The organism is Robiginitalea aurantiaca (assembly GCF_030380815.1).
Taxonomy (GTDB): domain Bacteria; phylum Bacteroidota; class Bacteroidia; order Flavobacteriales; family Flavobacteriaceae; genus Robiginitalea; species Robiginitalea aurantiaca.
On the sequence record NZ_JAUDUY010000003.1, the window covers coordinates 517,654 to 575,324 of the forward strand.

At 47.7% G+C, this 57,671-nt stretch carries 55 protein-coding genes and 1 tRNA gene (2 of these 56 only partly in view); 26 read left to right on the plus strand and 30 right to left on the minus strand.

Going from position 1 to position 57,671, the window contains the following annotated elements; all coding sequences use genetic code 11:
- From QU605_RS08720 to QU605_RS08735, 4 genes are all read left to right on the plus strand, one after another.
- A protein-coding gene (locus QU605_RS08720; RefSeq protein WP_289724903.1) for a TolC family protein crosses the window boundary here: on the plus strand, nt 1-65 show its final stretch. It extends 1,279 nt beyond the left edge of the window; the window shows 65 of its 1,344 coding nt (coding positions 1,280-1,344); its start codon lies off the left edge, out of view; its stop codon occupies nt 63-65.
- A 6-nt stretch (nt 66-71) separates the two neighbouring features.
- Nucleotides 72-254 (plus strand): CPXCG motif-containing cysteine-rich protein, encoded by a 183-nt coding sequence (locus QU605_RS08725; RefSeq protein ID WP_434967919.1) that lies wholly within the window; start codon nt 72-74, stop codon nt 252-254.
- A gap of 230 nt (nt 255-484) precedes the next feature.
- Complete coding sequence (locus QU605_RS08730) at nt 485-946, plus strand: hypothetical protein (RefSeq protein ID WP_289724904.1); 462 nt, start codon at nt 485-487, stop codon at nt 944-946.
- An 11-nt stretch (nt 947-957) separates the two neighbouring features.
- A complete protein-coding gene (locus QU605_RS08735; RefSeq protein ID WP_289724905.1) occupies nt 958-1,392 on the plus strand; it encodes an RDD family protein in 435 nt (144 codons plus the stop codon).
- A 72-nt stretch (nt 1,393-1,464) separates the two neighbouring features.
- Here the strand turns inward: QU605_RS08735 and QU605_RS08740 are convergent, their stop codons facing one another.
- Nucleotides 1,465-2,457, minus strand: coding sequence for a metallophosphoesterase family protein (locus tag QU605_RS08740; RefSeq protein ID WP_289724906.1), 993 nt, complete (start codon nt 2,455-2,457; stop codon nt 1,465-1,467).
- A 159-nt stretch (nt 2,458-2,616) separates the two neighbouring features.
- On the minus strand, nt 2,617-3,126 hold the full coding sequence (locus tag QU605_RS08745; protein ID WP_289724907.1) for a hypothetical protein: 510 nt from the start codon (nt 3,124-3,126) through the stop codon (nt 2,617-2,619).
- An 85-nt stretch (nt 3,127-3,211) separates the two neighbouring features.
- Here QU605_RS08745 and QU605_RS08750 point away from each other — a divergent pair, with 85 nt between their 5' ends.
- Nucleotides 3,212-4,279, plus strand: a complete 1,068-nt coding sequence (locus tag QU605_RS08750) for a formylglycine-generating enzyme family protein (protein WP_289724908.1) — start codon at nt 3,212-3,214, stop codon at nt 4,277-4,279.
- A gap of 60 nt (nt 4,280-4,339) precedes the next feature.
- Here QU605_RS08750 and QU605_RS08755 read toward each other — a convergent pair whose 3' ends face one another.
- Nucleotides 4,340-5,545, minus strand: a complete 1,206-nt coding sequence (locus QU605_RS08755) for an MFS transporter (RefSeq protein ID WP_289724909.1) — start codon at nt 5,543-5,545, stop codon at nt 4,340-4,342.
- A 129-nt stretch (nt 5,546-5,674) separates the two neighbouring features.
- Here QU605_RS08755 and QU605_RS08760 point away from each other — a divergent pair, with 129 nt between their 5' ends.
- Together QU605_RS08760 and QU605_RS08765 are read left to right on the plus strand one after the other, a co-directional pair.
- Nucleotides 5,675-5,845, plus strand: a complete 171-nt coding sequence (locus QU605_RS08760; protein WP_289724910.1) for a hypothetical protein — start codon at nt 5,675-5,677, stop codon at nt 5,843-5,845.
- Between the two features lie 49 nt (nt 5,846-5,894).
- A complete protein-coding gene (locus QU605_RS08765) occupies nt 5,895-6,533 on the plus strand; it encodes a flavin reductase family protein (RefSeq protein WP_289724911.1) in 639 nt (212 codons plus the stop codon).
- A 21-nt stretch (nt 6,534-6,554) separates the two neighbouring features.
- On the opposite strand, the gene QU605_RS08770 is transcribed toward QU605_RS08765, so the two are convergent.
- Together QU605_RS08770 and QU605_RS08775 are read right to left on the minus strand one after the other, a co-directional pair.
- A complete protein-coding gene (locus QU605_RS08770; RefSeq protein ID WP_289724912.1) occupies nt 6,555-7,049 on the minus strand; it encodes a CIA30 family protein in 495 nt (164 codons plus the stop codon).
- 101 nt (nt 7,050-7,150) lie between these two features.
- On the minus strand, nt 7,151-7,537 hold the full coding sequence (locus QU605_RS08775; protein ID WP_289724913.1) for a hypothetical protein: 387 nt from the start codon (nt 7,535-7,537) through the stop codon (nt 7,151-7,153).
- A gap of 219 nt (nt 7,538-7,756) precedes the next feature.
- Between QU605_RS08775 and QU605_RS08780 the strand changes: the two genes are divergently transcribed.
- Nucleotides 7,757-8,611 (plus strand): DUF2490 domain-containing protein, encoded by an 855-nt coding sequence (locus tag QU605_RS08780; RefSeq protein ID WP_289724969.1) that lies wholly within the window; start codon nt 7,757-7,759, stop codon nt 8,609-8,611.
- 186 nt (nt 8,612-8,797) lie between these two features.
- A complete protein-coding gene (locus tag QU605_RS08785; protein ID WP_289724914.1) occupies nt 8,798-9,373 on the plus strand; it encodes a hypothetical protein in 576 nt (191 codons plus the stop codon).
- Nucleotides 9,374-9,392: 19 nt separating this feature from the next.
- Here QU605_RS08785 and QU605_RS08790 read toward each other — a convergent pair whose 3' ends face one another.
- The 6 genes from QU605_RS08790 to QU605_RS08815 form a co-directional block, all read right to left on the minus strand.
- Entirely contained in the window at nt 9,393-9,929 is a 537-nt protein-coding gene (locus tag QU605_RS08790; protein WP_289724915.1) for a hypothetical protein, read from the minus strand.
- Nucleotides 9,930-10,126: 197 nt separating this feature from the next.
- Nucleotides 10,127-12,403 carry an arylsulfatase gene (locus tag QU605_RS08795; protein ID WP_289724916.1) on the minus strand — a complete coding sequence of 759 codons (2,277 nt, stop codon included), beginning with the start codon at nt 12,401-12,403 and terminating at the stop codon, nt 10,127-10,129.
- Nucleotides 12,404-12,770: 367 nt separating this feature from the next.
- A complete protein-coding gene (locus QU605_RS08800) occupies nt 12,771-14,939 on the minus strand; it encodes a molybdopterin-containing oxidoreductase family protein (RefSeq protein WP_289724917.1) in 2,169 nt (722 codons plus the stop codon).
- 212 nt (nt 14,940-15,151) lie between these two features.
- Nucleotides 15,152-15,691, minus strand: coding sequence for a GNAT family N-acetyltransferase (locus QU605_RS08805; RefSeq protein WP_289724918.1), 540 nt, complete (start codon nt 15,689-15,691; stop codon nt 15,152-15,154).
- A gap of 149 nt (nt 15,692-15,840) precedes the next feature.
- Nucleotides 15,841-16,782, minus strand: a complete 942-nt coding sequence (locus QU605_RS08810) for an alpha/beta hydrolase (RefSeq protein ID WP_289724919.1) — start codon at nt 16,780-16,782, stop codon at nt 15,841-15,843.
- 436 nt (nt 16,783-17,218) lie between these two features.
- Nucleotides 17,219-17,291, minus strand: a tRNA-Met gene (locus QU605_RS08815).
- 120 nt (nt 17,292-17,411) lie between these two features.
- Here QU605_RS08815 and QU605_RS08820 point away from each other — a divergent pair.
- Nucleotides 17,412-18,779 carry an alanine/glycine:cation symporter family protein gene (locus QU605_RS08820; protein ID WP_289724920.1) on the plus strand — a complete coding sequence of 456 codons (1,368 nt, stop codon included), beginning with the start codon at nt 17,412-17,414 and terminating at the stop codon, nt 18,777-18,779.
- Nucleotides 18,766-19,653 carry a GTPase Era gene (gene era / locus QU605_RS08825; RefSeq protein WP_289724921.1) on the plus strand — a complete coding sequence of 296 codons (888 nt, stop codon included), beginning with the start codon at nt 18,766-18,768 and terminating at the stop codon, nt 19,651-19,653. The genes QU605_RS08820 and era overlap by 14 nt, the downstream gene beginning before the upstream one ends.
- Here the strand turns inward: era and QU605_RS08830 are convergent, their stop codons facing one another.
- Nucleotides 19,654-20,160 carry a GTP-binding protein gene (locus QU605_RS08830; protein ID WP_289724922.1) on the minus strand — a complete coding sequence of 169 codons (507 nt, stop codon included), beginning with the start codon at nt 20,158-20,160 and terminating at the stop codon, nt 19,654-19,656.
- Between the two features lie 139 nt (nt 20,161-20,299).
- On the opposite strand from QU605_RS08830, the gene QU605_RS08835 reads away from it, so the two are divergent.
- On the plus strand, nt 20,300-21,013 hold the full coding sequence (locus QU605_RS08835) for an acetyltransferase (protein WP_289724923.1): 714 nt from the start codon (nt 20,300-20,302) through the stop codon (nt 21,011-21,013).
- Nucleotides 21,014-21,085: 72 nt separating this feature from the next.
- The gene (gene der, locus QU605_RS08840; protein WP_289724924.1) at nt 21,086-22,387 is read left to right on the plus strand and encodes a ribosome biogenesis GTPase Der; all 1,302 of its coding nucleotides are present in this window, start codon (nt 21,086-21,088) and stop codon (nt 22,385-22,387) included.
- 160 nt (nt 22,388-22,547) lie between these two features.
- Here the strand turns inward: der and QU605_RS08845 are convergent, their stop codons facing one another.
- From QU605_RS08845 to QU605_RS08865, 5 genes are read right to left on the minus strand one after another with little or no spacing between them, the layout of a single operon-like run.
- Complete coding sequence (locus QU605_RS08845; protein WP_289724925.1) at nt 22,548-23,351, minus strand: TPM domain-containing protein; 804 nt, start codon at nt 23,349-23,351, stop codon at nt 22,548-22,550.
- The gene (locus tag QU605_RS08850; protein WP_289724926.1) at nt 23,332-23,769 is read right to left on the minus strand and encodes a TPM domain-containing protein; all 438 of its coding nucleotides are present in this window, start codon (nt 23,767-23,769) and stop codon (nt 23,332-23,334) included. The genes QU605_RS08845 and QU605_RS08850 overlap by 20 nt, the downstream gene beginning before the upstream one ends.
- A 10-nt stretch (nt 23,770-23,779) precedes the next feature.
- The gene (locus QU605_RS08855) at nt 23,780-24,382 is read right to left on the minus strand and encodes a LemA family protein (RefSeq protein WP_289724927.1); all 603 of its coding nucleotides are present in this window, start codon (nt 24,380-24,382) and stop codon (nt 23,780-23,782) included.
- A 35-nt stretch (nt 24,383-24,417) separates the two neighbouring features.
- Nucleotides 24,418-24,747 carry a MerR family transcriptional regulator gene (locus tag QU605_RS08860; protein WP_289724928.1) on the minus strand — a complete coding sequence of 110 codons (330 nt, stop codon included), beginning with the start codon at nt 24,745-24,747 and terminating at the stop codon, nt 24,418-24,420.
- Nucleotides 24,747-25,724 (minus strand): M23 family metallopeptidase, encoded by a 978-nt coding sequence (locus QU605_RS08865; protein ID WP_289724929.1) that lies wholly within the window; start codon nt 25,722-25,724, stop codon nt 24,747-24,749. The genes QU605_RS08860 and QU605_RS08865 overlap by 1 nt, the downstream gene beginning before the upstream one ends.
- Before the next feature lie 101 nt (nt 25,725-25,825).
- On the opposite strand from QU605_RS08865, the gene alaS reads away from it, so the two are divergent.
- Genes alaS through QU605_RS08880 form a run of 3 tightly spaced genes read left to right on the plus strand, consistent with a single transcriptional unit; the run spans nt 25,826 to nt 30,019 of the window.
- Nucleotides 25,826-28,447 (plus strand): alanine--tRNA ligase, encoded by a 2,622-nt coding sequence (alaS, locus tag QU605_RS08870; protein WP_289724930.1) that lies wholly within the window; start codon nt 25,826-25,828, stop codon nt 28,445-28,447.
- Between the two features lie 10 nt (nt 28,448-28,457).
- Entirely contained in the window at nt 28,458-29,408 is a 951-nt protein-coding gene (locus QU605_RS08875) for a GSCFA domain-containing protein (protein WP_289724931.1), read from the plus strand.
- Nucleotides 29,405-30,019: a DUF4230 domain-containing protein gene (locus QU605_RS08880; protein WP_289724932.1), complete on the plus strand. Its 615-nt coding sequence runs from the start codon at nt 29,405-29,407 to the stop codon at nt 30,017-30,019. The genes QU605_RS08875 and QU605_RS08880 overlap by 4 nt, the downstream gene beginning before the upstream one ends.
- A gap of 19 nt (nt 30,020-30,038) precedes the next feature.
- Here QU605_RS08880 and QU605_RS08885 read toward each other — a convergent pair whose 3' ends face one another.
- From QU605_RS08885 to QU605_RS08895, 3 genes are all read right to left on the minus strand, one after another.
- Nucleotides 30,039-31,793: an aromatic amino acid hydroxylase gene (locus QU605_RS08885; RefSeq protein ID WP_289724933.1), complete on the minus strand. Its 1,755-nt coding sequence runs from the start codon at nt 31,791-31,793 to the stop codon at nt 30,039-30,041.
- Between the two features lie 106 nt (nt 31,794-31,899).
- Nucleotides 31,900-32,487, minus strand: a complete 588-nt coding sequence (locus QU605_RS08890; protein ID WP_289724934.1) for a DUF4136 domain-containing protein — start codon at nt 32,485-32,487, stop codon at nt 31,900-31,902.
- 60 nt (nt 32,488-32,547) lie between these two features.
- Nucleotides 32,548-32,712: a C1orf53 family protein gene (locus QU605_RS08895; RefSeq protein ID WP_289724935.1), complete on the minus strand. Its 165-nt coding sequence runs from the start codon at nt 32,710-32,712 to the stop codon at nt 32,548-32,550.
- Nucleotides 32,713-32,856: 144 nt separating this feature from the next.
- Between QU605_RS08895 and QU605_RS08900 the strand changes: the two genes are divergently transcribed.
- The 4 genes from QU605_RS08900 to hemL are packed head-to-tail and all read left to right on the plus strand — an operon-like array spanning nt 32,857 to nt 36,229.
- Nucleotides 32,857-33,225 carry a hypothetical protein gene (locus tag QU605_RS08900; RefSeq protein WP_353655882.1) on the plus strand — a complete coding sequence of 123 codons (369 nt, stop codon included), beginning with the start codon at nt 32,857-32,859 and terminating at the stop codon, nt 33,223-33,225.
- A 1-nt stretch (nt 33,226) separates the two neighbouring features.
- Entirely contained in the window at nt 33,227-34,129 is a 903-nt protein-coding gene (locus QU605_RS08905) for a 1-aminocyclopropane-1-carboxylate deaminase/D-cysteine desulfhydrase (protein ID WP_289724936.1), read from the plus strand.
- Complete coding sequence (locus tag QU605_RS08910) at nt 34,126-34,944, plus strand: glucosaminidase domain-containing protein (protein WP_289724937.1); 819 nt, start codon at nt 34,126-34,128, stop codon at nt 34,942-34,944. The genes QU605_RS08905 and QU605_RS08910 overlap by 4 nt, the downstream gene beginning before the upstream one ends.
- A gap of 4 nt (nt 34,945-34,948) precedes the next feature.
- Nucleotides 34,949-36,229 carry a glutamate-1-semialdehyde 2,1-aminomutase gene (gene hemL / locus QU605_RS08915; RefSeq protein WP_289724938.1) on the plus strand — a complete coding sequence of 427 codons (1,281 nt, stop codon included), beginning with the start codon at nt 34,949-34,951 and terminating at the stop codon, nt 36,227-36,229.
- A gap of 68 nt (nt 36,230-36,297) precedes the next feature.
- Here the strand turns inward: hemL and QU605_RS08920 are convergent, their stop codons facing one another.
- From QU605_RS08920 to lysS, 5 genes are all read right to left on the minus strand, one after another.
- Complete coding sequence (locus QU605_RS08920; protein WP_289724939.1) at nt 36,298-36,747, minus strand: DUF4890 domain-containing protein; 450 nt, start codon at nt 36,745-36,747, stop codon at nt 36,298-36,300.
- Between the two features lie 137 nt (nt 36,748-36,884).
- Nucleotides 36,885-37,049, minus strand: coding sequence for a hypothetical protein (locus QU605_RS08925; RefSeq protein ID WP_289724940.1), 165 nt, complete (start codon nt 37,047-37,049; stop codon nt 36,885-36,887).
- 193 nt (nt 37,050-37,242) lie between these two features.
- Entirely contained in the window at nt 37,243-39,729 is a 2,487-nt protein-coding gene (locus QU605_RS08930) for a zinc-dependent metalloprotease (protein ID WP_289724941.1), read from the minus strand.
- 380 nt (nt 39,730-40,109) lie between these two features.
- Entirely contained in the window at nt 40,110-41,543 is a 1,434-nt protein-coding gene (locus QU605_RS08935; protein ID WP_289724942.1) for an SLC13 family permease, read from the minus strand.
- A 13-nt stretch (nt 41,544-41,556) separates the two neighbouring features.
- Nucleotides 41,557-43,251 carry a lysine--tRNA ligase gene (lysS, locus tag QU605_RS08940; RefSeq protein WP_289724943.1) on the minus strand — a complete coding sequence of 565 codons (1,695 nt, stop codon included), beginning with the start codon at nt 43,249-43,251 and terminating at the stop codon, nt 41,557-41,559.
- A gap of 241 nt (nt 43,252-43,492) precedes the next feature.
- On the opposite strand from lysS, the gene QU605_RS08945 reads away from it, so the two are divergent.
- From QU605_RS08945 to lipB, 3 genes are all read left to right on the plus strand, one after another.
- Complete coding sequence (locus QU605_RS08945) at nt 43,493-44,398, plus strand: DUF302 domain-containing protein (RefSeq protein ID WP_289724944.1); 906 nt, start codon at nt 43,493-43,495, stop codon at nt 44,396-44,398.
- A gap of 152 nt (nt 44,399-44,550) precedes the next feature.
- Nucleotides 44,551-44,706: a YqaE/Pmp3 family membrane protein gene (locus QU605_RS08950; protein ID WP_289724945.1), complete on the plus strand. Its 156-nt coding sequence runs from the start codon at nt 44,551-44,553 to the stop codon at nt 44,704-44,706.
- A 19-nt stretch (nt 44,707-44,725) separates the two neighbouring features.
- Nucleotides 44,726-45,421: a lipoyl(octanoyl) transferase LipB gene (gene lipB, locus QU605_RS08955; protein ID WP_289724946.1), complete on the plus strand. Its 696-nt coding sequence runs from the start codon at nt 44,726-44,728 to the stop codon at nt 45,419-45,421.
- Nucleotides 45,422-45,439: 18 nt separating this feature from the next.
- Here lipB and QU605_RS08960 read toward each other — a convergent pair whose 3' ends face one another.
- Together QU605_RS08960 and rnhB are read right to left on the minus strand one after the other, a co-directional pair.
- Complete coding sequence (locus QU605_RS08960; RefSeq protein WP_289724947.1) at nt 45,440-47,878, minus strand: hypothetical protein; 2,439 nt, start codon at nt 47,876-47,878, stop codon at nt 45,440-45,442.
- Nucleotides 47,879-47,908: 30 nt separating this feature from the next.
- Nucleotides 47,909-48,505, minus strand: a complete 597-nt coding sequence (gene rnhB, locus QU605_RS08965) for a ribonuclease HII (RefSeq protein ID WP_289724948.1) — start codon at nt 48,503-48,505, stop codon at nt 47,909-47,911.
- Between the two features lie 217 nt (nt 48,506-48,722).
- On the opposite strand from rnhB, the gene QU605_RS08970 reads away from it, so the two are divergent.
- From QU605_RS08970 to QU605_RS08980, 3 genes are read left to right on the plus strand one after another with little or no spacing between them, the layout of a single operon-like run.
- Nucleotides 48,723-51,761, plus strand: a complete 3,039-nt coding sequence (locus QU605_RS08970; protein ID WP_289724949.1) for a SusC/RagA family TonB-linked outer membrane protein — start codon at nt 48,723-48,725, stop codon at nt 51,759-51,761.
- A 12-nt stretch (nt 51,762-51,773) separates the two neighbouring features.
- Nucleotides 51,774-53,270: a RagB/SusD family nutrient uptake outer membrane protein gene (locus QU605_RS08975; protein WP_289724950.1), complete on the plus strand. Its 1,497-nt coding sequence runs from the start codon at nt 51,774-51,776 to the stop codon at nt 53,268-53,270.
- A gap of 18 nt (nt 53,271-53,288) precedes the next feature.
- Nucleotides 53,289-54,116 carry a hypothetical protein gene (locus QU605_RS08980; RefSeq protein WP_289724951.1) on the plus strand — a complete coding sequence of 276 codons (828 nt, stop codon included), beginning with the start codon at nt 53,289-53,291 and terminating at the stop codon, nt 54,114-54,116.
- A gap of 407 nt (nt 54,117-54,523) precedes the next feature.
- On the opposite strand, the gene QU605_RS08985 is transcribed toward QU605_RS08980, so the two are convergent.
- From QU605_RS08985 to QU605_RS08995, 3 genes are all read right to left on the minus strand, one after another.
- On the minus strand, nt 54,524-55,195 hold the full coding sequence (locus QU605_RS08985; protein ID WP_289724952.1) for a hypothetical protein: 672 nt from the start codon (nt 55,193-55,195) through the stop codon (nt 54,524-54,526).
- Between the two features lie 63 nt (nt 55,196-55,258).
- A complete protein-coding gene (locus QU605_RS08990; protein ID WP_289724953.1) occupies nt 55,259-55,981 on the minus strand; it encodes a hypothetical protein in 723 nt (240 codons plus the stop codon).
- A protein-coding gene (locus QU605_RS08995; protein WP_289724954.1) for a thrombospondin type 3 repeat-containing protein crosses the window boundary here: on the minus strand, nt 55,978-57,671 show its final stretch. Its footprint extends 2,671 nt past the window's final position; the window shows 1,694 of its 4,365 coding nt (coding positions 2,672-4,365); the start codon falls outside the window, past its right edge; its stop codon occupies nt 55,978-55,980. Before QU605_RS08995 ends, QU605_RS08990 begins: the two co-directional genes overlap by 4 nt.

A 57,671-nucleotide genomic window follows, 5' to 3' on the forward strand; every position in this document is an offset into this window, starting at 1 on the left:
ATGCGAAACTCGCAGAGCTTCAACTCCTGCAGGTCAGCGGAGAGCTCCTCAATATTGAATTTTAAGCGCTGATGGTAGAGTATTTTTGTCAGTGCCCCTATTGCTGGGAATCCATTTCCGTACTGATAGACACCTCTATTTCCGATCAAAACTATGTGGAGGACTGTGAGGTATGCTGCAATCCGATCGATTTTAATGTCAGCTGCAGCGGGCTGGAAATCCGCTCTGTTGAGGTGTGCCAACTTGGCCAATAACCCCATTTGCTTGCTTCTCTGAAAGCTTAATCATATTGATCCGGGGATTTTGTTCCCTTCCGCTTCCCTGCAAATTATCCATAGCCTCCCCGAGATGAAGTGGGGGTGCAGTTTACCAATCTATTTTCGTACCTGTTAACAATTCCACCAGGCCTGGTTTAAAATGGGTTTAGCAGGTTGGGAGAAAACACCTGCTTACTCCCTGTTTATTGAACTTTTAAACGAGAAAAATGAAAAACCACTTATGTAAAATGGGAGCTTTGCTGCTCTTTTTAGTTGCGGTATCCTGTGAGAAGCAGGGGCAGGCAGAAATCATTCAGCCCGACTATTTTGTAACCGGGGATCTTTCTTTCCTGCTTGAGGAACTTCCCGATAGAGGCGCCAAGGGATGGCCGGCGAACGGATGTAAGGATATTGACGTAAAAGTAAAACTCGGGTTTATTGAAGCGGAAACAACAGTAACGCATTGCTGTGTGAATTACGTATGTAATATCATGGCATTCAATCGGGTAATTGATTTTTTCCTTGGGAATCGGTCCGGGAAAAGCCATTCTGAAATAGAGATTATATCTTCAGAAATAATTAAATTCAATATGTACGATATCGGTATTCAGCCGGGAACGTATCAACTCGACCCGAAAACAAAGGGTTTAAGAGATCTGAAATATGAAATTTGGGTGCATAAACCTTAATTCCAAGTGTTATGAATGATCAGAACCTGAGAAGATTTGTTGCTTTATTAATCGATTTTTTGCTAGTCAGTATCGCGTATTCTGTGCTCATCAATTTGGTTCCTGAAACCCTTATGAGCCTGGAGGCCACTGGAATCAAGGTGCGTTTTGTGCTTGCTCCGGATGCGTTTTTACTACTGGGTTTCCTTTATTTCATCGCCTGTGACCTGTTAAACGAGGGGGAATCCTTAGGTAAGGATATAATGGGACTACAAATCAGGGGTTCCAAGGGTGATTTACTGAGTCTGCGAAACAGGATTTACCGAACATTGCTTAAAATAGTCAGCCTGATCTTTTGGCCTGTGGCCTTAGTGGTATTCTTTTGGAAGGAGCGTAATCTGACCTTACAGGATTATGGGGTCAAAAGTACTGTTGCCTTAAGAAGAAAGACGCTATCGGCGCCCTGAGCCGTATTCGAAATACGTGCTAAAATTGGACTCTCCGGGGTCCAATTTTTTTTATCCCGGTACCGCTATTGCTTAGGGTGTTTCGGAAATTGTGGAAAGGGGTACCTTTCCGGTATTATCCAGGATGCCATCCAGTTTTAAGTGTGTGATTACCGGTGCTTCAGCCATTCGGACCAGGCTAATGTGGTCGAAGGCATTGGGGTCCTCGGGATTTTGTGCACCTCCTGTTGTCCCGAGAATGTAATAATCCATTCCCTGGCGTTTGTCGTGCGAAAAGGAATGGAAATGTCCGTTAATTACCGTGTAGTTCCTGCCCTTTAAGGAAGCTTCCAGAGGTGCCAGGCCATTTTTTCCTTCCCGCATCCAAAGGGGTTTGTGCATTAACACAAAAGTCCAGCGGACATCCTCGTTCTCTTTGAGTACATTCTGAAAATAACTTAGTTGTTCCGCTCCCATACACCCCAGCCTGCGTTCCGGCATACCGTAATACGTGGTTTGTTCGTACTTTCCCTCTAATTCCCCGGCAATGACTCTAATGGCCGTATCCCTTGCCTGATAAATTTCCACCATTCTTTTTTCGGAGTAATCTTCAGAATCCATCATCAGAAAAAGAACATCTCCATAGCGGAAGTGATAATAACGGGGGCCATACCGCTTATTCCAAAATGTGCGCATTTTGGGATTTGTAAGGTCGTGGTTCCCACCCAAATAGAAAAAAGGCATCTTCAGGTTTTCCGTTCGGGAATCAAAGGAATCCCATTCCTTTTTTAATTGGAGGGTATCCTCTGTGCCGCCATCGATTAAATCTCCCACACTCAGCACAAAGGTGGGATCAAGCTGATTGAGTTGTTCCACGGCCCTGCTATAGATCCCCGGGCGTTCGCCCCCGTTTAAATCTGAAATAATGGCAAATGTAAAATCAGTTTCCGTGCTTTCGAAGGATTCCGAGGTCCAGGGTTTGGGACCTGCTTCAATATGGTGTTGGAAAAGAGGTGCTTTTGTGTCTTTAGTTCCGCACCCCCAGAGGGATAGTCCAGCGAGAAGAATAAGAATCCAATGTTTCATATTTGAAGGTACTTGTTTTTTAAGCGCGTATGAAATCCGGGACATCCCGCCACCCTTTTGGGGCCGGCATTTGGGTGAATTTCTACTGAGTTTTTCTGCGAATTCCAATGGTCTTGATAAAAGGGGCGGTCTTAACTCCTTCGACCCGGATAATCAATATTAGTAGTTTTTGTTTATACGTATGTCAATGCCTGCTTTTTTTAACGCAAGCAATTGTCTTTCCACTCCTTCCGGATCACGCGTTCCAATGATAAACCTCCCGCCATTTTTCAAAATAATGGATAGTCCCCGTTTTCCGCTTGTATTGTAAACCGTGCCGTATTTGGGGCTGAACCGAAGCCCATATCCGACAAATCCATAAGAGATCAGGGATACTTCCTCTATTTGATCCCAGGTAAAGACCTCTGAACTAATGGGTCGGAGCCGAAAGCGAATCCCTGAGGTGTCAATCTCGGTGTGAAGTTCCATATACCGGAAAAAAGCCAAAAAGCACAGTGTGCCTGCAAAAAACAGCAGCAGGCCCCAGTCGGACATCGGCTTGCTTCCAAAGGGTTGTCCCAGAATGAGTTGTTGAAAAAGACCATAAATGGGGATGCAAACTACCCCGATGAGGATAGCCCACAACCACCACTGGTCGAACTTCTGTATTTCCGTATAGGTCGATTTCAAACGCCTGTATTTTCGGCTCAATATTGGTGGGTTGCCGATTAGTTTTTTAAATTGCTCTTTCTTTTAGAAAGTTACACAAAACTCCATGGAAAGATACGCGTATTCACTCATTTTGCCGCTCATTTTATGTGGGGTTTTAAGCTGTAAGGACACCAGGGAATCCAAGGAATCTCTGGAGCCCAGTGGGTCTATGGCAGCAAATCTTACCGAGGCCCCGGAAGGCATGGTCTATATTCCTGCCGGGAGTTTTATGATGGGCGGGAAAACAGAGCAGGCTGAACCCGATGAATTCCCCCGCCGCAAGATTGGAGTATCAGATTTCTTTATGGATGCCACAGAGGTGACCAATGACGAATTCAAGGCTTTTGTGGATGCGACCGGATACCTGACCACAGCAGAGCGTGAACTCGACTGGGAGGAGATGAAAGAACAACTTCCCCCGGGAACCCCTAAACCCGTGGATTCAATACTACAGCCCGGATCTTTGGTTTTCCAACCAACAGACGGTCCGGTGGATTTAAGAGATTTATCCCAGTGGTGGGAATGGAAGATTGGGGCGAACTGGAGACATCCTGAAGGCCCTGGAAGTGACATCGCAGATCGGATGGACCATCCGGTTGTCCATATTTCATTCCGGGATGCTGAAGCCTATGCGAAGTGGGCGGGCAAACGCCTTCCAACGGAAGCTGAATGGGAATGGGCCGCAATGGGAGGCCTGGAAGATGCGGTTTATCCATGGGGCAATACGCCGGCCGAACGCGCTTCGGAACTGGCGAATTTCTGGCAGGGTATTTTTCCCTACCGCAATGAACCCATGGACGGATATGTAAGAACTGCCCCGGTTAAAACCTATCCCCAGAATGGCTATGGCCTCTACGATATGGCTGGGAATGTATGGGAGTGGTGCCAGGACAAGTACCGTGCGGATGCCTATGCCCAGGAGTTGTCGGGAACTGAAGCCTTCGACCCCAAGGGCCCATTGGAATCTTATGACCCGGGGGACCCCCTGGCGGAAAAGTATGTTGTCCGCGGAGGATCCTACCTTTGCTCCGATAGTTATTGCAGCGGATACCGGGTAGCCCGAAGAATGCGAACCACGGCAGATACCGGGATGGGTCATCTGGGTTTTCGCTGCGTTAAAGATGCGAATTAAGACAGGTAGATCACCCGCACCTTAATTCTTTGCCTCCCGTTTCAGGGAAAAGGCTGAAGTTTACCGACGTTTTTTTAGCAGGGCCAGAAGGCCAAATGCGGGTCCCAGAGCCAATATTAAATAGGATGCGGGACTGGAGAAGCTTTCCTGTAAGGCCGCAAGGGATTCTATACTGATAATGGTAATTGCAAACCCAATGCAGGTGACAACAGTTAGCCCTGTGCCTTTTTCCTGCAGTTTGGCATTTCGGGCTACAAGAGTTGAAAAAAGGGGGGAATCCGCGATCACAACCATTCCCCATAACATCATAAAAGTAAGGAAGCCCACTTCGTTTGGCCATGAAAAGGCCCATGGCAGTACCAGGCAACAGACCCCGGATAAAAGCAATGCGGCTGAGGCCACTTTTTTTTCCCCGAGGACTCTTGAGAGGTGTCCCGCCAGCACGCAGGCGGGCCCTCCTATACCAATTATCAGAAAAGACCAGATTGAAATCTGGAAATCTGCCTGTGGATTTAACTCCTGGTAAGTGGAGAGAATTAAAGGGACAAAGGCCCAGAAGGCGTAGAGCTCCCACATATGTCCGAAGTAGCCATAGGCAGCAGAGCGAAATGCGCTCCTGTCAAATACCCGGATGAGTGCACTCAGATCCAGGCTTGGCATGCGTTGACGAAAAGGCCCGTCCGGTAAAAATGCAATCAGTATTCCTCCGAGCAGGGCGATCAGCGAGGTGATACCCACCACCATTTGCCATGAAAGGGTATTGCCAGTACTGATAAGTAAATGGGGGAATGCGGTGCCGAGGACCAGTGCACCAACGAGGTACCCAAGGGAAGTCCCCAATCCCTTATTGTAATAATCCGAAGCAATCTTCATTCCAACAGGGTAGATCCCGGCCAGAAAAAATCCGGTCATAAATCGGAGTCCCATCAGGCTGTAGGCGGTATTCCCCTCCCATATCATCCCCAAATTACATAAGGCTCCCAAGAGTGCAGAAATAAAGAAAACCCTGGAAGGTGAGAACCTGTCGGCCAGGGTTAAGAGTGCAAAAACAAGCGTTCCGATGATAAAACCCAGTTGCACTGCGGACGTGAGATGTTGTAGGGCATTCACCTGGAGGGCAAAGGCGTCTGAGAGTTCCCTGAGTATCCCGTTGGAGGCAAACCAGAGGGAAGTGCCGCAAAATTGCGCAAATACGATCAGTGGCAGGATGTACCACGGTTTTTCGTGATGCTTTTCTTCCCTTGCGAATTCCTGAAGTTGGTCCACGACTCGATATTAAGGATTTTTGGCGAATGTCCGATTATTGGGGTAGTGGTTAAATATGTTGAGAAACCTGACAAGATAGCATCATCCCTGGGATAATATGCGTCGTAAATTGGTTTAAAACGAAGTATCATGAAGAACATCAAAGCGAACTATCTGATTCCGTGCCTCGGAATGGCCGTTATCTGGAACGACTACACCTCAACCTTAAACACCAAAGAAGAGAAGGTCCTTTTAATTTATCACCTGCTCATTGTGGGTCTGCTCATTGGGGGCGGTATAGTGCTCTGGCTGATTCGGTAAGTTGATGTACAAACTGCTGGTAACCGTATCTTTGTTACAAATCAAGTATATGGAATCTAGCTTTGACCTTGATGCACTGATGCAGATGGAGGGTCGCTACCGCGCCAACCTGATCAATAAGATTGCAGGATATAAAACCGCAAACCTCATCGGGACGCGATCGGCATCAGGCCTTGAGAATCTCTCTATTTTCAATTCGGTAGTGCATATCGGAGCCAACCCGCCGTACCTGGGGTTTATCCTAAGGCCCACTACTGTGGAACGACATACGTACGAGAACATCAGGGAGACCGGGTTTTATACGATCAATCAGGTTACTGGAGCGATGCATCAGCAGGCGCATATGACATCGGGGAAATATCCGAGAAGCGTTTCGGAGTTCGAGGCCTGTGGACTCAAACCGTTTTACCATAAGGGATTTGAGGCTCCATTTGTTGCCGAAAGTGCTATTAAGATCGGACTGGCCTACGAGGAGGAACACCGGATGCGTTGTAACGACACCCGTCTTGTTATAGGCAAAATAATCCATTTGCGGCTACCCGAGGGGACTATTTGCGAGGATGGGGATCTTGCCCTGGAATCCCTGGACACCGCAGCTATTGGAGGACTGGATACCTACTATCTCGGGACAAAACTAGGCAGATACGCATATTCCCGCCCGGGGGAGGACCCCAGAAGAATCAGCTGATTGGAATCCCTGCCGGTTCTGCTATTGCTCAAGGCGAATTTCATCGATCAGCAATTCAAATTCTTCGGCTTTCTTATTGCCGATCAAAATACCGATCTCCTCAAGGGAGGACGCTGCAAAATCAGGCAGGTTCAGGCGACTGCCCCGAAAGACTGCGTACATGGTATTTAAGGGCAGTTTCACATCCTGCCATTCCCCTGAAGTATCGAAATAACTCACATAGGAATAGTAGTCTTGTTTATTGGCCTTAATGCGAAACTGGTAGCGTTTGCCGTCACCTTTGATGCGCAATACCAGATAGCGATATCCTTTTAGGTCTGTTGGGCCGCAATCGTAGCGAATGGACGAAAATCCCCCATTATTTTCAAGGGATATGCGACCGGAAAACACCCCATAACCCTTCTGGTCCACCAGAAGGTTTCCTTGTGACCGACCTCCCATAACGCCATCATTCACAACATACCAGCTGCTCAGTGGAACTCCGGATTGAAAGTTGAAAATGGGCTTCGAAGTCATTGACAAAAGAATACAGACCAGCAGATGTATAAGTATTTTCAAACCAATACTTCAATGTATAAGGTGTTGAGCTAAAGATACGCTATTTCTCCAAGGCCTTTTTACATATAACGGGTCAGAAACGCAAAAAATTCCTTCTTCAAATTTTGAAACAACTCGCGCTGCATTTCCATTTCTTCCCTAAACTCCAAATGGTTTTTAAACAGTATTGTGTCCATGGAATTCTCTCCCTTTTTGCTTTTCCCAGCAATTTGGTGTTCGTGGGCTTCTATTCCTTCCAGGAACTCATTTATCCTGCCTTCATGGAGGATAAACTCGTTTTGAAAGTGTTCCAATTGCATAAGAACATCCCGGTCTGTCCATCGGGTGACGAGTTCTTCAAGCCGGTTTTTGAAAGATCGCATTTCATCCTTGCTAAAAAGCAATTCACTTTTCCAGCGTTCGTGTTCGAAGTGTAGATCTGAATTATAAATTACGGTAGTTTCCATTTAATTTGTATTTAAGTTCAACCAGGAAATGATCCAGGGGAATGCTTCCCCTGACATGAAATTAAAGGTATGACCGACCTTGAAAACACCCTATGATCTGGGTCAGTCGTTTTTGTCTTGTGGGTTGATATTTGAATGTGTTAGATTTTTTGGTTTTGTGTAAGGCGCGGATCAATACGTGCCTTTTTACATTGGATTAAACCTATTGTATATTTGAAAATGCACTATGAGGCTCTTTGGTCAAAAATCCCCATCGCGAAAATAGCCCTGAGTTTATTGGGGGTAATGTGCTACCTGCAATCAGTGAGTGCCCAGGATTCTATCGTAGATCAGGAAGTCGAAGTCAATGGACAGGCATGGCTGGATTACAACTTCAGAACTGCGATGAAAGACTCCCGATTTCTGAGTACCCAAGTGGGATTCCGAACGATTAATCCGGCCATATTTAACAGGTTTCTGGGTATCTCAACGCTTAATTTGCGTGCAAAAAGCTGGTTTAAGAGGAAACAGGAAGGTGCAGAGCCCTGGATTCGAAGTTACCATCTTGGGGCTGGGATTATTTATACCAACAACTTCAATGAGGACAATAACTTTGAATTTCGATTGATTCAGGGGATGAAATTTGCAATTCCGACCATTAAGGGGTTTAAGATCTATAACTACAGCCGGATCGAAGAGCGCTTTCAGTATTCTTTTGACGGGTTGGGATGGGATACGGGGTTCAGGCTGAGGCATCGGTTTTCGATTACCATTAGTTGGAAAAAGCACTATTTGCATTTTACTGAAGGGTTTTATTTTCCCATTTCAGCCGAACTGTTTTTCAATCTCAAGAGAACGGACCGCTTTAATGACCTGATCCGATTATCCCCGGGCATCGGGTATAAATTTGAGAACGGTCTCAAGCTGGAATTATATGCCATTTACAATCGCACCCGGAATTTGACGGAAACCAATAATGCTTCGAATGACCTAATCCTCAGGTTACGGATATTCAAAGAAAAACCAAATCAGCTGACGCCCCTTGCCCCGGCTAATGAATTTGATGAATCCGGTTCCGGAGACCAGAATAACTAGTGCCATAAAGGAAGTAATATGTGAACAGGCTTCCTTTTGGGCACCTCTAGGTCTACACCGGCATTGCCTCCGTAGAGGTACACAGGAGAATTTGGCAGGGTTGTACCTTTGGGATTTATCTTAAATTGAGGTTCATGTTCAGATTAGCGCGTTAAATCCGTATTTTGAAAAAAAATCCGACCCATTATGAATCCAGCCATCCGATTTATTCGCACCACAATAACCGGGGGTATCCTGTTTCTGCTTCCCCTAATAATCCTGTATTTTATTTTTGAAAAGGCCTATTCGATCCTAGAGGTGATTTCTGCCCCGATTTCAGCCAAAATTTCAGAATCCATCCTCGGATTTGATGGCAGTGCACTGATTACCATACTGCTTTTGATCTTTATATGTTTTGCCGCAGGGTTGCTCTTTCGCGCTGAAAAAATCAAGAAAGTCGTTCAAAAACTTGAAGAACGGGTATTGATATTTATTCCGGGATATTCACTGATCAAATCCATCACTGCGGATTCACTCGGAGAAGAAATTGAAAATAAACTAATTCCAATTCGCATTGAGGATGGGGAAAACTGGCTCCTTGGATTCCTTATTGAAGAAGGAAAGACCCACAGTACGGTCTTCCTTCCGGATGCACCCAGATATGACGCTGGGGAAATTCGTATCATGCCTTCGACCAGTGTCGTAAAGTTGGATATCAGCGCGAATAAATACACCAAGGTGATCAAATCCTATGGGGTGGGCGCCATCAATTGGGTGGAATAGGTTAGGCTGTTGCCACAGGTCAGCGTTGTATTGGCGTGGAATGCAATTGCTGTAGTTTCCATTGCCCGTTTTCTTTTACCGCAATCGCGCTTTCCAGCCATTGTGCCGTACCCAGGGTATCGGACCCCTGAACCCAGGTCCCGTAATTCTGATAGGCTACCCAGATGTTTCCCGGACTCTGGACAGCTTTAACGTATTTGAAGCGGTTTAGTCTTTGGTACTTCCCTTCCAGCATTCGTTTTTGTTCGTCCAGCAAATAATTGGCAATAGAATCATTGTTCCATACCATGCCAGCTTCAAGCAGGATAAAATCCTCTGTGTGAAAAGTTTTGATGCGCGAAGTGTCTAACTCAGACCAGATGCCTTCGAAGGAAGACTCAATCAGTCGTTTTACGGAGTCAATTTCTGATGGGTTTGCAATTGCAGCAATCTCATCCTGCGGTTGGGATTCCGCTTTGGTGCCGGTTTCACAGGCAGAAAAAAGAATAGCGATCAGTAAAGTGGGAAGGAATTTCATAGGGTTCTTCATATAAAAGAGGCTCATTTCCTTTTTCATTCTCATAAGCGATCTTAACTACTCAATCGTTTTGTTTTTGAAGGCATCAATTTTCATCCCACATATTTTTGGCGTGTTCCCTGGGATAACAAGGTATTACGTACAATTAAAGCAACCGGGAATAAATTTCAAACAAATGGCTGGTGTAAAAAAAAGGGCGCATTAGCGCCCTTTTCCAAATGCTGTTCAGATTATTTCTAATTCGGAATGCTAATCGTTACTTTATCGACGTAACCTGTGAATTCCGATTCTTCTACATCCTGGAATACCAAATCGGCCACCTGGGTAGCGTCATCTTTTCCGACATCTGCGGTCTCGTCAGCAGAAAATACTGCGGGTATCGTTTTTTCCACCCTACCCTCTGCGACCAATTCGCCGTCCACAAATATTTTGGCAGTACCGCCTTTGCCAATGCCGTCACCGTCGTAGTCGAACTGTAATTTTATTTCTGCTTTGTCCGCTTTGATCGCACTAGGTGCACTAATCGTAAAGCGTTCAAGTCCGAAATAGTTATACGTGTAAGCGGGCTTCCCCTTATCCATGTAGAGTGCCCAGCCACCGAACTTGCCGCCCTGACAAAGGATAATTCCCTTGTCCCTGCCCTCCAGGGAAACCTCTGCTACGATCGTTTTGGAAGTGTTTTTTACATTTAAAAACGTATTTTCTAAAATACCTTCCATGCCCTGTGCCAGGGTAAGTGTTTTGCGGTCTCCCATGAGATCCGGGCGACCTGCAATCTTCGCATTGAATCTTTCATACAACCTGTCATCCAAAGGATAGACATTGTTTTCAATGGCTTCTTTTTCAAATAAATCCTGCATCTCCTGTAGCTTTTCGGGATTGGCTTCTGCAAGGTTGTTTACAAGACTAAAGTCTTCATCAATGTTATAGAGTTCCCATTTTTCATCTGCAAAGGCAGCCCTTGGTTTACCCACCCAGGGAACCATATGAACAACCCGTGCCAACCAACCATCACTATAAATGGCACGGTTTCCGAACATTTCAAAGTACTGGACTTTATGCCTGTCTTCTGCATCCGAATTATCCACCGCATAAAGCATACTCACGCCATCCATAGGAATTTGTTCCACGCCGTTTATCGATTTAGCTTCAGGCAACTTGGCCGCTTCTAAAACTGTGGAGGCTACATCGTTAACATGGTGCCATTGGTCCCGTATTTCTCCTTTCGCCTCAAAACCATTTGGCCAGTGCATGACCATTCCGTTTCGGGTTCCCCCGAAATCCGCAGCCATTTGTTTGGTCCATTTAAAGGGCGCGTCTGTTGCTACCGCCCAGGCTGCTGACATATGTGGAAATGAATTTGGGCCTCCCCAATCATCCGCATGTTCCAACATGCTTTCAACGGTTTCTTCGTCAAAAATCCCATTGAGGTGAACCAATTCATTATAAGTCCCCTCAAGGCCGCCTTCAGCACTCGATCCATTGTCTCCCATAATGTAGATAAATAAGGTATTGTCAAGTACGCCTACCTCATCAATGGCATCGACCAGTCTTCCTACTTCATTATCCGTGTGTTCCGCAAATCCGGCAAATGTTTCCATCTGAATAGCAAATAAGCGCTTTTCATCAGGTCCCAGGGATTCCCAATCCTTAATATCCGAAGGCATTGGCGCCAATTGAGCGTTTTCTGGAATGACACCCATCTCTTTTTGGCGGGCGAATGTTTCTTCCCGAAGTTTTAACCATCCTGCGTCAAATCTGCCTTTGTATTTTTCTATCCATTCATCTGGGGCATGATGCGGGGCATGGGTTGCCCCGGTGGCGTAATAGACCATAAATGGTTTTTCAGGGGTCATGGCCTGTTGGAACTTAACCCACTCTATGGCCTCATTGGTCATGTCCGTTGTGAAGTGGTAATCGGGATCGTCTTTTTTCAACACTTTGGTGACTCCATCGAAGATCACAGGATCCCATTGATTTGTTTCCCCTCCGATAAATCCATAAAACTTATCGAAGCCAGAGTTGGTAGGCCATCTCGTGTAAGGTCCGGACACAGAAACTTCCCATGTAGCTGTTTCATGCCATTTTCCAAAAGCAGCTGTGCTATAGCCATTTTGTTTTAAGGTCTCCGCAAAATATTTTGCGTTGTCCGGACGGATCCCCTGATTCCCATAAAATCCTGTAGCTACCTCCATTACAGATCCCACGTTTACGTTGTGGTGATTCCTTCCCGATAGCAAAGAGGCCCGGGTGGGTGAACAGAGTGCCGTCGTGTGAAAACGGTTAAACCGTAATCCATTATCTGCCAATTTATCAAACGTCGGCGTATTGATAGCTCCGCCAAAGGTGCTTGTAGCTCCAAATCCGATGTCGTCGATTAATACAACCACGATGTTCGGCGCACCTTCGGGGGCATCCACTACAAATGGGTCTGGTTTTACCGCATCCCTGGCGTCCATAACGGTGATGGGGTCGTGAGGTGGGGGTTGAATCGGTAAGACTGTACGATCCATTTCATATGTTCCGGACGCAATATTTTTCTCCTGTTCGGTTGATGTATTGCAACTATACAATACACCAACTATCAAGCATAATCGAATCAGAATTGTTTTCATGTCCTTTGTAATTGGAAGGTTATAGGTAAATGTGTGTTTCGGATATTTTTGCGCCTTTTTTCAAGCGTATAGAAAGTCGTGAATCCTTTACAAGCTTCTAAGAATGAGAAAAGTTACGAATAAAAAGCTGCTTTTGCCTATAACCACCGTATTTACTTTCCATACTACATACGTACAAAATTATAAAAGGCTAGTACTTCAAGCCGTGGTATAGGTGAATGGTTGCGGAATAGACCATTGGCCGTCGAACTATCCGTCCGGTTGCCTAAGCTTTTGAAACTTCAACCCTCGCTTCCTGAATGGCACCGCCCCTTCCCATATCGGTGAGCAAATCATCGGTCAGGGCATTGGCGGATGAACCGCCTTTTAGTCGGGAAGGCCAGAACCCATGGGGCATACAGACAACCCCTTCGGTTACTTTTTTGCTTACCCGCGCGTTTATCAGGACCTCCCCCCTCTGATTGAAAACCTTCAGCGGATCCCCATCGCTAATACCCCGCCTGGAGGCATCCCCGGGGTGGATCTCCAAATAGAATGTACCTTCTTTTTCAAGGATATGTGCCACGTTTGCGTGGCTGCTGTTCAGAAGGTATTTAGGGGTTTTCAGTGTCAGCAATTGAAGGGGGTATTGCTTCGAATCCGCCTCGCTGTAAAGGTGGGGAATATAATCTGGAACGGCTTGTGCCAGGTTCGGGTCATAAAAATGGCACTTGCCGGAAGGGGTTTTGAAGTTCCCGGAAGCATGGGGCATCCATTTTGCAGGCAGGTTGAGCTTTTGACCCCCTTCTTTTCTCAGGGACTCAAAGGATATTCCTTTCATGTATTCGTGATTGCTGTCCAGGACATTCTTTACAATGTCGAGATCGGACAGGTACAGGTATTCCTCCTGAAAGCCCATTTCCCTTGCCAACAAGCGGAATAATTCTGAGTTGGGTTTCGATTCTCCAAGGGGTTTCAGGGCGGGTTCATTGAGATTTAAATAAGGGGTACCCCAGGAGCTTAGGATATCCCAATTCTCCAGAACGCTGGTGGCCGGAAAAATGTAATCGGCATAGCGGGCCGTGTCAGTCATAAAATGTTCGGATACCACAGTGAGTAGATCCGGTCTGCTAAGCCCTTTGCGCACCAAATTCTGATTTGGGGTCGTAACGGCCGGGTTCGAGTTAAAGACAAACAGGGCATCTATTGATGGGTTTAGGTCGCTGTTGTTCAAGGCTTTCCCCAACTTGATCATATTGATGGATCGGGTGGTTTGCTCAGATAGGGAAGGGGGGAGGTTTGCGCTTTCCCAATTGAGGGCTTCACCAAAAAGCTCATAAGTCATGTGCATCAGTCCCCCGCCGAAATGACGCCACGCCCCGGTCAGTGCGGGAAGCATGGCTACTGCCCGAAAGGCACTCGCCCCATTTACCTGATGCTCCATCCCAATGAGGACCCGGATCACAGAAGGGGTTGCCGCTGCGTATTCCCGGGCGAATTCAATAATGAGATCCTTTTCCAGCCCCGTAATTGCAGCAACTTTTTCAGGGGTGTACTTCTGAACGTGCGCCTTTAATTCAGCAATTCCAGTGGTATAACGGTCGATATAATCCTGGTCCTGGAGATTTTCCGCTAAAATCACATGCATTAACCCCAGCGCAAGCGCAGTGTCTGTCCCGGGAAGGGGTTGGATATGCCAGTCTGCCTCCTGGGAAGTTTCAGATTGAAAAGGATCCACAGTGATGATTTTCGCCCCGCTCCTTTTGGCTTTCAGAATAAAGGGCCAAAGATGCTGATTGGAACGGATGGGGTTGGTGCCCCATAAAACAATGTATCTGCTGTGAACAATATCTTCGGGCAACACTCCGGTAGTTTGTCCATTTGTTGCAAGCACTCCTGCCACAGCAGCATTTCCGCATATCGTTCGCTCCAATTGACTCGCACCGATATGGGCGAAGAAACGGTTGGGGATGGCTTTGCCCTGTACCAAACCCTGATTGCCGCCAAAACTGTAGGGAAGGATGGCCTCGCCCCCTTTTTGGCCGATGATTTTTCGAAGTCTGCCGGCTACTTCACCAATGGCCTGGTCCCAGCTGATTTTTACAAAGGTTCCGCTCCCTTTCGGGCCATTTCGCTTCAGGGGCGATAAAATCCGATCGGGATGGAAGGTCACATCCTCCGGAAATCGGGCCATTTTAGCACATAGATTTCCTGCGGTATACGGATTGTCTGCACTTGCTGCAAATTCCGTGACCTTATCGCCCTTTGTGGTTACTTTCCAACTACAGCGGTCTGGACAATCGTGATAGCAGGCCCCAAATACGGTTTTTGAATTTTCGCTATTAACACAGCCCGACAAGGCAGGTAGGGACGCCAGGCTGATCGCCGCGGCACTTTTCGCACTGATCTCAATAAATTCCCTGCGCGCAATTCCGGTTTTTTTCTCTGAATCCATATGTGTCTGGTTGTAGCCCCTTCAATTGGCGGTTGCCTTAAATATACCCATTCTATGGAATTTACCCTGGGGTAGGGCCTCCGGCCAATCGGTTCAATGATGTTGTTTGGACAGGGATGCGGATGAGGTCTCTATACAGACAGGCTTTATGTCAATCCGGCTGTATTCATAAAGTAGCCCATTAGGGCTTGTCTTCTAAAATCCTACGTTGTTTATGGTCTTTTGTCTGTTTCCAGGATGGAATACCCAAAATTGTCTGCCCACCCGGATTTTAACGGCAGAATTTTTCGGGCCCGGCCTTCCCGTATCATTCCGGCTTTTTCCAGTACGCTGATCGAGCCGATATTGTCAACCGCGCACCCGGCTTCTATCCGGTGTAAATGGAGTGTTTCAAATCCAAAACGTATTACCGCTTTTAAGGCTTCGGTCGCATAGCCCCTTTTCCAATGATTTTTGTGGATCTTAAACCAAACCTCTCCCCGCTGGTATTTTTTAGTCCCCAGCTTAAGGCCAAAGAGTCCTATAAATGCCTTATTCGATTTGTGTTCTATGACAAAGGTGTAATTCTCAATCTCAGGCAATTTGGTTGCCGCAATCCAGGACTCAATAATGGATCTGGTCACCGTAATATCTTCCGGTATCCCCAAAGCATTGAATTGATCTGTTTCAGGGAGGGAGTGTAATTCATGTACCGGTTCCAGATCCGAAAGCTCAATGAATCTTAAAACCAGTCTTTCCGTTGAGATTTGCATTTCGGATTCGTTATAATCTATCCACAGACGGGATATGGAATTAAATATAGTAAATATCGGCAGCCCTTATTGTAAACGTTACTGGACGTTCCGGCTGCAATTGCCTTGAACTGAAGAAGGCTCAGTCCAACAGTTTATGCATGGTATTCCTATTTGGGCTGCAATCCTAAATGGTTTTCCATGAAGCTATTTGTTTCCCTTTTAACTGATTCGAGATCTTTTGATGTAATATAGGAGGTCATTACGTGGGCGCCAACCTCAGGGAAAGCCATTTTCCTTTTTTTATCATTCGGTGTCCCGAGGTGTTCAAACATGTTGAGCATGGCCGGGACGGACACTGTACTGTCCTGATGGATCTCATCTTTATAGTAGTATCCCAAAAACACAGGCTGCTGAACACCTTCAAAAGTCTCTTCAGTCATGGTTTCATCCATAAGCACCTGAAGTTGAGACAAGGCCTCCACCCGGTACCTGGTGGTCCAATATTTTTGATCCGCTTCCGAAGGGTTGTCGAACTCATGGTAATCCCCTCCCTTGACCCATTTGGCCAGTGGCACGCCCCAATGCCAGGTCAATATCCTGGCATTGGAGTCAAAAATCTCAATATTCGGGGAGTACAGGAGAAGGCCTGCTATATCCGGGTCTCCCCCGGCCAGATACAATGCCAGTGTGCCCCCTGTAGAAGTGGCCATTACAATCACCTTTTCCCCGAGTTGTTTCCCCACCGCAATGGCCTCTTTGGCCGAAGCCAGCAATTTATCGGCGGTGAGTGTCAGCATGGGTTCATCCTCGACCAATCCATGGCCGGCCAATCGGGGCAGGTATAAATTGCAGCCATAGCGTTTGGCCGTCTCCAGATGAAGCGGGTCGCCTTCTTCCTGACTTGCGGACCATCCATGTAAATAAACGATGCTGTATGGGGTTTTTCCGGGTATACTGTCTGCCCAGATAATTCGGGCTTCATTATCGGGTTTTATATTGGGTATTGCCGCTTCGTGCATGACAATTTCCTGTTCCAGTTCTGCCAGATCTGATGGGACACTGGGCATGGTTTTGTCAAAGGTAGGGGTGTCCACTTTTGGACCTAACATATATACGATTAGCAATAATCCCGCAAGGAGAAGAAGAAACTTTAAAATCTTTCGAATCATAAGCCAATTGAAATGATTACTAAAGGTACTGTTTTCAGTGCCTGTTTAAAATAATTCCGGCTTTATCCGGAAAAAACCAGAACAGGGGGTGTAATACAATTCGTCGGGGCGTTTCAAAAGTATGGTCTTTACCTTTCCTCTAAAGTTCAAGCAAGTTTGGCTTTTCTGTTACGGAAAGTTTCTTCCTATTTGGCAATTGCTTTACAAAGGGACTGGATTGCTTTTCGCGCGGAACGCGAAAAGCGGCCTTGGGGGAGGCTCACTAGTAAAGCCGTCCTGGCTCTGCCAGGTTGCGGCTTTTTCTGGTCCAATCCCCGAACAAGTTCGGTCATGTCCCATAAAAAAAGCCGCTAACTGTGGTTAACGGCTTTACTAGTAGCGGGGACTGGACTCGAACCAGCGACCTTCGGGTTATGAGCCCGACGAGCTACCTACTGCTCTACCCCGCGATGTGGACGGCAAATATACGACGGTTTATTGATTTATTCAATACCCTTCCGGGATATAATTTTGGGAGAGGTCCAGGGATTTTATGAAAATCCCTACCTTCGATCTCATTAGCGTAGCCAATGGAGGTCATCGACCAGTTTCTTTCCAATCTTATACCATATGCGGAGTGGGCGATGCTCATTATGGTTGTTGGTGGCGGCTTATTTCTGGCCGTATACTCCAGGTTCCGGCCTTATCGCTATTTCCGGCACGCCATTGGAATAACCGCAGGAAAATACGACGATCCGGATGACCCGGGTGAAGTTAGCCACCTGCAGGCCTTGTCTTCTGCAGTGGCAGCAACCGTTGGGCTTGGAAATATTTCGGGAGTGGCCATTGCCATTTATATGGGAGGCCCCGGAGTTATCTTCTGGATCTGGATGACGGCAATAATAGGAATGTGCATCAAATTCTATTCCTGCAGCCTGGCCATTATGTACCGGCATACGGATGCTACAGGGAATCTGCAGGGTGGCCCAATGTATTACATCACACAGGGAATCGGGCCTCGGGCCAGACCCCTTGCCGTCTTTTTTAGTATTGCAGGCCTGGTCGGGTTTTTGGGCGTATTTACCGTAAACCAGTTTACCCAGACCTTTATGAATGTCGTGGACCCGGATACGACCCTGGCTGCCCTCGGGGAATTCAACTGGAAGCTGATCATAGGTATTGCCCTTTCCATCATCACGTCCTTTGTAATCTTCGGGGGGCTTCAAAAAATTGCCCGTGTCGCAACGGCCATTGTTCCCTTTATGGTACTGCTATACTTTGTGGCGGTTTTGATCATTATGGTCAATAATGCCGGGGAAATATTTCCGGCCCTGAAACTCATCGTTACCGAGGCTTTTAATTTTAAAACTGCTTTTACCGGAGGGTTCTGGGGACTTGTGATCCTAGGGGTAAGACGGGCTGTTTTTTCAAACGAGGCCGGCTTGGGAAGTGCACCCATGTACCACGGACAGTCCAAAACCAAAGAACCCATTCAGGAAGGGCTCGTATCCATGTTGGGGCCCTTTATCGATACCATCGTCGTCTGCACCCTTACCGCAATTGTAATCCTATTGAGCGGGGCGTATCTGGAGGCTGAAAGCAATGGGATCCTGATGACCCTGATCGCCTTTAAAAAGTCCCTTTTCGGATATGGAGATGTGCTCCTGATGCTTGTGGTAAGTGCCTTTGCGCTCTCCACCTTGTTTACCTATTCCTATTACGGGGTGAAGTGTTTGTCCTTTCTCACAAACCCAAAAATTGGCAAATATTTTAATTACTACTACGTCGCTACCATTACCTTTGCAGCCGTGGCCTCTGTGGACCTTGTGATCAACCTGATCGATTTGGCTTACGCACTGATGTGTATACCCAATATGCTGGCGGTCCTGTACCTTGCTCCAAGAGTAAACCGCGAGATGAAACGTTATTTTGCCCAATTAAAAGATGAGCGCACATAAATCTGGTTTTGTAAATATTATCGGCAACCCGAATGTGGGGAAGTCTACCCTTATGAACGCCCTGGTAGGGGAGCGACTTTCTATTATCACCTCCAAGGCGCAGACTACCCGTCATCGGATCCTGGGTATTGTCAACGGGGAAGATTTTCAAATGGTTATTTCAGATACTCCAGGAATAATCAAACCCGCCTATGCACTTCAGGAATCCATGATGGATTTTGTGCGGACAGCCCTTGATGATGCCGATGTTTTGCTCTATATGGTGGAAATAGGCGAGAAGGGTTTGAAGGAAGAGCGCTTTCTGGAGAAGATACGGCATAGCAAGGCCCCGGTGCTTTTACTCATTAATAAGATTGACACTACAGACCAGCAACAATTGGAAACGCAGGTGGCCTACTGGAAGGATTTGTTGCCCAAAGCGGAAATCTTTCCAATCTCGGCCCTTGAACGTTTTAACATCCAACCGGTTTTTGACCGGATTCTGGAATTACTGCCGGAAGGCCCCGCTTTTTTTGATAAAGATCAACTGACCGATAGACCTGAACGGTTTTTTGTAAGCGAGGTTATACGTGAAAAGATCCTGAAACACTACAAAAAGGAGATTCCTTATTCTGTGGAAATCGAAGTGGAACGTTTTGAAGAGTCCGAAGAACTGATCCGTATCGGTGCCGTGATCATGGTCGAACGCGATTCGCAGAAGGGGATTATTATTGGGCATAAAGGCAGTGCGCTTAAACGCGTCGGCTCTGAAGCCCGGAAGGATCTCGAGGTCTTTTTTGATAAAAAAGTGTTTCTCGAACTATTTGTCAAGGTGAATAAAAACTGGCGTAGCGATACCCGGCAATTGAGGCGTTTCGGGTATAACTCCAAATAATTACGCTTTCAACGCATTTTGATAAAACCGGTAAAGCTGGTGCATCTGTGGTTTCCCTTTAGCACGACCCGCACGGCCGAAGGCGTAGAAGGCAAACCAGATTACAAGCATGGCCGCCATTCCCCCGATTAATACCCCATAGGGTCTGCCAAGCGATGCGCTGGTGTACGCCCAGATCCCCAGGATGATAAAGAGGGTCGCAACTCCAAAATGCAGAAACATAAAGAAGGTCCATAAGGTTGGGTTTGGCCCGTAGAGTCCATAAACCTTACACCCGCCCTGTTCCTCATCCAGGACTTCCAGCTGTAATTGAGGCGACCAGAAATGCCGCTCTGAATCATTAAACCTGATAAATACATGGTCGTCCATCCGTTTGACCAGGATGGGGTTTTCGGCTGATTTCTCCAGGCGCATCAGTACAACGGACGCCACCTCGTCCAGCGAATCCTGAAACCTGGGCCGCAATACGATTTCATTTGGAAGGTCAATGAGTGAGTGCTTTTCCATACGAGGTTTCAGGGCTTCATCCGTGCTAAAGATGCTCTTTTGTTACAGAATTTGACAAACCGATCACAGAGATCAATAGAATTTTCTATATTTGGAATATCGATGAACGGTATCATTTTATCGATGAAATGCACACTTAATGAAAAACATTCTCGTTTTTGGCGCTTCCGGACATGGCAGTGTGGTTCTTGATATCCTTGAAAAAAGCAAGGAATTCAGACCTGTAGGGTTTGTGGATTCCTATATTAAGAAAGGTACTAAAAAATACGGATATGAAGTTTTGGGAAGCGAATTTGACCTACTTCATCTTATAGAGCGCCATAGAATTTTCGGCGGCGTGGTAGCGATAGGTGATAACTGGACTCGTCGGAGACTCGTCCAATTAATTCAAAGGATGGTACCTGGTTTTATTTTTATAAACGCGGTTCATCCATCTGCCATCCTCGGCAGGAATGTGTTTTTGGGCCATGGTAACGTCATAATGCCCAGGGTAGTGATCAATGCAAATTCATCCATTGGTGACCACTGTATCCTAAATACGGGGGCCACCTTGGATCATGATGGAATTATGGATGAATTCTCCAGTCTTGCACCGGGGGTATCCTGTGGTGGAAATTTCTACCTGGGACAATGTTCAGCAGTTTGCCTTGGGGCGAACGTAATTGAAAGTATTCATATAGGTTCTCAAAGTGTAGTTGGAGCTGGATCGCTGGTTATCGATGATATCCCTGATCGGGTTGTGGTTTTTGGAAGTCCGGCCCGTATTATTCGAAGTCGTATGGAAGGAGAACCTTACCTGGGAGGTGGCAAAGATGAAAGTGCCTTCCAATCACGTCTGAACTTTACTGCTTAAAGTCTTTCTCCGACACCGAAGTACCCCTTAATATCTGCAGGTAAACACTACCTTTGTGGCCAAATCTAGAATATGTCTGGAATCGTAGCTATCGTGGGAAGGCCCAATGTCGGCAAATCCACCCTCTTTAATCGGATGATACAGAGGCGGGAGGCCATTGTGGATTCTGTGAGCGGGGTCACCCGTGACCGACATTACGGCAAAAGTGACTGGAACGGCAAGGAATTTTCCCTTATCGATACGGGGGGGTATGTTGTGGGCAGCGAAGATGTTTTTGAAAAGGAAATCGACCGTCAGGTAGAACTGGCCATAGCCGAAGCGGATGCCATTTTTTTTATGGTAGATGCGGAGACGGGCATTACCGGGATGGATGAGGATGTTGCCCGCCTGCTTCGCAAGGTAGAAAAACCGGTATTTCTGGTCGTCAACAAAGTGGACAATGCGAAACGGCGGGAAGACGCTGTCGAGTTTTACAATCTGGGCCTTGGGGAAATCTATCCGATCTCCAGTATAAACGGCAGTGGCACGGGAGAACTCCTCGATGCCCTGGCCCTTGTTTTGCCGGATGCTGCGCTCCCTGAGGACGATCTCCCCCGCTTTGCGGTTGTGGGTCGGCCCAATGCAGGTAAATCTTCTTTTATAAATGCCCTCTTAGGGGAGGAAAGGTATATTGTCACCGATGTCGCCGGAACTACCCGGGACAGTATTGACACTACCTATAACCGATTCGGGTTTGATTTTAAGCTCGTGGATACAGCAGGAATTCGTCGAAAGGCCAAGGTGAAGGAGGATTTGGAGTTCTACTCGGTCATGCGCTCGGTCAGAACTATTGAGCATTCGGATGTCTGTCTTCTGCTGCTCGATGCAACCCGGGGTTTCGACGGACAGGTACAGAACATATTCTGGCTGGCCCAACGGAACAATAAAGGAATTGTCATTCTGGTCAACAAATGGGATCTGGTAGAGAAGGATACGGATTCTGTAAAGGAGTTTACAAGACACATCAAAGAGGTCATTTCACCTTTTACGGATGTACCCATCGTATTTATTTCTGTGAAGAATAAGCAGCGGGTCCTCAAGGCGCTGGAAACGGCCGTGGAGGTTTACCACAATCGAGCCCGGCGTGTTCCGACCAGCAAACTGAACGACATTATGCTGCCGATCATAGAAAGGAGGCCGCCTCCTTCCTTAAAAGGCAAATACGTCAAGATCAAGTTCTGTACGCAGTTGCCAACAAACTACCCTCAGTTTGCATTTTTCTGTAACCTGCCTCAGTACGTAAAGGATCCCTATAAGCGTTTTTTGGAGAATCAAATCCGGGAGCACTTTGATTTTACAGGTGTCCCCATAAGTATATTTATGCGTAAGAAATAAAGGCAGGACCGCTCTGGAATTTTGGGAACATGCGGACTGTCCCTGCGGTTGATGTAATATTCATGCAGACTCCTGGTATCAGGTTAATAAACCTTTTTTTAAAATCCCGGGACCTTTACATAAAGTGAAGGGTTTTCTGCCTGACCTTTCAATGAAGGTGTTACCATCCTCCTGAGGCACCGCCACCGCCAAAACCGCCACCGCCAAAGCCACCGCCAAAGCCGCCTCCACCAAAGCCACCACCGCTGCCAAAGCCACCGCCGGAGCCACCGGAACGTCCCATATTGCTGAGGATGATCATGTCCCAAATATCGAGACCCCGTCCTTTGCGACCGCGGTTTCCTCCGCCTCCCCTTTTATTACGGGAAGCGAGGATGATAATGATGATGATAAAAATGATAAAAGGAAGCATAGCTCCGAATGGGAATCCCTGATCGGAATTCACTTTCGGGGGAGTGGTAAACTGTCCGGTGAGTACCTGAAAAATAGCGTCAGCGCCCTTATCGAGGCCGGCGTAATAATCACCACCTCGGAATTCGGGGATAATAATCGTTTCGATAATACGCTTCGAAAGGGCATCGGTCAGGAATTCCTCGACCCCATAGCCTGTATTAATCGCAATCCTTCGGTCATCACGTGCCAGGAGGATCAGGATTCCATTATCTTCTTTTTCCTGTCCGATTCCCCAGGCCTCTCCCCATTGGGCACCCAGATATTGTATGTTTTCGCCCTCAGTAGAACTGATAATGGCCATGACAATCTGTGTAGAGGTGCTGTCCGAATACCGGATAAGCTTCTGCTCCAGGCTCGATTTCTGCCCTGCGTCCAGCAAACCAATATAATCGTATACACTGGTCTGTTGTGTGAGCGGCGGTTTTGGCGGGATTTCATATTGGGCACTGGCCGGTAAAACCAGCAGCAAAAAAATAATAATTGGTGCGGCTTTAGCCTTTAGAAATCTCATTGGTCAATTCATTTGTATCCTCTGGATTCCAAGGAAAATGCGCATGTAATTCCTTCCCGGCATTGAGGATGCCGGCAATAATTCCTTCTTTGAAGGCCCCTTTTTTAAAATGCAACTGAATCTGATCGCGTGTACTATCCCAGAAATTTTCGGGTACCACTGCACATATACCACGATCTCCGCAAATCGCAAACTGGTGGTCGTGGACGGCGATATAGAGCAATACCCCATTCAGATTCCGTGTATTGTCCATTTTGAGTTCATGGAATAACACCTTGGCCCGTTCCATGGGGTCGGTACCGGTGCCATTCTCGATATGAACCCTGATTTCCCCTGAAGTATCCTGCTCCGCTTCGCGGATTGCCTGGATGATCTCCTGCTCTTCCGAAGCACTGAGGAACCGTTCTACTTCGCTCATGGGGAAACTGCTAATTGTTGAAATCGAATTCTACATCAGGGGCATTTTCAGATCCGGGATCTGATTGATAACGAGACATCTCCTCAAATCCAAACCAGCCGGCTAGAATTTTATTCGGGAATTTCGTGGTGTGTATGTCATAAACATTGACCGCCTCATTGTACCTGGATCGGGCTACATTAATCCGGTTCTCAGTAGACTCCAACTGGGACTGTAGTTCCAGAAAATTCTGATTGGCCTTAAGGTCGGGATAGCGCTCCACAGTGACAAGCAGTCGCGAGAGGGCAGAAGAAAGACCTCCCTGTGCCTGCTGAAAGGCAGCCAGATTCTCAGCTGTCAGATTCTCGGGATTGATGGTTGTTGAAGTTGCTTTGGCCCGCGCTTCAATGACATCCGTAAGGGTTCCCCTTTCGAAGTCAGCAGCGCCCTGAACGGTCTTGACGAGGTTCCCGATAAGGTCGTTACGCCTCTGGTATGCCGTTTCCACATTTGACCATGCCGTTTTCGCATTTGCTTCATATTCCACGGCCGTATTATTGAAACCTACCGCCCATTGGTAAAAGCCGATTCCTACTACCAGTATGACTATCAGCGGAATTAACCATTTTTTCATAATGTTCTGAATTAAAAAGTGTGTTGCTAAATCGTTTAAAGTTGTTCCTTGATTTTTATCAGTTCCGCTTTTACCCACTCCAGTTTTCGAATAATATCGTAGGTATCCATGCTTTTCTGACGATTCTCCTTTAGGTGGAGCTTTGCACCCTCCAGGGTGAAACCACGCTCTTTGACCAGATGATAGATCAATTCGAGATTTTGAATGTCCCTCGGAGTGAATTTGCGATTCCCCTTTGCGTTTTTCTTTGGTTGAAGGACATCGAATTCCTTCTCCCAGAAGCGGATCAGGGAAGTGTTCACATCAAAGGCCCTGGCTACCTCGCCAATGCCGTAATATCGCTTTTCCGGTAGGTCTACTTGCATTAATCCAAGGATTGGTTTTCCTGACTGGCATACTTGAGCATATTCTCAAATTCTTCGGCCGTTAAACTGCCGTAGTAAAAGTTAATCGGATTGATGCGTTCACCGTCTTTCCAAACCTCATAGTGGAGGTGTGGGGCTTCTGAACGCCCAGTGCTTCCGACAAATCCGATGAGGTCTCCGCGCCGGACCTCCTGTCCTCTTTTTACATTATACCGGCTCAGGTGTGCGTAAATGGTCATGTACCCATATCCGTGCTCAATCCGTATGTGCTTTCCGTAGCCCGAGGCCCGGTTGTCCGCCCGTGTGATTTTCCCATCTCCGGTAGCATAAATAGGGGTACCCCTTGGGGCGGTGAAATCCATACCCCAGTGCATCTTGCGCGCCTTGGTAAAAGGGTCAGAACGCCAGCCAAAGCCTGAAGCCATCCGGGTCAGTTCGGCATTGTTTACGGGCTGGATGGCGGGGATGGATGCCAATAATTTTTCCTTTTCCGCAGCAAGTTTTGTGATTTCGTCCAGCGATCGCGACTGAATAACCATTTGTTTCTGGATGATCTCCATTCGCTTTGTGGTTTCGATAATCATATCCGAATTATTGAAACCCTCCAGGGATTTGTACCGGTTTACCCCACCGAATCCAGCTCTTCGCTGCTCTTCGGGAATTGGATTTGCTTCAAAATAAATGCGATAAATATTGTTGTCCCGCTCTTCAATATTGGCAAGGACCTCATCCATTTGCTGCATTTTGCGATCTAAAATCTCAAATTGCAGTTCATAGTTTTTTACCTCACGCTGAAGGGAAAGCTCTTTTGGGGTATTTAGGATATTTACATTGAGCAATAGGAGTAAGCCAAGGAATCCGGAAAGTATCGAGCCCGCTGAGAACAGGAGAATGTTCCGGATTTTTTTCGACTTTTTAGGTTCGATTTTCCGGTAGGACAAAGTGTCCGGATCGTAATAGTACTTCACCTTAGTCATATAGGTAATTTATCCTATTTTTGTGCGGTTCCATCCGCTTTAGACAAATATAGAAATTGTTTGGCACAAAATCTGAACTTTAAATAAAGCCTGTATCCCAAATGACTTCCAGTGAAATACGCAATCGGTTCCTGACATTTTTCAGTGAAAAAGATCACCGAATCGTCCCGTCTGCACCAATGGTGATGAAGAATGATCCCACCTTGATGTTTACCAATGCGGGTATGAATCAATTCAAGGAGTATTTTCTCGGGGTCAATACCCCCCAGTACCGCCGGGTTGCGGATACTCAGAAATGCCTGAGGGTAAGCGGTAAACACAACGATCTGGAGGAGGTCGGCCACGACACCTACCACCACACCATGTTCGAGATGCTCGGGAACTGGAGTTTCGGGGATTACTTTAAAAAGGAAGCCATTTCCTGGGCCTGGGAGTTTCTTACAGAGGAATGCGACATCGCTCCGGATCGCCTCTACGCGACCGTATTTGAAGGAAGTAAGGATGGGGACAATCTGCAGCTCGATCAGGAAGCCTATGATATCTGGAAGGAGATTCTTCCCAAAGAACGCATCCTGATGGGTTCTAAAAAGGATAATTTCTGGGAAATGGGAGATCAGGGCCCGGCTGGACCCTGCTCGGAAATCCATGTGGATATCCGTCCGGATGAGGAACGAAAGAAAGTTCCGGGGGCAAGCCTGGTCAATATGGATCACCCCGAGGTCGTAGAAGTTTGGAATCTCGTGTTTATACAGTTTAACCGTAAAGCGAACGGTACACTCGAGCCGCTTCCGGAACGCCATATCGATACAGGGATGGGCTTTGAGCGTCTTTGCATGGTCTTGCAGGGTGTGAGGTCCACTTATGATACGGATTTGTTCAGGCCCCTCACCGATGGCATCGAACTGATTTCGAAATACCTCTACGGAAAGTCCAGTGAATCCGATGTGGCCATTCGCGTCATTGTAGATCATATCCGGGCAGTTTCCTTTGCCATTGCCGACGGACAACTACCCGGGAATACGGGTGCGGGTTATGTAATCCGGAGAATCCTCAGGCGCGCCATCAGATATGGGTTTACCTTTTTGAAAATTAAGGAACCCTTTATGCATTATCTGGTGAAAGTGCTGGTTCGCACCATGGGGGAGGCCTATCCGGAACTAAAAGACCAGCAGCAATTGATCGAGAACGTGATCAGGGAAGAAGAGCTTTCTTTTCTTAAGACCCTCGAGCAGGGACTTTCTCGACTTGAGCAAATCCTGTCAGGGACCAAAGGCAAAACAATGGACGGAGAAAAGGCCTTCGAACTCTATGACACCTTTGGATTTCCGATTGACCTTACCTCTCTAATCCTTAGCGAACGGGGGTACTCCCTGGATGAAGCCGGGTTTCGCAAGGCCATGGAGGCACAGAAATCCCGATCAAAGGCCGCTTCGGAGGTTTCACGTGAAGACTGGGTGGTCCTCGCTGAAGGGGACACCACGGAATTCCTCGGATACGATCAGTTGGAGGCAGATATTCATATCCGCAAGTACAGGCGTGTGGATACCAAAAAGGAAGGGGTCTTATATCAACTGGTATTTGACCGCACTCCTTTCTACCCCGAAGGTGGCGGACAGGTAGGGGATAAGGGTTACCTGAAAACGGGAGACGGGGAATTATTCTATATAGAGGATACCCGCAAAGAGAACAATGAAATCCTGCATTTTACTAAAACGCTTCCAAAGGACCTCAAAGACAGTTATACGGCCATCGTCGATGAGAAACAGCGAATGCGAACGGCGCGTAATCATTCGGCTACCCACCTGCTCCACCAGGGTTTGAGATTGGTTCTCGGGGATCACGTCGAGCAGAAAGGATCGGCTGTGCATTCCAAATACCTGAGGTTTGATTTTTCTCATTTTGGAAAAATGACCGAAGAAGAACTTTGGCTTGTGGAGCAATTTGTCAATGGTCGGATCCGCGCGCGGATCCCGCTTGAAGAACAGCGGGAAATCCCTATGCAACAAGCGATTGACGAAGGCGCAATTGCGCTTTTCGGAGAGAAATACGGGGATCGGGTACGGACTGTTCGATTTGGAAAGTCCATTGAGCTTTGTGGAGGTACCCATGTAGAAAACACGGCTGATATCTGGCATTTCAAGATAGTTTCAGAAGGAGCTATAGCCGCGGGAATTCGCAGGATTGAAGCCATAACTTCTGATGCGGTTCAGGCCTATTACGACAAAAACGACAAGACGCTCGAAGAGATTAAGGGCCTTTTGAGGAATACCTCGGATCCCGTATCGGCCGTTTCCAGTTTGCAGGATGAGAACGCCGGCCTTAAAAAAGAGCTTGAACTACTGGTTCGCGAGAAATCGCGGTTTATCATGGAAGATCTCAAAGGTCAGGTTAAAGAGGTTGACGGCCTCAAATTCCTGGCGACACGTGTAGATTTGGAGGCGGGGGCGATAAAGGACCTGGCCTTCCAGCTCGGATCCGCTTACGATGATCTGTTCTTATTGCTCGCATCTGACCGGGGGGGGAAAGCGGTCCTCAGCTGCTATATTTCCAAGGAATTGGCAAAAGCGCGTGGTCTGGATGCCGGTAAAATTGTAAGGGAACTCGGCAAACATATCAAAGGCGGAGGCGGTGGGCAACCGTTCTTCGCTACGGCCGGTGGAAAAGACCCTTCCGGAATCCCCAAAGCCCTGGAGGCTGCAACAGCATTCCTGGCTGCGGATTAAACAGACTCGGATGAAATGGCGAACAGAAGTTGAGGTTGTTAAAGGATCCCGTCCTATTGGCTATAAGGACCAGGTACTTGTTTTAGGTTCTTGTTTCGCAAATCAATTAGGGGAAAAACTGGACTATTACCAGTTCAGGCATCTGGCCAACCCGTTCGGCGTCCTCTTTCATCCAATTCCCATGGAGCGGCTGCTTCGCAGGTCCTTAGAAGGAAAACAATTTACTGAAGCAGACCTCTTTGAAAACGAACAGGTTTGGAGATCCCTGGAGGCCCACTCCAGATTGGCTCAAACTTCAAAAAAGCACACTTTGGATGGAATGAACCAGGCTCTGTTATCCCTGCGGGACAGCCTTCGTAATTCATCCCACCTGGTCTTCACCCTGGGCACTGCATTTGCATTCAGGCATCAGAGGACCAATATCCTGGCAGCCAACTGTCACAAGCTGCCTCAGAAGGAGTTTAGGCGTGAACTTACACCTGTTTCTGAGTTAATACGATCTCTGGAGTCCACGGTTTCGATGGTACAGGAAATCAACAATTCGTGCCATATCCTGTTTACGGTTTCCCCGGTGCGCCATATCCGGGATGGCCTTGTGGAAAATCAGCGGAGCAAAGCACACCTGCTAACGGCAGTCCACGAGGTGGTCGATGCAAATCGAATTCACTATTTTCCAGCCTACGAACTGCTAATGGATGATTTGCGGGATTATCGATTTTACAACAGGGATCTGATTCATCCTTCGGAGCAGGCCGTGGATTACGTATGGGAAAAATTTATGGACTCCTGGATAGATCAGGAGGCATTGCCGGTGATGCAACGGGTAACATCGATTCGGAAACAACTCGGACACCGTGTGCTCAATCAGGGATCAGATTCAGTGTCTGAATCCGGGGATGCGCTTCGGCAAAAAGCAAATGAACTGAAGGAGGAATACCCTTTTATCCATTTTGATCTATGAGAAGAGTTATTGTAGGTTTTGTAGTCTGTCTGGCCCTTGTTTTGGTATATCGTTCCTGCCAGTGGTCCGAAAATACCCGGGAAGGGGTCACCTCTGAATCCGCGCTCATTGCCTCGCAGATCGAACAGGTTTCCAAGTTGGTGGTTACGGAAGGACATTTTTCCGAGGTCTTTAGTTACGCGGACAGCCGGGAGCTTTTCGGCCCTTTTTTTACAGCGGATAAGCGGGCTCTGGTCGTGGTTAATGCAAGGGTTACCGTGAGTTATGACCTGAGTGAGCTGTCCTATCGCATCGATTCGCTGAACAAAACCCTCTATATTGAGGACATCCCGGAACCGGAGATCCGAATTGACCCGGATATCGAGTATTACGATGTCAGTGCGGATTACTTTAACCCTTTTGAAGCAGAGGACTACAACAAGGTCAAGTCCAGAGTGATTGCCTCAATTTCAAAAAAAGTCCAGATGTCTACCCTGGAAAGCAATGCCCGTAATCGACTCCTGAGCGAATTGGCTGATTTCTATGTCCTTACACGGTCTTTGGGCTGGACGCTGGTATATCAGGACCAAAAACTGGAATCCCTGCCTTTCGGGGAACTCCTTCTGGATTAGGAACCTTCCCCGGGTTGACTCAAAGAACTACTTTGCTGTCGTCTATTAAAGAGATGCCGCCATCGATAAGGTGGCCTACTTCCGGCCGGCGAAGTTTAACCGCTTCCAGATGTTGAAGTATCTCACTGGCAAAGTCCTCGTTCATATCAGCTTTTGCCAATTCATAGATTTCAATGGATAACAACCAGTCATCCGGATGCTTGGATTTCAGTTCCTGAAAAACTTTGTTCCGTGAAATCGTCGTATTGGTCCCTTCGCGGAACCCACGAATCTGTCCAAAAAGCCTTTCGAGCTGTTCCCGTTTCGTATCCCGCTCAACCTTTATGGTTGTTTCTTCAGGTACATGGCTGACCAGATTAAAACTGCTCAGGTCCGCCGGACCGTTAAAGGCCGATACAATTTTTTCTCCAACAGCCATATGATAAAGACCCCAGTCCGGCTGGAATAAAATTTCATCCTTATGGCTTACGGTACAGTCCTTGAAAGTGATCAGTATGATTTCTCCCCTCAGGTTTCGGGTTCCTGTTATGATCTCCCCCTGAATGCGAATCCCACCCTCAAATTCGAGTTCAACACGCTCTCCTTCATAGATGTTATAGGCTTTCAGGTCTCGGGGGCTCATATCTTCAATGGCCAGGTTTATGCCTTTGAGCTTCCCTATCGGAGTACCAAATCCATCAGGATGAAAAGCGGTACTGTGACCGATAAGTTCTTTTTCCCGGTATGCCAGGGCTGTGGGGCCTGAAGTCATCAGGTAAGCGGGTTTGCCTTCAAAAGAGATGGCGCGCGAGAATATTCCTGAAATTTGGAGCCCCGTGCTTAACTCTACAGTTCCAAGGGCCTGAGAATCGACTAGTTTGTTAAGCCCGTCCAGTCCACCTCTTCTCAGGGCCATGGTATTGGCAAACTCCTCAAGGACCTGACTCAAAAAGGCAAAGTCGGGCGTGACAAAAAGTTGAGGTTGTGGCTTGGTGATATCGAATGAAGTATGGGCGGCTTCTATAGAATAGGGGATTTTCGAAACCTTATCGGTCATACACCAGCTGCTCTCCCCAATGGAAGACAAGAGACCTGCACCGTAAATCTTCGGCGCTTCGGGGGATCCGATTAAACCGTATTCCACGGTCCACCAGTGCAGGTTTCGAATAAGGGCCATCTCGCTGGGCGGCCCCATGTTTTTCTGGAGTTTATCAATCCGATTTTCAGCTTCCTTAATGGCTTCTTCCGAAGTCCCGGGAGCCTCCTTGATAATCGAGAGGTGGCGAACTGCCTCGTAGAGTTCGTAGTCCTTAGCACTTGAAATGGCCTTACACCCGATTTCTCCGAAGCGCCTGAGGTATTCTGCGTATTCGGGATTCGCAATAATCGGGGCATGCCCAGCGCCTTCATGGATGATGTCTGGGGCAGGAGTATATTCAATATGATCTAATTGTCGGATGTCGGAAGCGATCACCAGCACGTTGTAGGCCTGAAATTCCATAAAGGCGGCCGGGGGAATAAAGCCGTCAACGGCAACTGCCGCCCACCCAATTTCTTTGAGAATCCGGTTCATCCCATACATGTTGGGGATGTGCTCAATCGAGATACCGGTTTTCTGAAGGCCGGTCAGGTAAGATTTATGGGCCACCTGGCTGAGGTAGTCTACATTCTTGCGCATTACATAACGCCAAACGGCCTGGTCCACTGGGGAATAATCCTCGTAATTCTGTGGTTTGATATACTGCTGCAGGTGGGTGGGCAGTCGATCCAGGATCGGATTGCTTTCGTATCGCATAAAACACTTTTTGTAACGACCTAAAGATACAAATTCGGCAGCAGAACGTCCCGCCGCACAAAAGAAAACCCCCGACTGCATCAGGGGTTGTAATTTTTACAGCCGACTATCGGGAAGCGATGATTTCCGGGGGGTAGGCTTCCATTATTTTGGAGACGAATTCCCGGATCCGCGCCTCTTTTTTCTCAATATTGCTCGTATTGCCGAGGGTTCCCTGACCCCGTCCCTGCCAGATCAGTTCTTTCTGGCGGGTATCGATCAAATCGATATACAGCGCTCCTTCTGTACTGGTGCTTACGCTGGGCCCCCAGCCATAGCCCCATCCAGGCCCCCAGCCCCATCCGGGACCGTACCCCCAGCCCCAGGCGCCACCCCAGCCATAGCCCCAGCCTACGTTGTTGTAGACATCTACCCGTTCCTTCTCGGTGGTAAAAATACTCACCAACAGGTCCGGGTCTTCGGACTTGACAAAACCTTTCAGCGCCATCTCATCCTCTATAGCTCTGAGGATTCTCCGCTTATCCAAATCTGAGATCTGTGCGCGGTCAATCCCGGTTTTATAAAAGGCATAAGTCTTATAATTGGCAAATGTGGCGGTCTGGTCGTAATCTGTCAGGACATCAACAGAGGAACAACCCCCCAGGAAAAGTCCGAGGACCAGCAACAGCATTGGAAGTCTGAAAAATGAATTCATAGGGCGATGGATTGGCGTTACTAAATTACCTTTTTTACCTCAAAATCTATGCCGAAAAACCTATTTCGGCCGCCGTTGCGTTTTTGGATCAAAGCCATATGGACAATGCCTGCAGCCGCTTTCACAACAATAACCCCGTTTTAGAAGGTATTGGGCCGTGAAAACCCGGTATCCCTCCGGAGTCCAGTAGAAATCCCCTTCTTCAAGCGGAATATTTTTTTGCATGGGTAGCGTGAATTCTTCAGGTTCTTTGGAAGTTCAAAAATACGTGAAATGCATAAAAAAGCGGTTTTCCCTTTGTCGCAGATCCGGTAGTTTATCCAACATCCCTTTCACCTGGGCGAATTCAAAACAGATTAAGCAATATATTTGCAGGGACACGTTTTACAGCAGATGATTCTGGTATTCCGACATTTATTCTATCGCAGTTACGTGGGCCTTGGCCTGTGGCCGTTTATCATTTTACGAAGTAAGGCGTTGAAATCCGATAAGGCGCTTATCAATCACGAGCGAATTCACCTCAGGCAACAAGCTGAACTCTTTCTGGTGTTTTTTTATATTTTCTATCTCGTGGAATGGCTTCTAAAGAGTTTGTACTATCTGGATTTTTACCGGGCGTATCGGAATATCAGCTTTGAGCGCGAGGCTTACATGGAAGAACAAAACCTGCAATACCTGCAGGAGCGAAAGCCTTATCAGGCTTTGAAATACCTCTTTGTAAATCCAATATCATCATAAAGTGGAAGCGGATTCAGTGCAGGTTCATTTGCCGATTCTCAAACAACACCAAATCGGGCTGCACATCAAAAGGGAAGATCTGCTTTTTCCAAATCTCTCCGGAAACAAATACCGAAAGCTAAAATACAACCTTGAAAATGCCAGAGCTCAGGGGTACAAAACCCTGGTTACCTTTGGAGGGGCTTACTCAAATCACCTCCATGCTACGGCTGCGGCGGGTAGGCAATACGGGTTTCAGACCATTGGTTTTGTGCGGGGGGCCGAACTCGGAGCGAAACCGCTTAACCCGACCCTGACCCAGGCCAGGGATTGGGGAATGCAGCTCAGATTCCTCAGCAGGCAGGACTACAGGCTCAAGGCTGAACCGGATTTTCTGAAATCTCTTGAGCGGGATTTAGGACCGGTATACGTACTCCCGGAAGGGGGTACAAATGAACTAGCTGTCAAAGGATGTGCAGAGATTCTCGGAGCCTCAGATGATGCCTTTACCCATATTTGTTGTCCGGTAGGAACAGGGGGCACGCTTGCAGGACTCGTCCGATCGGCGGATCAGCAACAGCGCGTTCTGGGATTTCCGGCACTTCGGGCGGCTGACTTTGAAGCAGCCCTTAAAAAATGGATTCCGCAGACCAATTGGTCTCTTGTTTCCCAGTATCATTTTGGCGGATATGGTAAAATCACCAACGAACTGATTTCCTTTATCAATGATTTCAAAGCACAAACAGGGATTCCCCTGGATCCCGTCTATACAGGAAAAATGGTTTTCGGAATTATTCAGGAAATCGGCCTTAGCCTCCTGCCTGCGGGTAGTAAGATACTCGCTATCCACACCGGAGGGCTTCAGGGAATTGCCGGGATGAATATGCAATTGAAGAAAAAGAACTTACCTTTGTTGCATCTATGAGACGGATTATTGGGATAGCAGGCCTTTCATTGCTGGTACTCACCGGCTGTATTTCCAAGAAAAAAACGACCTATGCCAACAAATCGGGAAAGGCGGAAAAATCATCGAAGGCCAAGGAAAAATCTTCAGAAAAGGCAGCTGAAGCTGCTGACACTTTTGTTTTTATAGAGGTGGATTCGCCGGAGGAATACATCCGGACTTTTGCACCCCTGGCACAGTCGGAAATGCGGACCCATGGCATCCCTGCGAGTATTAAGCTCGCCCAGGGATTGCTCGAAAGCGGTTTTGGCAGGGGTGAGCTCGCCAGAAAGACAAATAATCACTTTGGGATCAAATGCCACGTAGGCTGGGAAGGGGATTACGAGCGGCATGATGACGACGAGCGGGATGAATGTTTCCGCAGGTATAACCACCCCATGTATTCTTACCGGGATCACAGTCTATTTCTAACTACCCGATCCAGATATGGTTCCCTTTTTGACTTACCCCAGGACAACTATAAGGCATGGGCCCGGGGTTTGAAAAAGGCGGGTTACGCCACCGACCGCCGGTATCCCGAGAAACTCATTGAACTTATCGAACGGTACGATCTTGATCAATACGATGCCGAGGTCCTCGGTAAACGCTACAAGTCAGGCCGCAATACCTCCCTTAGCGGTTACAATTCCTACAGGGTTCAGGAAGGGGATACCCTGTATGCGATTTCAAGACGTCACTATGTCTCCGTGGAGGAATTAATGCGCCTCAACGGATTAAAATCCAATGAGATCTCCGTAGGGCAGGTCTTAAAAGTTCCATCACAAAAAGTAAAATAACACTATGCGATATGAACGCAGCAGCGCATTATTCCGCGCTGCCTATAATGTATTACCGGGAGGGGTCAATTCGCCGGTCCGTGCCTTTCAGGCCGTTGGGGGTACCCCTGTTTTTGTAAAGGAAGCCAAGGGCGCTTATTTTATCGATGAAGACGGGAATCGCTTTGTAGACTTTATCGCTTCCTGGGGGCCATTGCTTTTTGGCCATGCCTTTGAACCGGTATTGGAGGCAGTAATCGAGAGGACGCGCAAGGGGACGTCATTTGGAATGCCAACCGCCCTTGAGACGGAACTCGCGGAGAAGGTCATTTCCATGGTGCCAAATGTGGAAAAAGTACGCTTTGTCAATAGTGGTACTGAGGCGTGTATGAGCGCCGTACGCCTGGCCCGTGGATATACCGGTCGCGATAAAATCATAAAGTTTGCGGGGTGCTACCACGGGCATGCCGATGCCTTCCTGATTCAGGCGGGTAGTGGGGCGGTTACCTTTGGAAGCCCGAACAGTCCGGGTGTAACCCCAGGGACCGCAAAGGATACCCTTCTGGCCACATATAACGACCTTGAGAGTGTCGAAACGCTGGTCTCGGCAAATACCGGAGAAATCGCCGCATTTATCCTTGAGCCGGTGGCCGGGAATATGGGGTGTATCCCACCTGAAAAAGGATTTCTGGAAGGTCTGAGGGAACTTTGCACCCGTAAGGGCATCGTCTTGATTTTCGATGAAGTAATGACCGGATTTCGGCTTGCCCCGGGCGGAGCTCAGGAGGCCCTGGGTATTCGGGCAGATATCGCTACGTTCGGTAAAGTCCTGGGAGGTGGTTTGCCGGTCGGGGCATTTGCTGCATCAAGGGAAATTATGCGTCATCTGGCCCCTGAAGGACCGGTTTACCAGGCTGGAACCCTAAGCGGGAATCCACTTGCGATGGGAGCAGGGCTTGCAATGCTCACTGCCATTGAGAAAGATCCTGAAGTGTTTACCCGCCTGGAACAAAAAACGGCTTACCTGCATAAAGGCCTCGAAAAGGCACTCGATTCCAAAGATGTGCCGGTTCAAATCAATCGATTTGGTTCGATGATCTCAGTTCATTTTACAGATGCCAAAGTCCGGGATTTTGAATCTGCGGCCAAAGGGAATAACGATTACTTTAAAACCTATTTTCACGGAATGCTGGACCGGGGGGTGTACCTTCCGCCAAGTGCATTTGAGAGCTATTTTCTCAACGACGCCCTTTCCTACGAGGATCTCGATCTGGCGATTGAGGCGGCTTCTCAAAGCATGGGTTAACTCTCGAGGATACTACGGTAACAGAAATAAAAAAGCAGGACCTGGTCCTGCTTTTTTTTATGCTCGTGTTATCGGGGTCCTTCCATTCTCCGGGACTTAGAGCGGTGCTTCCGTTTAGCCATTTTCTTTTTGTGTTCAGTGTGCCAGGCTTCAAACTGGGGATCCGTCAGAATGCCCCTGAGGTCTTTTTGAAATGCGATTTCCCTGTCCAGCCACTGATTCATCCGGGCAAACCGCTCTTCCGAATCTTCAGCTTTGTGATCGTTTTCTTCCGGCTTTCGATTTTCACGACTCTCCAGACGCGTATCAAGGTGTTTTTTAAGCACGTCTTCCAACCGGACTTGCTGCTGTTCATCCAGGCCGAGCGCAAGGGTCATTCGTTTGGATTCGATAGTAGCCTGCTGCGCCGTGGAAAGTTGCGTTTGAGATTCACCCCTCTGGGAGTGCTTTTGGGATTTGTGCTGTGCGTGGACTCCAAAACCAAGAAGGAGTGCGCAAAGTGCAATAGCTTTTTTCATGTGTTCGATTTTAAGGTGTTTCTACCTTAGAATCACATTTAGCCTGCACGTTTAATGGGTAGTGTTGATTTTGTAAAAGATTTAACAGAAGTGGTAATGTGGGAATTGCCGGGGTGTAGCGCTTTAATCAGTGCTGATTACAGCAGGGTATCCTGGTCAGAGAAATCGAGGGTCCCATTCATGGATATTTCCTGTGACTGTTTAATCGGTTCTGAACCCGTGCTATCATCCATCTGTTGATAGAGGACTGCACTGAGGATAAAGGCAAAAAGATAAATCAGGCTTTTGACTTTGTAGTTCATGATTTTGGGGGTTTTGATTATGAATCCAAATTAGAAATTCAAACAGCACCTATTTTTCTTTTGTTGTAAGGCAGGGGTATTTTGTTGGGAAAGGGTGAAAACCTGTGGGCAACTTCGAAAAGCCCTTTTGGAAAAAGCCCTTCGAAATTGCCGTTTATCGGTTTTTTAGGAGTTTCGCAGATTCCTGCCAGGTCTAGCGCGGATTCAGGATTGTTTCAATCCGGTCTGCAACATCCTCCAGATGATACCTTGTCATCGCATCTGAACTTCTGCCTGCAGCCGTACGGGCCTGACGTTGAATTCGGCTGAGCTCAGCACGGGCCACAGATCGGATATCGGACTGACTCGTATTTAAAGCTGTGGATTTACGGTACCCGCCCCGGTCATTCGCCCTGCTTTGATTTTCTGCAGTGAGCAGATAGTGCAGCCGGTCTATATGCGCTTTTTGGAGGTTCCTTCTGTAGGTGTCAATTTTGGCTCCATCAGAGAGCTCAGACCAGAGTCCGGTTCTCAAATCCTTCATCATTTCGGCAAGGCTATAGGCGTCATCCCCGTTCAGGGCTTCATCCTCAATTAAACGGGCCATTTTACCCAGGCTCAGTACATTGTTCAGGGTACGAACCTGAAGCCCTCTTATCCGCTCAACAGCTCCGGAGTATTCAATACGCCCGAAAATGTCATTATCCAGCAGCCACTCCGGGGTTTCGAACAGTTGTTCATGTAAAAATTCCATGCATTTTTCCTGGTGCTCACGGGGTACATGGGTGTAAACGGGCCCCTCCTGATCATAGGTTTTGTGGTTTTCATACACCCCGCCTATATTGTTGGACACATGACCCATATAACGCCTGTACTGGCTGATGACCTGTCCGTAGAGCTCGTCGAGATCGTCGTAATCCTTCCCTTTTTCTTCAGTCCATTCGATCAGGTTGGGAACGATACGCTGCAGGTTCATGATGCCATAGGTGCTCGCCCGTACGGCATCATCTCCCAGGTCTTCGGTTTGAGAACTTGGGTCCACCACATCTCCGATCTGCTGATGGCCGAAACGGTATAGCGGATCCCCGGCGTGTTCCAGTATCCAGGCATCGAGAATGGGCTTTTCTTCTTCGGGACTCTTACCGGGAAGCGGCTTATAGCCCCACCGGATCGCGTATTTGTCGTAGATACCAATATTAGGCATTAAGGCAACACCCTCATCTCCGGGCTGGGCTACGTAGTTAAAACGCGCATAGTCCATAATAGAAGGGGCAGTGCCGTACTTTTTTGTGAACTCGGCAGATCTGAGCGAATCTACGGGGTATGCAACACTGCTTCCCATATTGTGTGGAAGGCCTAAAGTGTGTCCCACCTCGTGGGAAGAGACAAAACGAATCAATCGGCCCATTACGGCATCCTCAAAATCGACTTTTTGTGCATCGGGGTTAATCGCTGCGGTTTGCACAAAAAACCATCCCCTGAGCAAGCTCATTACATTGTGGTACCAATTGATGTCGGATTCCAGGATTTCGCCACTTCTCGGATCACTCACATGGGGTCCGCTGGCATTTTGTACAGGGGAAGCCAGATATCGGACCACGGAATACCGGACATCTTCCGGAGACCATTCGGGATCTTCCTCAGGACTTGGCGGGTCTTTTGCGATAATCGCGTTTTTAAAGCCAGCTGCTTCAAAGGCCTCCTGCCAGTCCTCAATCCCCTGCTTAATGAAAGGGACCCATTTTCTGGGGGTTGCCCTGTCAATGTAATACACTATGGGCTTTTTAGGCGCTACGAGTTCGCCCCGGTTAAACTTTTCCAGGTCCTCCTCCCTGACTTCAAGACGCCAACGGTCCAGAAAACGAACCGTCTCACTTTTTTGGGCTTCAAGGCCGTAATCCAGCTGTCCACGGGCAAACCAGCCTACCCTGCGGTCAAAATATCTTTTTTTCATGGGTTCTTCCGGAAGCAAAATCATCGAATTATTGATTTCGATGGAAATGGAACCAAGGCTTGTGTTGGAAGGGGGGTTCGAGGCATTATAGGTTTTTACATGCCTGCCCTCGATATTCAGGGGGTAGCTGCGTACGGACTCTATGTAACTTCTGTTGTCATCGAGGCGGGTCACTTTATAGTTTTTGCGGTAGCGTTCGGGCATACCCAGCGCTTTTACATCCTTGGTGAAGAGTTCATCCATTTGGATTACGGTAACCGAATTCAGGGAATCCTCCTTGACTGCTTTGATGTCAAAGGCATACAGGACCGGTTCGAAATTCGAATTCACCACAGCCTCGTGTACCGGGAGGGAGTCAGCGGCAACCACATCATGGCTGACGACACGAAGGAGTACTTGGGTTGGCCTTTTTTCCCATCTAAGGACCTGGGTATTAATTTTTCCACCACCGAAGCCTATGCCAGAAGCTGTTTTGGCTATCCGACTAACCATGAGCATTTCCCGTCCGAACAGGGAGTCTGGTATTTCGTAATACCATTTGTCTTCGATCTGGTGTACATCAAAAAGGCCCTGGTCTGTTATTGCATCCTCGGTGATAACCTTAGCGTAGGGCTTAATGCCGTTTTTAGATTTTTTATCCTCGCTTTTTGGCGTTTCCGCTGAGGTTTTCTCCTTCTTTTTAAAGAGTTGTGCATTGGCCGGCTGAAGCGATCCGAAAAGGAGGAAGGCCAGTAAAGCCAGCGGCATTGGGGGTTTTAAAAACATTTCTGGAGCGTAATTTTTGAGGTTCGCCCGCAAAGAACTTAATTTTAAGGAGAATTTTATGTTAATGGAATATTAAGGTCAGGAACCCCTAATTTAAAATACTAATGGGCCTCCAGGGTTTAGGAAGCTGTTCGCCGGCAAAGGGTAATGGCCTTTTAAGGCCGGAAAATCTTTTTAGGGGATATGCCCAAATCAAGAACGTGTAACAAATTGGCAATTATCACGTCTATTAATGTAACAGCCTCGATTACTATGTGTTGAGATTAGTTGAAGGCATCTACATAGGATGGTACTGCGCAATACGGTCCACTTTTGAATTAGTTAGCTGGAAGGCCCCTGTCAACACGGGGGTTTTGCATTTTTCAGAAGAGGAGTGGCATCACAAATTGAAAGATGAGTACGAGCAGGACCACTGAAATGAAATTGAGGATCACTCCTACACGGGCCATTTCGTGAACCTTGATATATCCACTGGCAAAAACGATTGCATTGGGAGGTGTGGCCATCGGCAGCATAAAGGCGCAACTGCTCGCAATGGTCACCGGGATAAGCAGATGAAGCATTGGGATATCCAGGCCAATGGCTATACCTGCGACAACGGGTGCAAGGACGGCTACAAGGGCCACATTGCTCATGAGTTCGGTCATAAAAAGCATGAGGAGGATCAGCAGGAATGCGGTAAAAACTATGGGCACATCGGCAGTGGCAATAGCTGAGGAAACCAGATCTACAATACCGCTTGCAGACATCCCCCGGGCAAGGGCGAGCCCGCCCCCAAAAAGGATCAGGATTCCCCATGCGAGACGGGTAGTATCTTTCCACTCGAGGATAAATTGCCCTTTTCTAAGATTGAAGGGAATTGCAAAAAGGGAAATCGCAGCCAGCATGCTTATGCCCGTATCAGAGAGTCCCAGACCGGGTATCCATTGGTTGATCAGGGTCCGGAATATCCATAAGAACACCGTAACTCCAAAAATGTAAAGCACCATTTTTTCCCTGGGACTGGGCGGCCCCAGTTTATGTAATTCATCCCGGATCACAGATTGGGATGCGCCGAATTTCAGACCTCTGCACGGAAACATCCATTTGACCAGTACCAGGTAGGAAATCCCGATAAGGATGATCGAAATTGGAAGGCCGATGGTCATCCAGCGCAGAAATGAAATTTCAATCTGGTACTCATTTTCCAACAACCCGATCAAAACAGAATTGGGCGGGGTTCCTATAACCGTTGCAATCCCCCCGGCATTTGCAGAAAATGCAATCCCCAGCATGACGCTTAGGGCAAAATTCTTGTCTTTTTTCGTAAAGCCATCCTCGTCCTGAATCAGGAGTTGGATTACGGACAGGGCAATAGGCAGCATTACGACCGTACTGGCCGTGTTACTGATCCACATGCTCAGGGAGGCAGTGGCAATCATAAACCCAAGAATGACTTTTTCGGGGGTAGTCCCCGTCAGGTTTATAATCGTCAAGGCAATTCTTCGGTGAAGATTTACTTTTTCCAAAGCAAGTGCCAGCACAAACCCGCCGAAGAAAAGAAAAATTATAGGACTTCCGTAATTCGCACCTACATCCGTGAGCGGCATGACACCCAGGAGCGGAAACAGCAGCAGGGGCAGCAGGGCAGTTACCGAGATGGAAACGGCTTCGGTAATCCACCAGACGATCATCCAACTGGCCGTGGCTAACACGGCATTGGCTTCGGGATGGCCGGGTATCAGGTCCGGTATCAGGCTCAGCACAACAAATAGTAGAGGCCCGAGAATTAATCCGATGGATTTTGACAGGTGCATGCGCCCTAAGATACTACGACTCTTTTAAATAACACATCAGGGTTTCACCCTCTTTGGAAACGGAGGCTAACCCCAGCTTGGTCAGGCCCTTGATCGCCTTATCCCAGGCTTTGTTACTAAGCCCGGCCTGCTCTTTGAGCTTTGCCAGAGGGAGCGGGGACTCGGCTTTTAAAAGTGCGCGTATGGTTTTTTCCTGTTCCGAAAGGTCGAGGGGTTTCTTTTCGGGCCGCATTTGAGGAAAAAACAGGACCTCCTGTATGGAGGCATTATTTGTCAGTAACATCACCAGGCGGTCGATTCCGATTCCAATCCCGGAAGTAGGCGGCATTCCGTATTCCAGAGCCCTGAGAAAATCCTGATCGATAAACATGGCCTCATCATCCCCTTTTTCAGAAAGCTGAAGTTGTTCTTCAAAACGTTCCCGCTGGTCGATGGGATCATTCAACTCCGAATAGGCATTGGCGATTTCCTTCCCGTTTATCAGGAGTTCAAAACGTTCGGTAAGCCCGGGTTTGGATCGGTGCTCCTTGGTCAGGGGGCTCATTTCCCTGGGATAGTCAATGATAAAAGTGGGCTGTACGTAGTGATGCTCGCAGAAATCCCCGAAAATATGATCGATAATTTTTCCTGAACCCATGGTAGGGTCGAGTGGAAGTTCCAGTTTTTCTGCAACTTCCCTCAGTTCCGTTTCCGCCATCCCAGTGAGATCATAACCCGTATGGGTTTCGATGGCCTCGAGCATTGGCACCCGGGGATAGGGGGCTTTGAAATTTATTTCCTGTTCCCCTACCGAAACCTGGGTGCTTCCTGTAGTTTCAACTGCTACTTTTTCAAGTAATTGTTCGGTAAGCTCCATCATCCAATTGTAGTCCTTGTAGGCCACATAGAGTTCCATTACCGTAAATTCCGGATTATGGGTACGGTCCATCCCCTCATTTCTGAAATCCTTGGCAAACTCGTAGACCCCTTCAAAGCCACCTACGATGAGGCGCTTCAGGTAGAGTTCATTGGCAATGCGCAGGTAGAGCGGAATGTTCAGGGCATTGTGATGGGTGACAAACGGCCGGGCAGTCGCCCCTCCCGGGATGGGCTGTAATATTGGCGTTTCTACTTCCAGATACCCTTTGTCATTAAAAAAAGTTCGGATGCTGTTCGTTATCCGGGTGCGTTTAATAAAGGTTTCCCGCACCTGGGGATTGACCACCAGATCCACATAGCGTTGTCGGTACCTTAGTTCCGGGTCGTTAAATTCATCATAGACACGGCCCTCGGCATCCTTCTTGGGCAGGGGCAGGGGTCTGAGCGCCTTGCTCAAAACCGTCAGGCCCGTTACCAGGACTGTCTTTTCACCCACTTGTGTTTTAAAGAGTGTGCCTTCAACGCCGATGATATCTCCGATGTCAAGGAGCTTTTTATACACTTCGTTGTAGAGGGTTTTATCTGCGCCCGGACAGAGTTCGTCCCGGTTGAAGTACAGCTGAATCCGCCCTTCGCTATCCTGTAATTCTGCAAAAGAAGCCTTTCCCTGAATACGTCGTGACATCAGCCTTCCGGCAAGGACCACCTTCCGGCCTTCTTCGAAGTTTTCATGAATGTCGATCGTTTGTTCCGTAACCGAAAACATGGCGGCGGGATATGGATCGATACCCAGCTCCCTGAGTTGCTTTAGTTTCTCTCTTCGTACGATTTCCTGCTCAGAAAGTTGCATGTCCTAAAGATTTAAGCCGCAAAATTACATTATTTAAAAAAAGCGGAAAGCTGGTTGTTATTAATTGATGGAATCTGTGAACGCCTACGGGTCATTTATGATAAAACTCATAGAATTTATAGCCTCTTATCGCTTCTTTTGTCTATTAATTTCTCGGGCACTTTTATCTCCAAAACACCGATATGGAACTGACCCGAAAAATAGCACAATGAGAACCTGATACTATAAAATAAACTGGATTATGAAAAATCACATATTTGCATTCCTGCTGATACTTGGAGGGATATTGACCCTCACCAGCCAGGAACTGGCTCCGTACATTAAAGTTGTTGAAACTCAGGAAACGATAGAAACCGTTTCTGAAAGGATTTTGAATGCCCTGAATCAGGAGGGATTTGAGGTGTTGGGAACCTACCACCCTGCCAACAAGGGATCCCTGAAAGTAATCGCATTTACCCGAAAAGATCTAAAAAACACAGTGGTAAAGGTCGCTGACCGCGGAGCGCTCGGCGCTGTAATGAAGGTGGGCCTTGTGGCTAAAGAAGGAAAGGTTACCGTGTCCTGTACCAATCCTGACTACCTTTTAAGGGCTTATTTGCGAGAGGCATACGGAACCTACAAAAGTACACTGGAAGCTTTTACCGCAGATCTGAATACAGCCTTGTCGTCTATCGGTGCCGATTTCAAACCCTTTGGAGGAACCGTGGAGGCGGACAAGCTAAAGGATTATCATTACAAAATAATGATGCCGTATTTTACCGATCCGGTGACGCTGGGGGAATACACCTCTTTTGAGGAGGGCCTAAGGACCATTGAAAGCAATCTTAAAGCGAAGAAAGGTAATACCCTAAAAGTGTATCAACTGGTTTACCCGGACAGAAAAATTGCTGTCTTTGGGGTCGGCCTCATGGACAAGGAGGATGGCGAAGCCCATTTCTTGCCCATAATCGGAGAGGAACATGTGGCCGCAATGCCCTATGAGATTATTTTACAAAACAACACGGCCACCATGCTTCATGGTAAATACCGGATCGCCCTGCATTGGCCGGATTTAACCATGGGGACCTTTATGAAAATAATGAGCACGCCTGGCGATATTGAAGACGCCCTCGAAGCAGTTTGTATGCCTTTGGGCTCGGGTTCCTGAAAGGGAGATCCAGGATGGTGTCCCAGCAGGAGTGCTTTGTTGGGTTAGAACAAAAAGCCCCTTTAAATTTTTGAGGGGGTTTTTTGTGTTAAGGTGTAACAATTGCGGCGGTTTTGTGTCCAATAAGCAAATCAATTGCGATTTTTGCGGCTATGAGTTTCCTGCGAGTGTTACTGGCTATTATTTTCCCCCCCTTATCTGTCATTGGAAAGGGGTGTGGCTCTTTTCTGATCGTATTCCTGCTTACCCTTTGCGGTTGGGTTCCCGGGGTTATCGCTGCCCTCGTTATCCTCAATAATCCTAATTAAGCTTCCGTACCTTTGTAACATGAATAAAGTTATCACCTATGAGGACCTGGGCTTCAGGGATTACAAAGAAGTTTGGGAATACCAGGAGGAGCGTTTTCAGGAAATCCTGAATATCAAAATTCAGAACAGGAGGCAAGGAACCCAGTTGCCTACCCCCAACCACTTTATTTTTGTGGAACACCCTCATGTGTATACCCTGGGGAAAAGCGGGGACCTCGGTAATTTACTGGTTTCGGAAGCGGAACTCTCCCAGAGGGGTGCAAATTTCTACAAGATCAACAGGGGAGGGGATATTACTTACCATGGTCCCGGACAGGTGGTGGGCTATCCGATCCTGGATCTGGATAATTTTTTTACCGACATTCACAAATACCTCCGTTTTCTGGAGGAAATGGTTATTCGAACCCTCGGGGATTACGGTTTGGAAGGCAGGCGCTCTGAAGGGGAAACCGGCGTTTGGCTCGATGTGGGGACACCTCAGGCCCGTAAGATATGTGCGATGGGTGTGCGGGCCAGCCGTTGGGTCACCATGCACGGTTTTGCACTTAATGTAAACACCGACCTCTCCTATTTCGATTTGATGATTCCCTGCGGGATCAAGGGGAAGGGGGTTACGTCCCTGAGTGCGGAATTGGGCCGTCATATACCCATGACCGAGGTGAAATCGAGGTTAAAAAAACACTTTCGAACCTTATTTGAAACGATTCCTGAATAAGACTGGGTAACCAGCTGCTTATCGTCGAACCCGGTATACGCGTATACCGTTATCCCGATAGGGAACAACCAGTTCGGGATTCCGGTCGTTGTCTATATCTGCGATATCCGCCAGGCCATTGCCCTCTACCGGGAAACCGGAGAGCTCCTTTGCGGTACTTCGGAAGAGATGTACCTGCTGGCTTTGCAGATCGGTAACGGCCACATAGATAATGTCGTAGAGGTAAAACAGTTGGGGTGGGGTGTAGACCCCGAGTTCCAATGTGGCTTCATTCGCCTTGACGCGGAATCGGTTGTCATCCATCAGGGTCAGGGTTTTGGTGCTCGCATCCATACCGTGATCCGGGCTCAGGTTCAGGGCGGTTCGGCCGATCTTACCACGGGTATCGATACTGATGAGGTTTCCTTTTCGATCTGTAAATGCAAAGCCGTTTCGGTATCCGAAGACCCCATTTGCCGAAAATTCGAAGCGTTCCTTCACGCTGATCCGACGATCCCCAACACGGTTCAGGATCTTGAGCTCACCGCTCTCGAGCTGAAATACGAGGTAATCCCTGCTTCCAAATCTAAAGTGCTTTGGCTCGGAGATCACAGGGCTTCCGGTATCCTTCAGTTTAAAACCCGAAACAGTCCTGCCCTGTCCGTCGAACATATAGACTTTCGGCCCCTGGGTGACCAGCAGGCGATAATTTCGATTTTGTTCATAATCGAAAACTGCAAGAGGGTTCAGGTTACCGCCTTTAAAGGTCTTGGGGAAAGGAGATACTTCTTTCCCGTTCCGATCGAGAACCATCAGTTTGTCGCTTGTGGTAAAGGCCATTTGCAGTCGGCCATTTCGAAAGAGGTCTACCTGTTTGATATCGCCCTGGACGGGGCTTCCAAGATCTTTTTTCCATCGCAGTACGCCGGAGTTCGAAAAGAGATAAAGGGTGTTTTTTTCATCCTGAACGACAATATCCATGGATCCGTCCCGATGATTTTTAAGGAACTGCGGCCGCGTGATTGCAGGAGCTTCAAGGTCTGCGGTGAACACTTCTTCTACCCCGTCATTACCCCTGCTCAGGAAATCCTTATCCAGAAAGAGATAAGAACCGATACTAAAGGATTTCTCAAGGTTCCATTGGGACCCGAGAATATATCCGTCCGGGAGTTTTTTAAACAAGGCTGATGAGAGTTCCGTCACAACCGGGGAACTGGCAATCAGCTCAGAGGTTGCAGGATTCTTTGAAATAAGGAGTACACTGGATTCGGATGCCAGTGAAGGATTCAGTTTTTCGAATTCCGGCGTGGCCTCAAAAGTATCCTTGCGATTCTTGTGGCTGATCAGGCCCTGCATCGCTTCCAGGGATGCCGAGAAGATAAAAGTATCTTCGAGGGTGGCATAGAATCGTGGGGTGGGTAAATTCGGGAGCAAATGGACAAAAGTATCATGCAGCAGATTGGTTTCCTCCAGGGTGTAAATCAGAACCCCTTGAAAATCTGTGCCTTCACCCTTGAAAGGACGTAATTCTTCTTCGATCACCGAAGCATTCAGGGTATGTAGAATCAGGATTTGAGAATTGCCAACTTCGACAGCACTGAGCTGTTCCACACTTTCCAGCAGGAGTAGATTTGGATTTTCGTTTTTGAGCAGAATAGCTTGATTATCTCTAAATCGCCCGGGTTCCTGGAGGGTATAGCAAATCCAGCTGTCTGCATTGCCCGGAATCATTGAGGCAGCCCTTTGAAGGGGTAAAGCTGGAATGGAGCGGAGCAGGTTAGCAGACACTTTGGTGCTGTCCGTCTCGGTTTCCATGCGCTGAAACCCGAGGGAATTCCTGCCGGCAAGCATATCATATGACGACCAGCCCCCTGCATTTCGGGACTTCTTTTGAATCGGGATATCGTTGAAAGGGTCCTGAGTTCCCTGGGCGAGTAACAGGGTGGCCATAGCTGTAGGACCTGAGGCAGCCAGTGTTTTCTGAATACCTTCGGGCCTGTCAGCCGGCTCCCGCAGTACCCGATTAAGATAGCGTTGGGAGGAAGCGAGTACTGGAACATTGTGAAAATGGGCAAAGTGGAGGTTTGTACTGTCAGGCAAATCCCAAAGTGGTGAAGATGCCTCTGATCCGCTGGCCAAAGTCGTATCGGTCACAACCTGAAGCCCGGGGAGCAGCAATAACCACTCTCCCGGGTCCATAAGCGAATCTCTCAAAACGAGGAGGGATCCGGCAGGTGGATCCAATTCCAGGACGGTTTGCAGGGATTGTCGCCATGGGATGGCCTCACTGCCCAGAAATGTATTCAGAAGTTCTGAATTCCGATACTCCGAAATAAATTGCTCTGGCTTATTGATTTTCATGACCAGTGTCGCAGAGCTGGGAATGAGTTCTTCTGACTGAACCGTTTCTGGTATTTCCGGGGCGCAGGCCACGAAATACATCATGCTAACGAAAAGGAGGAATCTATATGTGTACATCCCGGGATTTTCTTCCAGCAAAAGTACTATCTAGTAGTTGATTTTCAACTGTTCTTCCTTTAATCTGAAACTTTTTCGATGGTGAGGTGTCGGCCCATATTTTAACAAGGCATCCCGGTGCGCCTGAGTAGGGTATCCCTTATTGCGGGCCCAATGATACTCAGGAAACTCCTTATCAAGGGCTCTCATAAGGTCATCCCTGCTGGTTTTTGCAAGTATAGATGCTGCGGCGATATTCATAAAGCGGCCGTCTCCCCGAACGAGACATTGATGGGGTATTTTACCATAGGGCTTAAAACGGTTACCGTCCACAGCAATGGCAAGAGGCCGAGGTTGAAGCTGGTCGAGTGCCTGGTGCATCGCCTCGATAGAGGCGTTTAGTATATTGATGCGGTCAATTGTCGTATGAGAAACATGCGCAATACCGTAGGAAATGGCCGATTCTCGGATAAGGAAAGCCAGTTCTTTCCGATGGGCCTCGGAGACTTTTTTGGAATCGTTGAGGAGCGCATGCTCAAAACCCTCCGGAAGGATGACTGCTGCTGCCGTAACGGGGCCGGCAAGACAGCCTCTTCCCGCTTCATCTGTACCAGCTTCGAGGAAACAATTGTAGAAGGGTTTAAGCATATTTAAGTTTACGCAAACGTTTTGTTTAATTAAAAAAGAATAATATTCAACAAAAAAGTTAAAGTTTTGATGAATATGCAGATAATTTTCAAAAATAGAATGGAAAATGTAAAAGAAGGGAATTCTTTAACATTTGAGCGTTGAGAGGGGCGAACTTCTTTGGAAAAGTTACACAGAATTGAGATTTTTGCGACGGCTAATTCAAAACATCAATTAAATGAGATCAAAACTTTCATGGATTCTAACACCGCTTTTGGTGCTATTGAGTCTTTCTTTCTCCTTTGCACAGGAGAGAGCGGTTTCGGGTAATGTAGTGGACCAGGATAATGTCCCGTTACCCGGAGTTTCGGTGGTTGTAGTAGGTACAGCCCGGGGAACACAAACAGACTTCGATGGGAACTACTCCATCAGGGTAAATTCTAATGAGACGCTTCGCTTTACTTACATTGGGCAGAAAACCGTTGACAGAAATGTCGGAACGGCCAATGTCATCAATGTTCAGATGCAGGAAGATGCTGAGGCACTTGAAGAAGTAGTAGTTCAGGGGTACCGTACTGCTACCAGGGAAAAATCCAGTATTGCTTCCCAAACGGTTTCTGCCGAAACCATTGAGAACCGACCCAATGCTAACGTGATTCAAACCCTATCCGGTCAGGTAGCGGGTCTGGACATCAGCACGGGAAGTGGTCAGCCGGGAGCGGCTCCAACAGTTCGGCTGCGTGGTGTGAACTCCATTAACGGAAACACGGCTCCGCTTTACATCATCGATGGCACACCCGTAGATGAGGACAACTTCAGGAGTATCAACCCTCAGGACATCGAATCTGTCGACGTACTTAAGGATGCTGGTGCTACCGCTGTTTATGGTAACAGGGGTGCAAACGGGGTTATCCTGATCAAAACCAAGAGAGGAAAATTCAACACACCTCTTGCGATTAATTATACAGGTATCTTAAGTTACAGTAGCCTGCAGGATAACGACTACAACCTGATGGATTCCCAGGAACAATTGACTCTGGAGAATCAGAGAGGTGCCGGAAGGGGTGCTACACTTACTCCCCAGGAAATTGCAGCTGCCCCAACTTTTGACTGGGCGGATTTCTTTTTCAGAACAGGTCTTACGCAGAACCACAACCTCACCTTACAAAGTGGGGGTAAGAATTTCACGCAGTTTACCTCTCTGGGGTATTTTGATCAGGAAGGTATTCTTCAGGATTCTGACCTGAAGCGTTTCAGCATCCGGAACAATGTTACCGGTAGGTCCGAAAATGAGCGCTTCAACTATGGGACAAACCTCTCCATTAACTATTCTGAATCCAACGAACCGAATGCGATTGGTGGTTCCGGTATTAACAGGAACTATATCCTTGGGGCCTATCAGTCCGTTCCTTACATCACACCGGACGATTATACCAATGGTGAAGACTTACTTTCTCCACTGTTGTTTTCCAATACACCACTGTTCTTATTGGACAGGTTGCTCACTTATACCAGGAGGGAAGACGAGGTTAAGATCATCGGGAGTTTTGATGCCCACTACAAAATCACTCCTGAACTCACTGCAAATATTGTAATGAGTGCGGATTATCAAAGTGAATTCCTCACCCGGGCTGAAGGACCCGAGTCTTTCAACGCCCTTCTTTTTGGAGGTGCAGAGAACCCGACTTCTGGTTTCCAGCAACAATCAAGTACACGCCAGTTTACCTATAACCAGGTAACTTCCCTGAACTATGCAAATAGCTGGGGACGTCACTCAGTAGATGCTGGGGTTTATACGGAATACTTTAAAGCACACTTCCGGCAGTTTGGTTATTTTGCCAATGGTTTGGATCCCAAGACCTTCTATCCGGGAGATGGTTCCGGTCTGATCCCGGTCCGCTTCGACCAGGACGCTCAGGCACTTCTTTTCGTCGATACGGCTAATGCTCAAATCCTCAACGCTGGACTCTTCTCGTACTTTGCGCAAGCAGATTACGATTATGACACGCGTTATGGGTTTACGGGGACGATTCGTCGGGATGCTTCCTATCGTTTTGCAGGAAGTAACAAATGGGCGACCTTCTATTCTGTTGCCGGTCGCTGGAACATCCACAATGAGGCCTTTATGGATGGATCGGTTTTCGATCAGTTGAAACTCCGTGCCTCTTATGGTACAGCGGGTAACCAGCGAATTTCTGGAACAACCTACTTCTCTGCTCCTGACCTTACGGAAAACTTTTTCGCAACGGGTACAGGTTATGCGAATCAAAACTCACTTTTCCTGAGCCAGATTGCAAACACCACGCTGAGATGGGAAACCGTAACACAATTCGATGTGGGGGTTGACTTTCAAATGTTCGACTCTAAGGTTAGAGGAACTGTGGATTACTATGACAAGAAGACGTCAGACCTTTTCCAGAGCACTCCGGTTTCCGCTATTAACAGTGTAACCTCCCTGGATGCGAACACAGGGGAACTTTTTAACCGCGGATTTGATTTTACCCTGAATTGGGATGTGATCCGCAGCACCAAGGCTGATGGGTTTAACCTGACCTTGAACGGAGTCGGAAACTTTAACGAAACCGAAATCGCTAACGTTCCTACAGACAACGGAGAGGTTTTAAATGCAAATGACAACCGTGTAGGACTTAGAAATGGTGGTGTTTTCAATGAATACTTCCTCCTGCGTTATGCAGGCGTTAACCCTGCAAACGGGAATCTTTTATTCCTCACTGCAGACGGAGATGTTACAGAAAACCCTGATGCAGATACGGATCGGGTTTGGCTTGGTAAAAACCTTATTCCGAAATGGCAGGGAAGTTTTGGATTCAATATGGATTTCAAAGGTTTCTTCATGACGACACAGTTCAATTATGTGACTGGTGTTGATCGATTTGACAATGACCTTTCAGGATTCCAGAACCCGGATAACATTGGGCAATTCCGAACTACCAGGGACTTGCTGCGGGCATGGACTCCAGAAAACCGTGTTACGGATATTCCCTCCTACGATGCGTTTAACCGTGCAGCGTTTACCTCAGACCGTTACCTGAGAGAAGCAGATTATGTACGTTTGAGATTCCTTCAGTTGGGATATAACTTCCCACAAAGGTTCATCGAGAAAACCGGTTTTTCCAGGCTTCGGATTTTTGGAAATGCGGAGAACCTGTTTACATGGACAAAGTGGAGAGGGTTTGACGCCGAGGCTCAAAATAACACCTCCAGGCTTTACCCAACCCCTCGGATAATTTCCTTAGGAGTTGAATTAGGATTTTAAAAAAACAGAGCGATGAAAAAAATTAAAAATATACTACTGACATTTGGTGCTGTTGCCGGCCTGGTTGCCTGTAACGACGCCATTGATATCCAACAGCCAGGACGTCTGGATGCAGAAGCAGCTTTTCAGTCTGTTGATGATTTGCAGGCCGGTTTGTTCGGAGTCTATGACAACTACGACATTTCAACGGACATAGCATTTCAGTCGATCTTTACGGATGAATTGTCTATCGGTTTTGACAATGGTGGTCAAGGTTTAGCCGATTACGGGTTTGTACTCAATGCGGGGAGCGCTGCTTCCCAGGTTTTCTGGACCAATGGGTACGATCAGCTCAATGCGGCTAACCGATTAATCGAGGCTGCTGAGAACCTGGATCCTGAGGAAATTGCAGAGGATCCTGAACTTTACGATCAGGTACTCGGTGAGGCTTATGCCTTGAGAGCATGGGGACATTTTATCCTCCTGTCTTATTACAGTACAGATTACGCAGATGATAGTGCATTAAGTGTTATCAATCTTGATTTTGTACCTACCATTGACCAGCAGTTGCTGAGAAATACGAATGGGGAGACTTTTGAACTGATCCAGGCAGACCTTAATCGGGCCAATGGGTTGTTATCGGATGATACCGCCAACAAGACACGTATCAACAAGGACTTCGTTACAGCGCTTAGAGCGCGAATTGCGGCATATCGTGAGAATTATGCGCTTGCAGCGACACTGAGCCAGCAACTGATCGATAAGTATCCTTTGGCTAACCGGGCGGAGTACGAAGCGATGTTCCTCGACGAGTCTGACGGTGAAGTCATTTTCAAACTTGAGCGTACGGCTAACGATAACTTTGACGGACAGGGAACGACAGGAAGCGCCTTTGCAGGTGGTTGGGCAGGTGCCCGATTTGCATTTGTTGACGCAACCCTTTCCGGATCGCCGTATTTCGAGATGGGACGATCTTTGTTCAACATTATCGATCCAAATGATGTTCGGTACGATGTTATCGTGGCCCCATCCAGTTTGATCGACCCGGATTATGAGGTAAACCAGAATCCGGCAACGGATATCCTGGTGATCCAGAAGTACCCCGGTTCTGAAGGACAACCGTTGATGAACGACCTGAAAATCTTCAGGTCTTCTGAGATGTATCTGATTCGTGCTGAGGCTGCTGTAGCCCAGGGGAATCTTGGCGTTGCCGCCGGGCTGATCAAAGACATCAGGGATGCCCGCTTTGGAGAAGACACAACCGCCCCAAGCTTTGGTTCCCAGACAGAGGCCTATGCAGCGATCCTTGATGAGCGAAGAGTAGAGCTGGCCTATGAAGGACACCGTTACCTGGACCTGAAGCGCCTTGGAGCACGGGCAAACCAGGGAGTGCTTAAGGATCCGATCGATTGTGCCTTTAATGGTGCGTGTACGCTTTCTGCGGATGATTTCAGATTTACACTTCCATTGCCAATTATCGAATTCAATGGAAACCCTGGATTGCGCGAGCAACAAAACCCAGGATACTAACCAATAAAAGCTAAAATGATGAAAAAATATTTTTATATCCTTTTTGCCAGCCTGGGAATGCTCGTGTCTTGCGAGGAAGACCTTGTGGTATACGATCCGGGTGCAGGTTATCTTCAATTTTCCAGCACTTCAGGGACAATTGCTGAAGGTGCTCCTGAAGGTCCCAATGTAACAACGGTTCTTGTAGGAGCCGGGGAAAACCCAAATGGGGTTACCGTTAATTTCACGGTAACTGCAGACGACCCTTCCAGGTTTGTTATTGAGCCATCAAGCGGTAGCCTCGAGATTCCTGCAGGAGAATTTAGCGGCGAAATCGTTATTACCCCTATTGACAATGTTGTTGTTGACGGGGATATGGATATCGTCCTTGAACTGACCACCGGAAGTAGCCTTCCAGTGGGAATTGATGGAACAGGGGTGGAATCTAATACAAGAACTGTGACCTTAATTGATGATGACTGTCCTGTAGACCTCGGTCAATTTACGGGTACTTTCGACGTGGACGAAGTCTTCACTTCTGGAGTAAACGAAGGCCTGACACTTTCAGGGGCTTTTGGTCAGAGTTATCAGATTGAGATGGTTCCACAACCAGGAGATGAAACCGGAACAAAAGTGGTAATCACGAATTCCGCCGGGTTCAACGAGTACATTCCCGATGGTACGGTAATGACCTTACTCCCATGCCCTGGTGCAGTCGAGTTTTCTCCACTGCCATTGAGTCTGGCCGGTGGTTTTGCCGACCTCGCTATTGAAGAGGCTGTGTTTAACGAGAGTGAAGGCAGTGTAACGGTTAGTGGTCCTCTTGGAGGGTTCGGACCTTATGAGTTCGTTCTGACGAAACAGTAGTCTCCATACCTTTATTTATAAATTTAAAAGCCCGCCGCAAAGCGGGCTTTTTTATTTGTTCCTTCTTGCATACTTGCGGGAATCTTAAGCCAATTCAGGCCGAGTAATCGGTAAGGATAGAGTGTCTTCCTTTTCTTCGGGCGACGCGATTGCTCCCGGATACAGTTTTATTGATGTTTAATTTCGATAGTACTCAAATTGAGCGGGCAAAGGTCTGCAGGAGTATGTTTCTGCATTGAAGACAAGCCGTGCTGCGTTTGGGTTGCTGAACCGTATTCAGTTCCAAAGGAGGGGATAAAACAAAGTGTCTAACACCAATGCTCATAGGGGGGATAAACCAGCGTATAGCCCCATAAAAAAACCCGCCCTTTCGGGCAGGTTTTTAGGCGTTGGTTCCTGGTTCCTGACTATAGGGCGTTCAGGTAATTGATGAGCTGCAAAAGCTCCTCTTCAGTTCTAAGCTTTAGCTTGTTCTTTTTGATGTAGTCCTGGGCCTCTTTTGAATCCAGGATTTTCTCGATATCCTTTTTCCTGAGCTTGATTTCCTTCGCCGGGCTGCCTTCGCGGGCCAGGTAATATCTGATGTCATCGTCAAACCTCGCCGGCTTATCGGTGGTATACGATGAGGTGGCGGGTTCAGCTTCCATAAAGACCTTTTTATAGCGTTTCAGGAGTCGGGTCTCTCCTTCGTTCATTTGCACGAAATACCCTTTTGATGTGCCGGACCCCTTTTCATAGGACTCTATTTTAAACATTTCGCCTCCTACTTTTGCCCAGACATAATCCCGCATAAAAAGGGTAGAAATCCCATTATTCCCCTGGATTTGCATCTCGTCCTGGTAGGCGTTATAGCGCATCATCGCAGGATAGGGCTTTTCGTTTTCCGTATACACCATTCCGCTTACAAAATCATCCGTGAGATAGGGCGACCCTTCCAGGTTTGCGGGAAGATTGTCATTGACGCCGCCGGACGTATTATTTCGCAGGTACTCCGAAGGGAGATCTAAACTTGTTGTCTGGGCGGAAAGTGATGCGGCCAAAGCAAGGCCAAGACCAAATAGCAAATATTTTTTATTCATTTTAAAGGTTTAAAAGATTCATATTGGTAAAAGCAAAAATTATACCGGGTTTGAGGTCCTGTGTTATTCGACTCTGAATACAAAAACTTCCGAATTGGTGACGTTTTCGGCTGAATCTATTGTCGCAACTTGCCAGTAATAAGTGTTACCGGACTGCACATTTGTTTCCAAAGTCGATCCGGTAATTCCGGTTTCCAACAACGGAGGCGGATTCTCCGTGCCGAAGGAAATCGTATATCTACTGATATCGTTGTCCACATCAGCCCCGCTCCATTCCAGGACTACCGTGGGAGTCGTGCTGAGCGTTGCACCCCTTGTGGGCGCTACGGCCTGAGCAGGGAAAGGGGCGTAATTGCTTATTCCCGGACCTGCGTTGAAAAATCTCCAGGTAGGGCTGCTGGCAGTTTCAGAAGTGCCGTTCGCCCGGGATACCACAAACCACTCGTAGGGAACGCCCCTGAGCAATAGGACAGGGGACGAAGTTCCGGTGCTGCTGGTCACTGAGGTTGTCCCGGAATTGAGGTTCCTGAGGTTTATCTGATAGCTATCCGTGTTTTGGGAGGCATTCCATTGAAATACGACCTGACTCTGGGTCGGGCTTATTACATCTCCTTCCGTACATTCGGAATTATTGTCCGGAAATACCAGCGAAGTGGCTGAAGGGGCCGGGATGGGGTCGGGATCTCCTCCGCCATCTCCACCACCGTTACTATCACCACCACAGGAAAGGAATAGGAATGTAATTCCTGCGAGCAGGAAAGTCGCTGTAAAATTTAATCGGTTCATCTCTTGATGATTTTATAACTGTATAATTGCTCCAGGTGGGTCACATTGAGGAGGTAGACTCCTTTGGCAAAACCATCCATATTAATTCGGATTTCACCCTTATTGATCACCACTTCTTTATTCAGAAGGCTGCTTCCGGTGATGGAGAACATACGAACCCGGATTTTAGCCCCGTCTTCAGCAGGAACAAAAACCCTCAGATCGCCCGTATCAATCGGATTCGGCAGGGCAATGGGCTGTTCTGTAAGGTTTATCGACTGCGTATAGATACCCTGGCATTCCTGATCCGTGCGAACCTCCAACTGGTTTACAGGTCGATCCAGTTTTAGCGTAATCTGGGAGGCGGTCGTCTGGTACCGCTGACCATTCAAAAGGATGCTGTACTGTTTGCCTCCTTTTAAATCCAGGGTAATCTCTTTTCCAAGGGTACTGACCTTACCACTGACAGACAGATCTTCAGGCTCAGGGACCTCCAGATCATAGCAGACCTCAAAATCGGGTTCTCCCGAAACTGTAAGGCATAGGGTATAGGTCCCGGAATTCAGATTTTCAAAATCAGTGTTTGCCGTAAACTCCTTTGTGTCGTTTACCCCTTCTCCACTAAGCGTGGCAATATAGTCCAGGGTTTCGGATGCCTCAATGGTAATACTCCCATTGTTGGAGGAGCGACAACTTTCTCCCTGTGTCTGGACCAGAAAGTTTGTTGCGGGGAGGGTAAAGACCGGACAGCCGTCCAGGCCAACAACAACTCCCGCTTCCGTACCCGGACAATTGTCCAGGTCATTCGGAACCCCGTCATTGTCTTCATCTTCATCGCATACATCGCCTACGCCATCACTATCGGCGTCTTCTTGTCCGGGATTGGCAGTTTTTGGACAGTTGTCCTGCACATCAGGGATACCGTCGTTATCATCGTCCGGATCACATAAGTCTCCAAGGCCGTCCCCGTCGTTATCCGCCTGGTCGGCATTGGCCACAAGCGGGCAATTGTCATCCGCATCCAAAATCCCATCGTTGTCATCGTCCTCGTCGTCTTCAAACCCGGTGAGTGAAAGGTCATCGATCACCACGCCTTCTTCGTTCTCCAGGGGATCTGAATGAAATACAATGCGGAAGACCACATCGGTTTCCCGGGTTAAATCCGGTTCGCCCAGGGCCGCATTTGCTACAAAATCATAGGCATATTCTGTCAGCGTGGCGTTGGTCCCGGTCCATTGGGCCCCCGGACAATTCTGACAGTCATCAGCAGCCCCGGAACTTTCGTTTGTCCGGTCACTGGTATACCAGTTTGGCTGGCTGTTTACGGAACCCAGCACGCTCCAGGTACTTCCCTGATCCGTGGAATATTGCACATAAACAATGTCAAAATCCTGTTCCAGTTCATAGGCCATCTGAAACCGCAAAACCGGTGCCAAAACTTCTGACAGATCGTAGCATGGGGTAAACAAATACGCCTTTATCCCATCCCCGTGGTTCCCATCGAGATTGGTGCCGTAAACTTCTGTGCCGGAAGCCGCCTGGTTCAGCACAGTTCCCGAAGGAATGCCCTTTTCCCAGAGTACAGCATCCTCACCTTCATTAAAGGTCAGCAATGCGGTCCCGGCCCCTTCAAAGTCATTTGTTTCATTGGCGACATCGGCTTCATTGATGTAGAAGGTATGGGTGACTGCATTGTTGTCAGCGAAGGTAT

Excerpts from the sequence above, each read along its gene's own strand:
- QU605_RS08725 (WP_434967919.1), top strand. The coding sequence starts at position 72 with ATGGTAGAGTATTTTTGTCAGTGCCCCTATTGCTGGGAATCCATTTCC.
- QU605_RS08730 (WP_289724904.1), top strand. The coding sequence starts at position 485 with ATGAAAAACCACTTATGTAAAATGGGAGCTTTGCTGCTCTTTTTAGTT.
- QU605_RS08735 (WP_289724905.1), top strand. The coding sequence starts at position 958 with ATGAATGATCAGAACCTGAGAAGATTTGTTGCTTTATTAATCGATTTT.
- QU605_RS08740 (WP_289724906.1), bottom strand. The coding sequence starts at position 2,457 with ATGAAACATTGGATTCTTATTCTTCTCGCTGGACTATCCCTCTGGGGG.
- QU605_RS08750 (WP_289724908.1), top strand. The coding sequence starts at position 3,212 with ATGGAAAGATACGCGTATTCACTCATTTTGCCGCTCATTTTATGTGGG.
- QU605_RS08760 (WP_289724910.1), top strand. The coding sequence starts at position 5,675 with ATGAAGAACATCAAAGCGAACTATCTGATTCCGTGCCTCGGAATGGCC.
- QU605_RS08765 (WP_289724911.1), top strand. The coding sequence starts at position 5,895 with ATGGAATCTAGCTTTGACCTTGATGCACTGATGCAGATGGAGGGTCGC.
- QU605_RS08770 (WP_289724912.1), bottom strand. The coding sequence starts at position 7,049 with ATGACTTCGAAGCCCATTTTCAACTTTCAATCCGGAGTTCCACTGAGC.
- QU605_RS08775 (WP_289724913.1), bottom strand. The coding sequence starts at position 7,537 with ATGGAAACTACCGTAATTTATAATTCAGATCTACACTTCGAACACGAA.
- QU605_RS08780 (WP_289724969.1), top strand. The coding sequence starts at position 7,757 with ATGCACTATGAGGCTCTTTGGTCAAAAATCCCCATCGCGAAAATAGCC.
- QU605_RS08785 (WP_289724914.1), top strand. The coding sequence starts at position 8,798 with ATGAATCCAGCCATCCGATTTATTCGCACCACAATAACCGGGGGTATC.
- QU605_RS08790 (WP_289724915.1), bottom strand. The coding sequence starts at position 9,929 with ATGAAAAAGGAAATGAGCCTCTTTTATATGAAGAACCCTATGAAATTC.
- QU605_RS08795 (WP_289724916.1), bottom strand. The coding sequence starts at position 12,403 with ATGGATCGTACAGTCTTACCGATTCAACCCCCACCTCACGACCCCATC.
- QU605_RS08800 (WP_289724917.1), bottom strand. The coding sequence starts at position 14,939 with ATGGATTCAGAGAAAAAAACCGGAATTGCGCGCAGGGAATTTATTGAG.
- QU605_RS08805 (WP_289724918.1), bottom strand. The coding sequence starts at position 15,691 with ATGCAAATCTCAACGGAAAGACTGGTTTTAAGATTCATTGAGCTTTCG.
- QU605_RS08810 (WP_289724919.1), bottom strand. The coding sequence starts at position 16,782 with ATGTTAGGTCCAAAAGTGGACACCCCTACCTTTGACAAAACCATGCCC.
- QU605_RS08820 (WP_289724920.1), top strand. The coding sequence starts at position 17,412 with ATGGAGGTCATCGACCAGTTTCTTTCCAATCTTATACCATATGCGGAG.
- era (WP_289724921.1), top strand. The coding sequence starts at position 18,766 with ATGAGCGCACATAAATCTGGTTTTGTAAATATTATCGGCAACCCGAAT.
- QU605_RS08830 (WP_289724922.1), bottom strand. The coding sequence starts at position 20,160 with ATGGAAAAGCACTCACTCATTGACCTTCCAAATGAAATCGTATTGCGG.
- QU605_RS08835 (WP_289724923.1), top strand. The coding sequence starts at position 20,300 with ATGAAAAACATTCTCGTTTTTGGCGCTTCCGGACATGGCAGTGTGGTT.
- der (WP_289724924.1), top strand. The coding sequence starts at position 21,086 with ATGTCTGGAATCGTAGCTATCGTGGGAAGGCCCAATGTCGGCAAATCC.
- QU605_RS08845 (WP_289724925.1), bottom strand. The coding sequence starts at position 23,351 with ATGAGATTTCTAAAGGCTAAAGCCGCACCAATTATTATTTTTTTGCTG.
- QU605_RS08850 (WP_289724926.1), bottom strand. The coding sequence starts at position 23,769 with ATGAGCGAAGTAGAACGGTTCCTCAGTGCTTCGGAAGAGCAGGAGATC.
- QU605_RS08855 (WP_289724927.1), bottom strand. The coding sequence starts at position 24,382 with ATGAAAAAATGGTTAATTCCGCTGATAGTCATACTGGTAGTAGGAATC.
- QU605_RS08860 (WP_289724928.1), bottom strand. The coding sequence starts at position 24,747 with ATGCAAGTAGACCTACCGGAAAAGCGATATTACGGCATTGGCGAGGTA.
- QU605_RS08865 (WP_289724929.1), bottom strand. The coding sequence starts at position 25,724 with ATGACTAAGGTGAAGTACTATTACGATCCGGACACTTTGTCCTACCGG.
- alaS (WP_289724930.1), top strand. The coding sequence starts at position 25,826 with ATGACTTCCAGTGAAATACGCAATCGGTTCCTGACATTTTTCAGTGAA.
- QU605_RS08875 (WP_289724931.1), top strand. The coding sequence starts at position 28,458 with ATGAAATGGCGAACAGAAGTTGAGGTTGTTAAAGGATCCCGTCCTATT.
- QU605_RS08880 (WP_289724932.1), top strand. The coding sequence starts at position 29,405 with ATGAGAAGAGTTATTGTAGGTTTTGTAGTCTGTCTGGCCCTTGTTTTG.
- QU605_RS08885 (WP_289724933.1), bottom strand. The coding sequence starts at position 31,793 with ATGCGATACGAAAGCAATCCGATCCTGGATCGACTGCCCACCCACCTG.
- QU605_RS08890 (WP_289724934.1), bottom strand. The coding sequence starts at position 32,487 with ATGAATTCATTTTTCAGACTTCCAATGCTGTTGCTGGTCCTCGGACTT.
- QU605_RS08895 (WP_289724935.1), bottom strand. The coding sequence starts at position 32,712 with ATGCAAAAAAATATTCCGCTTGAAGAAGGGGATTTCTACTGGACTCCG.
- QU605_RS08910 (WP_289724937.1), top strand. The coding sequence starts at position 34,126 with ATGAGACGGATTATTGGGATAGCAGGCCTTTCATTGCTGGTACTCACC.
- hemL (WP_289724938.1), top strand. The coding sequence starts at position 34,949 with ATGCGATATGAACGCAGCAGCGCATTATTCCGCGCTGCCTATAATGTA.
- QU605_RS08920 (WP_289724939.1), bottom strand. The coding sequence starts at position 36,747 with ATGAAAAAAGCTATTGCACTTTGCGCACTCCTTCTTGGTTTTGGAGTC.
- QU605_RS08925 (WP_289724940.1), bottom strand. The coding sequence starts at position 37,049 with ATGAACTACAAAGTCAAAAGCCTGATTTATCTTTTTGCCTTTATCCTC.
- QU605_RS08930 (WP_289724941.1), bottom strand. The coding sequence starts at position 39,729 with ATGCCGCTGGCTTTACTGGCCTTCCTCCTTTTCGGATCGCTTCAGCCG.
- QU605_RS08935 (WP_289724942.1), bottom strand. The coding sequence starts at position 41,543 with ATGCACCTGTCAAAATCCATCGGATTAATTCTCGGGCCTCTACTATTT.
- lysS (WP_289724943.1), bottom strand. The coding sequence starts at position 43,251 with ATGCAACTTTCTGAGCAGGAAATCGTACGAAGAGAGAAACTAAAGCAA.
- QU605_RS08945 (WP_289724944.1), top strand. The coding sequence starts at position 43,493 with ATGAAAAATCACATATTTGCATTCCTGCTGATACTTGGAGGGATATTG.
- QU605_RS08950 (WP_289724945.1), top strand. The coding sequence starts at position 44,551 with ATGAGTTTCCTGCGAGTGTTACTGGCTATTATTTTCCCCCCCTTATCT.
- lipB (WP_289724946.1), top strand. The coding sequence starts at position 44,726 with ATGAATAAAGTTATCACCTATGAGGACCTGGGCTTCAGGGATTACAAA.
- QU605_RS08960 (WP_289724947.1), bottom strand. The coding sequence starts at position 47,878 with ATGTACACATATAGATTCCTCCTTTTCGTTAGCATGATGTATTTCGTG.
- rnhB (WP_289724948.1), bottom strand. The coding sequence starts at position 48,505 with ATGCTTAAACCCTTCTACAATTGTTTCCTCGAAGCTGGTACAGATGAA.
- QU605_RS08970 (WP_289724949.1), top strand. The coding sequence starts at position 48,723 with ATGAGATCAAAACTTTCATGGATTCTAACACCGCTTTTGGTGCTATTG.
- QU605_RS08975 (WP_289724950.1), top strand. The coding sequence starts at position 51,774 with ATGAAAAAAATTAAAAATATACTACTGACATTTGGTGCTGTTGCCGGC.
- QU605_RS08980 (WP_289724951.1), top strand. The coding sequence starts at position 53,289 with ATGAAAAAATATTTTTATATCCTTTTTGCCAGCCTGGGAATGCTCGTG.
- QU605_RS08985 (WP_289724952.1), bottom strand. The coding sequence starts at position 55,195 with ATGAATAAAAAATATTTGCTATTTGGTCTTGGCCTTGCTTTGGCCGCA.
- QU605_RS08990 (WP_289724953.1), bottom strand. The coding sequence starts at position 55,981 with ATGAACCGATTAAATTTTACAGCGACTTTCCTGCTCGCAGGAATTACA.